The following is a 57671-nucleotide window of genomic DNA, read 5'->3' as shown; positions in this document are numbered from 1 at the left end:
AGTAGCTCCGATAAACCCAGATCGTCATCGATTAATAATATCCGACTCATACTGTTCCTTAATCTCTGTAATGTGGCCTGGGTGCCCGTTTACACAGGCACTTTTAGCGCTTTGGCTGAGTATACCTGTTTTGATGTCAATTGCTGTGTAGCAATGTAAGCCAAAGTAAAGAATAGAGAATCAGTCGTTTGCTGTTGCAACTTTACAGTGATTTACTCAGGCAACGTCCTCACTTACATATAGGGGTTTAGACTGGAAGGGTCGAAAGTGACTCGGCTTAAAAGGGTCGTCACTGTGTCTTATTACTTGCAATATTAAAGTTGAACCACTGAGGTTAACACTATGAAAACATTATCACCTTTGAAAGCGAGCCTGTTTGCAATTCTAGCGAGTTCTGCGGTTTTCGCGACGACAGTCAATGCTGAACCTATGGACGGTGGCTGTGATTTCTCCCGTTCTGAATTCCATAAAGGCGACCGCATGATGGGCGATCGTATGGAACATGGCGGCCGACATATGGATAAGCGTGGCTTGCATCGTATGTTTGAAGGGCTGGATTTAACCGATGCCCAAAAAGCTGATATCAAAAAGCTGTTTGCCGATCAGAAAGCCGCGCGTGCCGATAGCCGCCCAACGAAAGAGCAGCGTTTGGCCCATCGCACTGAAATGCAGGCCTTGATGACGGCCCCTAATTTTGATGAAGTGCAAGCCAAGGCACTGATGAGCGCGCAGCAAGAACAGCGTCAAGCTCAAGCCATTGAACGTATGAAGCTGCATAATCAAATCTACAATCTGTTGACACCAGAGCAGCAAGCTAAGTTTAAAGCGCGATTTGAAGCACAAGCTGGTAAAGAACCTCGCGGTTAAGCGTCTTAGCTGATATACAATAGGGTCATAGCTTCCCAAGATAGATCCCTTATGACTCAGACTTCCCAATACGATTTTTGGGTCAAACTGGCTAGCCGCGCTTCCGTGGCTACCGCTTTGATCCTTATTCTTATCAAGCTGTTCGCTTGGCTTTATTCCGGCTCTGCCAGTATGTTGGCATCTTTGACGGATTCCTTTGCCGACGCTCTCGCTTCTATTATCAATTTTATTGCCATTCGTTACGCGCTTGTGCCGCCGGATCATGACCACAGATATGGCCATGGTAAGGCTGAGCCGTTAGCGTCTCTAGCGCAATCCGCCTTTATTATGGGCTCAGCATTTTTATTACTTTTCTATGGTGGCGAGCGGTTATTAACACCTGTTCCGGTTGAAAATGCCACCATAGGTGTGGTGGTTTCTGTCATAGCGATTGTGATCACGTTAGCCTTGGTCATGTTGCAGAAACGCGCATTGGCGGCAACAAAAAGTACTGTGGTTGAAGCTGATTCGCTGCACTATAAATCAGATTTATTCCTTAATGGTGCAGTATTACTAGCACTCGTCCTATCCCAATATGGTTGGTGGTGGGCTGACGGATTGTTTGCAGTAATGATTGCATTCTATATTGGTCATCAAGCCTTTGGCTTAGGTTATCGCTCAATTCAAGCCTTGTTAGACCGAGAGTTAGACGAAGAAACTCGCCAGCAAATCACGCAAATCGCGATGGAAGATCTACGGGTGCAAGGGCTGCATGATTTACGCACTCGTCAGGCTGGCAAAACCGTTTTTATCCAATTTCATTTAGAGCTTGATGGCAATCTGAGTTTGAATGAAGCCCACAGTATTGCCGATACGACAGGGATAAAGGTCAAGGCCGCCTTTGAAGATGCCGAGGTGATTATTCACCAAGACCCAGTCAAACCTGAAGTCAACGAAACATAAAGTAAGGGCAAGCGATGGCATGGATGCAGAAGCAAGGTCACAGATTGGATCATTCCACTCGATTGATATGTCGCTATCAGAGACTATCGACTCGCTTTGAGTTGATAGTTGAATCTGATATTCGTGATGTGAACGTTCCTGCAGATGCGGAAATCACGGTCTCAACTCAAGCGCTGTCCTCGAGAGTAAATCAAGCAGATAGTACCGTCATTCCTGTGATAGCGGGGGCTGGAGTCAGTTAGTCCTGCGTAAACATCTTTATTACCTACCGCAGAAAATTGATTTTGAAATATCTAACCAAACTTATCGAGTCCATATCTGGCCATTATTCCTTTGGCGCACCCGTATTATTTGTCTAGCGACTGGCCGAGTTGTCGTATCCGAATGTTTAGATGTGAGAAGGCGTTGTTCCCTCATACGTTGGCTATATGCCAGTTTTATAGGATTGTTGCGGGTGCTAAGTTAACATCGTTAATTGTTTCAATTTAAAAAAATACTTACAGTAAGTATGGTTTTGCTACATAGCGAATAACTAAAACTTCCATTTTTCGACTCAAGCTGAATCAATGCTGTATGGTTTGTATTTTGGTAATTTAAACCATGACACTTCTTAATTGCTTATTGTAATATCCGCGCTGTCTAATACTTACGTTAAATCATTAGGGAAATATGATGAACAAGTTATCAATTGTTGCTATCTCTTTACTATCAGCATTCGCGGCTACTCAAGTATCTGCTGCAACCGACACGACAGGATTTTATGTGGGTGGCGCATTAAATAGAGTCACAGCAGATACTTTTGGTGGTTCAGAAACCGGTACTGGTGTAGGCGTATACGGTGGCTATAACTTCAATGAGTGGTTTGGTTTAGAAGCTAACCTGTTCGCCACTGGCGACTTAGGCGATAAGGATGTTGATGTTAGCGCTGGCGCATTAAGCTTCACACCTAAATTTACTGCACAAATCAATGATATTTTCTCTGCCTATGCCAAAGTGGGTATCGCTTCTATGGCTGTGAATGTTGATGGCTATGGTTACGATGAAGACTTTACTGGTTTTGGTTGGACTTACGGTGTAGGCGTTAATGCCGCCGTAACAGAACACTTAAATATCCGTGTAAGCTATGATGTCACTACGGGCGATTTAGATGCAGACCGTAGCTATTTAGGATTAAAAGATATAGACACCGATATTAAGCAATTCGCTGTTGGTGTGCATTATCAATTCTAATTTTTTGATTTGGCATATTTAATTAATGCCAATAAAAATGAAATGAATTTCAAATAAAAAGGGATATGAAAATATCCCTTTTACTTTTTTATGATTAATAAGCTTGTATCGCTATAGCGAATAATAACGTTATTTTATTTACTCAATCCATCGACAGCTCTTTGAGTTTTCGCGTTAAGGTATTTCGTCCCCAGCCTAAACGTTTCGCCGCTTCTTGTTTATGGCCTTGAGTATGGCGCAGCGCAGTTTCTAGCAGTATGCGTTCGAAAGCGGGTTGTACCTCAGTTAATAGATCGCTGTTTCCTTCCGAGAGTTTTTGATCTATCCACTCAGTCAGTGCCGATTGCCAATCTTGGCTGCCTTTCGCCGTGTGGGTGACACTCACAGGATCTTTCAGTAATTCTGGCGGTAAATCTTGGGGTAAAATTTCTTGCCCCGATGCCATAACGGTTAACCAGCGGCAGGTGTTTTCGAGTTGTCTGACATTACCGGGCCAAGGCAATTGGGAGAGTTTTACCGCGGTTTCCTTGGTCATTATTTTAGTTTCTACACCAATTTCCTTTGCTGCCGAGGCGAGGAAATGAGTGGCGAGTTGGGGAATGTCCTCCCGTCTTTGTGACAGTGGCGGCAAGTGCACGCGGATAACGTTGAGACGATGGAACAAGTCTTCCCTAAAGCCGCCTTTTTGCACTAATAATTCAAGATCTTGGTGGGTCGCCGCTATGATACGCACATCCACTTGCACCGCATTATGGCCACCGACGCGGTAGAACTGGCCATCGGCAAGTACTCTGAGTAACCGTGTTTGTACATCTAGCGGCATATCGCCGATTTCATCTAAAAAGAGCGTGCCGCCGTTCGCTTGTTCGAAGCGACCTTGGCGCACATTGGCTGCGCCAGTGAAGGCACCTTTTTCGTGGCCGAATAGCTCAGATTCGATCAAATCCTTAGGGATCGCAGCCATGTTCAGCGCGATAAACGGCTTATCTTTACGTGGGCTGTGTTTGTGTAACGCGCCAGCCACTAACTCTTTACCCGTTCCCGATTGACCATTAATCAGCACGCTGATCGACGAGCGTGAAAGCCTGCCTATGGCGCGAAACACTTCCTGCATCGCTGGCGCTTCACCTATGATTTCGGGTGTTTTGACTTGGGCTTCCTGCGCGGGTGCTGGGCTCTGTTCAGTGGCATGGGTGAGTGCGCGCTCGACCAGAGAGATCGCCTCATCGATGTCGAAGGGTTTAGGCAGATACTCAAATGCGCCCGCTTGATAGGCACTTACGGCACTGTCTAAGTCTGAGTGCGCCGTCATAATGATCACGGGAATATGGGGATAATGTACTTGCAATCGTTCGAGCAGGCTTAACCCGTCCGTGCCTGGCATACGGATGTCCGACACTATCACGTGCGGTTGCGATATTTCTAAGGCCTGCCACAGGGATTCGGCGGCGGCAAAGCTGGCGGTACTGAGCTTGGCACCTTGAAGTGCCTTTTCGAGTACCCAACGTATCGAGCTGTCATCGTCGAGGATCCACACTTGTTCACTAATTCGCATCTTGCTTCCTCATACGGTATGGGTAGGTACTTTCGAAATTATTTAGCGCCTAAAATCGGTAATGAAATGATGAATTCGGTGTGCCCAGCGCTGGAGAGGCAATCGATTCTTCCCGAGTGTAAACGGGCAATATTATGGGCAATTGAGAGGCCTAAACCTGAACCTTGCTCACGGCCTGTCACCATTGGATAAAATAATGTGTCCATCAGCTCAGGCGGTATGCCGGGGCCGTTGTCGATAATCGATAGGGTTAACACTAGCTTGTAGCGCTGTGAACCTATAGTGACTTGGTGTTGAGTGCGAGTGCGGAGCAAAATCTCGCCGCCCGTATGCTCAAGCGCCTGCACCGCATTTTGTAAAATATTGAGCACGGCTTGCTGCATTTGGTCTGGGTCCATCTCGATATCGGGAATGGATGGGTCGTAATCCCGTTTGAGCTGGATGTTAGCGGGCAGCGCCATTTCAACTAACTTATAGACCTTTTGCACCACTTGATGGATGTTGTGCAGACTGTGCTGTGTAGGCCTTTGGGGGCCGAGCAGGCGATCCACTAAATTACGCAGTCGATCGGCCTGCTCAATGATGAGGGTAGTGAATTCCTTCAGCGCCGGCTCATCCAGCTCCCGCGATAACAATTGCGCCGCACCGCGAAGACCGCCTAAAGGGTTTTTGATTTCATGGGCTAAGTTGCGCACCAAAAATTGCGCCGCTTGTTGCTGTGCATCTTGACTCAACTGCTGATGAATGCGTCTTTGTTGATCGACTTGGCGCAGTTCGAGCAGGCTGAGTTCAGCCTCGTCATCGAGGGGAATAAGTGTTAAATCAACGGTATGGTGCTGACCATCGAGCGTGACTAGGGCCGCCGTATTGACCGTTAAACCTTGGCCAGCCTTTACCGCATCCCTCAATAACTGGGCTTCGACACCGAGGATTTGATAATGCTCAGGCAAAGCTTGTTCTACGAGTCTATGGCTGCCAACACCTAATAATTGCTCTGCTGCTGCGTTGGCATAACAAGGCTTAAGATCCTTATCGATGACAAGTACAGCGGTAACTAAATGATTGAGCAGTGTCTCTTTATCCATCGACCGTTCCTAGAAATAGGGTTGCACCACTATGGTGCACCAATCTGGTGCAAGCTGCAACTTGTCTTCATCAAACGGTTTAGTCTGGGGCGGTTAATCTAACTCTATGTATTTAAAGTTCTTATACTAACTCTAACTATACAAATAGCGACATTAACGCTTAGCTGCTTGATGAAGAAATATCTTTCTTGGTGAACTTGATGCAAAGACTTTGCCGTTTTGAGTCAAAGCGTCAACGACTAAGGTATGTTCACCTCGGTCGATGTTTTTGAGTTTAAAGGTACCGCCAATTTGCGGTTGACCTATGGTGTTGCCATCGAGTTTGAGGGCCATTAAATACTGGCTTTTTAGCTCAGGGGTGATAGTCGCAACGACGTCGAAATCGCCATTATTATCTCTGACGGTTTCTTCTTCTGCTGGGGAAGTGATATTAACTTGATATTGAATGGATTCAATTGCTTGGTTTGCGTTATTTGACTCTGTTTTGGGCAGAGGAAGGGCAATTTGATTTAAGGTCTTCTCTTTGAGCTCAACGACTTGGGCATTGGGCTGCGGCTCATCGGAGTAATGGACTTTGCCATCTTTATCGACCCATTTATAAACCGTCGCTTGCGCTAACATGCTAAATAGCACTAAGCCGATGAGTGTGAGTGAACGCATGCTAAAGTCCCTGTAGCCTTGAGAGAGAGTTAATCAAGATTAGTCTCTTTTACATCAAAAATCATGGTGTTTGTTATGCGGCGTCGCTACATGGAAGGCGTAAAGCGAGACAGTAAAGGGGAGCTAGAAACTGGACTGAGTTGAACGAGCTGAAGTTCGGGCACACTCATGTACCCGAACTCGAGTTGTAAATTACACGCTTGCGTCGAGTTTTTTCTCGATCTCACTTGCTTTAACCCAAGCGGCATGTTGGGATAATTGAGTGGCATAGCGTTGAATGTGTTCGAATTTTTCGAGATCGCCACTGTTAGCCAGTAGCTCCACCACGAAGGACATCATGATATCCGCACCTGTGAGCTTGTCTGCAACCAGGTAGGTTTTACCGGCCAACATATCATTGAAATAGTGGCTTATCTTACTGACTTCTATCGCTGCATAACCTTCAAGGAAGTTGGTTTTACAGCCGTCCTTTTGCACGAACATACGGAGTAACAAAGGTAGCATGGCTGAGCTTTCGGCAAAGTGTAACCATTGCAGATAATCGACGTAGTCAGCGCTGTCTCTTGCTGGCGCTAAGGTGTCTGCCGCATATTTTTCAATCAGATACTCAGTGATCGCGCCTGACTCGGCAATCACTTGACCGTCCATTTCGATAACGGGTGATTTGCCTAACGGATGAATTTGCTTGAGTTCGGGTGGCGCGAGAAAAGTCTGGCTATCACGCTGATAACTCTTAATTTGATAAGGTTGACCGAGTTCTTCTAGCAACCAGATGATACGTTTAGAGCGTGATTTATTGAGATGGTGCAAGGTGATCATTGGCTTCCCTTTCGACTGTGAGAGTACATTTTTAGCTATCGCACCATTATGGTGCGATAGCTATTTCTACCGAATTTAGCACACTCGAGCTTGTCATTATTCACTTCAAGCTAAGTGTGTCGCGTCATTTATCGCTTAGCCTCTAGCCTCTAGCCTCTAGCCTCTAGCCTCTAGCCTCTAGCCTCTAGCCTCTAGCCTCTAGCCTCTAGCCTCTAGCCTCTAGCGTTCAGTTGCGCGACTATGGCCTGCGCAACGGCTTCGGATGATCCTGGGTTTTGACCTGTGATCAAATGGCCATCTGCGACAACAAAGCTTGTCCAATCATCACCTTTGACATAAGTGCCGCCGTTTTTCTGCAGCATGTCTTCGACTAAAAATGGCACGATATGAGTAAGTTGCACGGCTTCTTCTTCAGAATTACTGAAACCGGTAACGCGCTTGCCGCTGACCAATGGCTTACCATCACTGGCTTTAGGGTGCAGCAGTGCCGCAGGCGCATGACAGACGAGCCCTAGGGGTTTATTCGCTTGATAGAACTGTTCAATCAAGGCGATAGAATGTTTATCTTCAGCAAGGTCCCACAGTGGGCCGTGGCCGCCTGGATAGAAAACCGCATCATAATCCGCTGCGTTAATTTCACTTAAGCGAGTGGTATTTGCTAGCAGTGCTTGTGCCTCAGGATCTTTGCTAAAGCGCGCAGTGGCTTCGGTTTGAAAGTCTGGCTCATCACTTTTTGGATCGAGCGGTGGTTGACCGCCCAATGGCGAGGCTAAGGTAATGTCAAAACCTTTATCTTTAAACTCATAAAAAGGTGAGGCGAATTCTTCGAGCCAAAAGCCGGTTTTTAAACCTGTATCGCCAAGTTTATCGTGTGACGTAAGTACCATTAATATATTCATTTTCATACCTTTACCTAAGTTGCTCACATCAATACGTGTGAGCTTTGGGTTTAGTTCATTTGACGTTATAGGGCTAAGGTCAAAATGTCACGGCTGATTGCTGGGTTAATGTTGCCATGTTCGCCGAGTGCCACCATGCCGTGCAGTTCAAGCTGTTTTACTAGGGTATCAACGTGGCTGGCATCGAGATCATAGGCAGATAAATGTGTCGGTATGCCCATGGCTTCGAAGAAAGCCTTAGTTTTTGCAATAGCGGCATCGATGCGCTCGTCATCGGTACCTGTGTTGATGTGCCACACTCGGTCTGCGTACTGGAGTAACTTTTCGCGCTTAGCCTCTTTGGTACATTGCAGCAGAGCAGGCAATACGATTGCCAATGTACGCGCATGGTCGATGTCGTAAAGCGCAGTCAGTTCATGGCCTATCATGTGGGTTGCCCAATCGTGCGGAACGCCTACGCCAATCGTGCCGTTGAGGGCCATAGTGGCAACCCACATCAAGTTAGCGCGAATGTCGTAGTCTGCGGGTTGAACCAGTACCTGTGGACCAAGCTCAATCAAGGTTTGTAACAGACCTTCGGCAAATCTGTCCTGTACGGCGGCGTTAACGGGGTAAGTGAGGTATTGCTCTGTGATATGCACAAAAGCATCGACGACACCGTTGGCCACTTGGCGTTCTGGCAGGGTGAAGGTTTTCGTCGGATCGAGTATTGAGAATTGTGGATAAACCAAGTCATTACGGAATGGCAGCTTAGCTTGCAGTGATTTGCGGGTCACTACGCTGGCGTTGTTCATTTCTGAACCCGTCGCAGGCAAGGTTAATACTGAGCCAAAAGGCATAGCTTGAGTGACTTTTGCGCCCCAGCTAGTAAGAATATCCCAAGGTTCACCTTCGAATACTGCTGCAGCGGCAACAAATTTAGTGCCATCGATAACCGAACCACCACCCACTGCAAGCAGGAAGTCGATCTTCTGTTCGCGCACTTGGGCGACGGCTTTCATTAAGGTTTCATAGGTTGGGTTTGGCTCAATGCCATCGAACTCGACGATGAAACGATTGCCCAATGATTGTTTAACTTCATCTAGCGTGCCGGTTTTTCTGGCGCTGCTGCCGCCAAATAGGATCATGACTTTAGCATCGCTCGGTACTAAAGCATCAATTTCGGCGATAGTGTCTTTACCAAAACGGATACGGGTTGGGTTGTAATAGTTAAAATTTAGCATGGATGATTTATCCCTTATTACTTTAAGTGAGCTACTTTAAATTAGCAGTGTTAAATGCGCTGCGTTAATTAATCGCCCGTTAAATTAGTAGACCAGTCGTCTAATTTTGTGGCGTGAAAATGTATTCTTTAAAAATCTAGGCTGACTGATATCAGCAAATATTGGTTTTGAATTGGTATTAAGTTAAAGGGCCGTTTTAGGCGTTAAAATAGCTTTAGTCGTCACGAGTGCACGTTCGAGTGCCGCAGGGCTGTGGCCTAACTTGTTCATTAAGCTGGCACCTAACCACATGTGATACAACATTTCAGCGGTCGATTGCGGATCTTGCTCGGCGATAGAGCCGTCGTTTATGCCAACTTGAACACAAGTGGTTAACCTGTCTATGATGCCGGTGGAACCTTTAAGTAAGGCAACTCGCATGGCTTCGGATAAATCGGCCACTTCAGCACTGAGTTTCACGACGAGGCATTTTTGATCTACGCAGCCGTCAGCTTGTACGTGCAACCATTGTTGCCAGTACTGCATCAAGCGTTGATGGCCCGTCAGTGTTGAGTTATTGAATAATGCATCTAAATCTAACTGATATTTCTCAAAATAATCAGTTATGAGCGCTTCGCCAAATTGTTCTTTGGATTTGAAGTAATGATAAAACGAGCCTTTAGGCACTTCGGCGGCCTGCAGCAGTAGCGATAAGCCGACGCTGGAGAAGCCTTTTCGTACGATCAGCTTATAGCCGATGTCGAGAATGTGCTGGCGAGTGGATTGAGTTTCAATTTTCATGTGGTCTAGGATAAGTTAAAATAGACCGGTCGTCTAGTGTTGTTTTTATCGGCGATATCAACACGCCCGATTTAGTCTTCTTTAAGTCGCGAGGTTTAAGCTGTCCTGAGTCAGTTTAACAAAACGGCCAGATTGATAAAAAGCCAAACGGATAAAGCATGCAGAGGGTGAAATTGTGGCAAGGAGAAATGGTTCGGTAGGACAAAATACCCACAGTGCTGAGATAAACCGTCACTGTGAGCATTAGATTCATAATTGATATTGAAACTTTTACTCAATCAAGATGATTACAGGTAGCTGCAACAGTACTCTGCAATGGCTGTGTTACGAATTTTAAAGCTGACATTTGCAGCAAGCTCAAACTGAGTTCCTTCGCTAAATTCTTGCCAAGTGGTCGTTTCTGGTAGTAACACCTCAAAACGGCCGCTAATCACTTCCATGATTTCGCCTTGTGAAGTCGAGAACTCATACTCTCCAGGCTGCACTACGCCTAAGGTTTGCTTACTACCATCGGCAAAAAATACGCTACGACTGGCAACTTTACCATCGAAGTAAATATTGGCTTTTTTAGATACAGACACTTGCTCGAGTAAACTCATTATTAATCCTCTATAAATTGGCTTGGCATGAATTTATATGCATATTTAATAAATTTCAATGCATCATTTGTCGTGTGGATATGCGTGCTGAATATAAGGTGATGCTAACGTTCTGTTTATAAAGTGTTTTCCACTATATCATTTTGTTTTAAATGGTCGGTATGGCTTGACTGTCATTTAAAGTTATTAATCATTTTTCTATTTAAAAAGAATGAGCTGGCAGTATTTAGGTTAACTTTTGATGAAAATAGTCTGCGTCGCTTTGTTTAGCTGAGATTCTTCTCCTATAGTTTTAGGGCAGATTTAATTTTGCAAAAAGTGAATGAATGGAATTCGAAGCGCGACAAGGAGTCTCACCATGGGTTTTACTCGTAAAATTCAGCTGATCAGTTTATTGATTGTCCTATTACCCCTCATATTTGCTACCGCGATAGTGACTTACATTGCTCGGGATGAGTTATTTGCCGAGGCTCAGTCTCGTTTAGTGGCGGTTCGCGAGATCAAGCAGCGACAGATTGTCGGTATGTTTCAGGACTTTTCAGATAACCTGCAGGCCGTCAGTGCGGTGATCGCCAGCCAAAAAAGCCTCGATACTATCTCCGACCTTGATGAGACCTTAAAGTCGTTAAATAAGTCTTTAGGTTTCTATGATCTGTTCATCATTCGGGATGACGGCACTGTGTTTTACACCGCCGCGAAGGAGTCGGATTTCGGCACAAATCTTCGCACTGGGCCCTACCATGATTCGGGATTAGCGCAATTATTCAATAAGGCTTTGGGGTCTACTGGTACTGTATTACTGCAAGACTTCTCCGCATACGCTCCTTCAAATGGCCAACCGGCAGCATTTATTGGTCAGTCGATTCAATTCAATCAGCAAAGATTAGTGGTGGCGGCTCAAGTATCAATTGACCGTATCAACCGCGTTATGCAGATCCGCGAAGGTATGGGACAAAGTGGCGAGACCTATTTAATTGGTCCCAATAATCGCATGCGTTCCGATTCTTTTCTTGACCCGAACAATCGCACTGTGACCGCTTCCTTCGCTGGAACGGTTGCCCAGAATGGCGTCGACACACTTGCGGTGAAAGAGGCGTTGGCGGGTAAAACTGGTGTGATGCAAGTGAATGACTACAATCATAATCCGGTGTTATCTGCCTATTCTCCCGTTGTTGAACTTGGCTTACGTTGGGGCTTGATGGCTGAAATTGATGTGAGCGAAATCGCTGCGCCGGCCTATCGAATGCTATTTATCGGCTTATTTGTTTGCGTGGCGGCCTTAGTGCTGGCATTCGCTGCTGCTAAGTTAGTCACAGGATTTGTGTTGAAGCCACTCGGCGGTGAGCCTGAGGACATGTGCAATTTGACCAGCATGATCGCCTCTGGGGATCTCACCCATAATCTGCCCCATGTTCAAACGGATAATCATCTGATGAGCTGGTTGGCCCGGATGCAAACAAAGCTCAAAGAAATCATTAGTCAGCTGGTGGGCGTTGGACATGAACTCGAATCCGCCGCTGAACAAAATTCTGCCGCTATGACCCAAGCCGATTGCAGTATTCAGATGCAGGCGAAAGAAACCGATATGTTAGCAACCGCGGTCGAAGAAATGAGTTATGCCGCCGCGGAAATCAGCACTAATACGCTTAAATCCTCCGATGAAGTGTCAGCCTGTACCCATTCGAGTGAAATTCTTTCGCAAAATTTAGCCAGTACACGTAAAAGCTTGAAAGTGACCTTGAGCAGTTTTGCGACCATACATCAACAGGTGGGCAGCCTTGAGGCCGACAGTCAGAAAATCGGTTCGGTATTGGCTGTGATTAATGCGATTGCTGAACAAACGAATCTGCTGTCACTTAATGCGGCGATTGAAGCAGCGAGAGCTGGTGAACATGGTCGTGGCTTTGCCGTAGTTGCCGATGAGGTGCGCCAGTTAGCGGTTAAGGTTCAGTTGGCGACTCAGGATATTGGCCAAGTGTTAAAAGGCATTCAGCAGCAGTCTGGCGTGTTGGCGCTGCATAGTGTGACTTGTACTACTGAAGCCTCTAAAACAGCAGAAGATGCCGATGGCATGCAAGCCGCAGTGGATGACATCGCTTTACGTTTAGAAACCTTAAAGGCATTAATGATCCAAACCGCCACCGCCGCGGAGGAGCAAACAACGGTTTCGGCAACGATTGCACAGGGGATTGCGGGCTTGAGCGTGGCGGCGGAAGAAAATAGCGCGGCGATCAGCCAAGTGGCAGCGAGTACTCGCAGTTTGTTAGGGTTAGCGAATCAGCTTGGTTTAACAACGGCACAGTTTAAGGTGTAGGTATTTGCGCTGTATTTGCCGTGTTCAACTTTAGTTGATGCTGCAAAGATGACTGAGCTGGATGTTACACATCCGCCAGAAATGGATTTCTGGCGGATATTTTTATTGAGACTTCAGTTGTTTATTCCATGAGAGAGCATTAACGCTTACGCCAAATTGTCATTTCGGAGATGGAATGTTGGAATTTACGTTTTGTCTCGCGGATCACGAAGGGGATTTCCTTCACTGCGACCAGCTCAAATTGGCCGATCAAGGTTTCGGTCAAGCCATCTAAGGTGGTGAAGTTCTCTCCTTTGACTTTAGCACCACCGAGCCATTTATCCTTGGGCGTATAATCCTCCAGCCAAGTGTACGGCGAAGTAATAACAAGGTATCCACCTTGATTAATCCGCTGGGCAATACTGGTTAAAAAGTGCTTAGGATCGTTCAGTCTGTCAATAAGGTTCGAGGCATAAACCAAGTCATAACCTGTATACATTGGCTTTAAATTACAGGCATCACCTTGCATAAAGTTGACTTTTTTCGCCTCAAGGCCATAGCCAAGTTTAGCTAGGCTCGCGCTCTTAAATTCCTGTAAGTCGCCCTCGGTACGTATGGTGTAACGTTTTTCACCTTGTTCGGTCAGCGCATAGGCCTGTTGAATAAAGCGCGCCGAAAAGTCGATACCATCAACATGATCAAACACTTTTGCCAGTTCAAAACTCGCTCGGCCTACGGAGCAGCCGATGTCGAGGGCTTTAGCCGTATGGGTGAGTTGAATTTCACTTAGCGCTTGCTGTACGCCATTGACGCAGAAGTTAGCAACCCCGAAATATTCGGCGCCATAGTGGAATTCAAGGTATTGGGAAATTAGTTCATCAGTTTCGTACACATTGACCTCGGCCATTTGGGCGGGATTTTGCGTGGATTCCACATAGCGGAAGCCAGCGTGTTGATAAAAATGTCGACGAAACGCATAGCGTGACGAAGCAATGGCTTCATTACCCGTGGAGATCCACGAGCCACCTTTGATGAGATTATGTTTACCATCAAAGGTTGGAGTAGAAAAATCATCATAGAGTGGATGCACGGCAAAACCGTTAAAGCCGTCGATTGCGGTTTCTGTCCATTGCCAAACATTACCAACAATATCGAAAAAGCCATTATGTTCGAAGCGATTCACTGGGCAAGAAGAGGCGTAATAAGCCAAAGCAATATTGCCCGGCACTTCGTGCCAATCGGGCGCATCGGCGGGCACATTCTCGCGTAAGATGTACCATTCGGCTTCCGTCAGTAGGCGAATGTTGCTTTGCTTTTGCTCGGTTTTCCAATTGCAGAAGGCCTTAGCTTCGAGTTGATTCACTTCTACAGGCCAGTTTAATGGAAGCGGGATTTCTTCCGCTAAGTTACGTTGCCACCATTTATCTTGTTTTAAGCGCCAAAAACGCGGCATTTGAGCTTGGGTGTAAGCGAGCCAAGCTTGACCTTCTTCATTCCAAAATTGGGGTGAGCGATAGCCGCCAGCTTCGACGAATGCGAGGTACTCTTGATTCGAGACTAAAAATTTAGAGGCCTTAAAGTCGCCAACATTAAAGATTTTATGGCCGTATTCGTTGTCCCAGCCGTAGGTTTGATCTTGCTCAGTTTTACCTAAGGTCACTTTCTGCCCTTTTACAGCCAGTAAACTGTTGGCTTCGGCGGCGGTGAAGTCTTGGCACGCAGCCCAGAGGCTGTTGGGGGCGACATGTTCCAGTGGTAGTTGGCGGATGATCACCGATGAGGTTTCTAAGTGAATTCGCTCATGTTCAATGCCCATCAAAATGATCCAAGCTGGGCTGTCTTGAGTGATCGGCAGCTCCAGTGGCATTTCATCAATCACGCGATTGACGACAGCATTAACTTGTTGGCGATAGCTGCGCACTTCTGCCACGTTCGGCCATGGGTAATGTTGCTCGTTCAGATCGTCCCAAGACATCTCATCGACACCAATGGCAAACATGGATTCGAAGTTATCGTTTACCCGTTCGTCGAGAAATTTGCCGAGTTTGAGTTTGTTGATATAGAAAGTGGCCGTATGGCCAAAATAAAAGATCAACGGATGGCGCAGCGGCTCGGCTTTGAGGTAATAGGCACTATCTTCTTGGATCAAATCAAACAGTGACTCGTACAGAGCCCATGTCTGATTAAAGTACTGCTTAAGCTCTAGACGCTTTCCTGCCTCAGTTTCACCAATTAGCTTAAGGGTTTGAGGGGGTTGCGTTATGGGCTTATCCATAGGCAAGTAAACTCCGTATTTATCGGCCTGCGGTGCAAGCATGGGAACATGAATCTATCGTGTGTGACTCTATACGCGATTACTGGGCTCAGGATCACTTTGTCAGCTTAATGTGTCGATTTGAGGCAAAGTGTTTTACAAACTAACAGAAACACGAATTGAGTCCAACATCAGCCACTGGCACTAAAACATCTCAGACATGACCTTTGGAGTTAAGATTATCTTACAAAGGAAGTGAGCACTGCGTTTCGTGTGCCATCCTTTTTAGGATTAAAATTATTTTATCCCTGAAGAGTATTTTCTCTGTCGGGGTTAAGGCAGAATGATCCCGTCCGTAAAATTATTATGCAGGATATAACGGGATGACAATTAACGCATTATGGATACCCGCCTGGTACGAACTTGATCAATCGATCGTAGTAGGTGTGACTGAGGAGTTTGTCTTTCATAAGACTGTCGCAAACGAGGCGTTAACGTTTTACAGCGGTGCAAAGGGGAGCGATGCCGCTAAGGCAACGGGAACCATTTCGGCCATTAAACATAATGTCTTGGGGGACATTGAAAGTGTCGATGCACAGGGGCTCGATTATACGCTGGTATTGCAAGATGGACGGCGTTTGTTAGTCAATGCTGAGGAAAATCCAGGATTGATTTATGAGTGGGTTGATGACAGTTGGCAGCCGTCAGATATGGTTATCACAGATTGGACGTTGGCAGTACAATTTGCGTCTTTATCACCATTGACGCCAATAATGTAATTGAAGATTTATGGTTAAGTGACTAAATAGGTAAGTGCAGTTAGCGCTCGGGATCCGACGTTGACTGCACTTTTACTAGTTCTGCAAGTTGTTGGTATTCTTTTTTAATTTCTGCGACATACACATCGTGAAAATCCAGCTCATTAAACTCATCAAGGCAGAGCTGGTAACGGCGTAGCTGCTCAGCTTTTTCCTCGGCTGTATCCCATCTTTCCACTAGCATAGCGTTTGATTCCATTCATAAATTTAATTCCTTCTAAACTTCACATATTTTAACGACAGTTATTGCTATTTAACTGAGCAGGTTGGAAGTTTGTTGTATGCATTTATGCCGTTGGGCGTTATGAAATATAAAAATCTATTTAAAACAGTTGGTTGAAGTTTATTTACTGGTTTTACCGTATGGGGAAGTACTTTTTTCCTTATCTTATTCGGGACAAATGCTTACACAGGCGTCAGCCATAGCCTGATGGTGCTGCTATCTTGATGATTGGATTGTACCTGTGAGCATTTTGCTCTAGATTGATATTTCTTTGTTTTCATCTTCTGGCCTTGAGTCTTCTTTGCCCTTTGGAGCCGTGTAATGGCGAATATTCTGTTAGTTGCCAATCTCAACTGTGATCGGATTTTACTGCTTGATAAACCTTTAAAAACAGGTGGGCGTTTCCATTATCAAGATGGTGGACAAAGGCTCGGTGGCGGCGGGGCAAATACCGGATTAGGTTTAGTTTGGGCAGGGCATAGCGTCGCATTGGTGAGTCAAGTTGGCCGTGATGACATGGGAGATTGGCTCATTGCAGAAGCCAGCACTCAAGGACTCGATTGCCGCTTAGTGCAGCGCCGAGCCGGTAACACTTGCGAAATGTTACTCGTGATGACGCCAGACGGTGAACGGACGATTATTCGGCCACAAAGACCCATATTTGAGTTATCAGTGCCGCCGAAATGGCAGCCATGGGACGCGCTGTATTTCAATACTTCCGCTGAAGGTTCGGTCAGTTGGGCAAAGACAGCCTTGGAACATTGTCTTGTGGTCGCGCAATTAGCCAAAGATGACAGGCAGAGACCTTGTCATATTTTACTGGCATCTATGAGTGATATCCAAGGGCGTTGTGATGGCGCCTCTTGGGAATATGGCAAAAGCATTGGCGGTGAGGGTCTGCGTTACTTTATTGTCACCGATGGCATCAATGGGGCTAAGGTTTACACGCACGATCAAGTGCAGCATGTCGCTGCTATCCCTGCCACTGTTGTTGATACCACGGGCGCTGGTGATGCCTATGCGGCGGGACTTATCCATAGTCTATGCACTGGTCAGTCGATTACCGAGGCGATGGCTGAAGGCGCTGTTTGGGCGGCATTTGCGGTGGCAACCGATAGTTCTATTCCGGGTGAGGCACTGAAACAGTATTTAGAGGCGAAGCAAATTGCATGATAAATCTGCGGATGAGCAGTTTGAGTCATCTTTCTGTCATACGGCCTTGCTAGAGTATGTCTTGTGGCGCATAGCTCTTGTCCCTTAACGTTTTCTTGTGCTTTTCTCCCATTTATTGGTTAGTATGTTTTTTGCCTCGTTTCCCCAACGAGGCATTTTTTTGCTCAAAATAAAGTTATTCCATCGCAGAACATTCATAAAGCTGAAATGTTGTGCGGCCATGGCGCAATTGCGTTAACATTTATTCAACTAAAATAGTTATCGTGACATTAAAATAATAAGCCACTCAAGGTGTTCTGTAGTCTTTGGAGTTGAGAATGGGCAATAACGCTTGGAATGATAAGAATAAATTTATTTGGCTGCTCTCTGTTTTGCTTTTAGTCGCCTTCTTAGTGACCAGTGGTATCAGTTACAAGGTGGCCCATGACTCACTGAGTCAACAAATCGAGAGTAATACCCTCCCGCTCACAAGTGACAATATTTACTCAGAAATTCAACAGGATCTACTGCGACCTATTTTTATTTCATCCTTGATGGCCCAGGATACTTTTGTTCGCGATTGGACATTAAGCCACGAGCAAGAGCCAGAAAAACTGATCCGTTACCTTAAGGAAATCCAAGATAAATACGATACAGTCACCAGTTTTTTTGTGTCAGAGAAAAGTCGGCATTATTACCACTCCACGGGCATTTTAAAACAAATCCAAGATGTTGAGCCCGATGATGCTTGGTACTTTCGAGTGCGCTCTTTACCCGAATCTGAGCATTATGAGGTCAATATTGATGCTGATACGGCGGACCGCAGTAAAACAACCGTATTCGTAAACTATAAAGTTTTTGATTTTGAAGGCAAATTTATAGGCGTTACCGGTGTGGGTTTGGCGGTTGAAAAGGTTAAGTCCCTCATCGAGCTTTATCAAAAACGTTATAACCGTCGAGTGTTCTTTACCGATCGGCAGGGCAATGTCACTTTGCATGGCGATGAATATGATGGTGCGGATTCGCTGCAAACCAGTCCAGGGCTTGAAAATTTAGCGACGCGTATTTTAACCAGTCCAAGTGCGGCTTTTAGCTACCAGAGAAATGGTAAAACCGTTTATCTCAACAGCCGACTAGTCCCTGAGTTTAAGTGGTACTTGATTGTTGAGCAGGAAGATGCGCCTCAGGAGCGGGAGTTACTAAATACTTTTTGGGGCAACTTGGGCTTAAGCCTAATGGTGACCCTAGGGATTTTATTCATCTCCAACATGACCTTAGGTCGTTATCAGCGCAAATTAGAAGTAATGGCGTCTACCGATAAGCTTACTGGCGCCGCTAACCGTCAGGTATTTGATGAGTACTTTAGGCAGGCGTTAGATAAGGCTAAGTTGGCACAATCGCCGATTTCAATACTCTTGCTGGATATTGACCACTTTAAAAAAGTGAACGACAGCTATGGGCATGGGATTGGTGACTTAGTATTAAAAACCATGACGAATATGCTGCGTGGCGCGCTGCAGCAAGAGGATATCTTATGTCGTTGGGGCGGTGAGGAGTTCTTGATTTTACTTCCGGGGATGGATTTAACCCGAGCGGCAGAACTGGCTGAACAGATCCGTGAGCTTATTTTTCAGCGGGAAATTAAAGTGAATGGATTACATATTTCTATTACAGCCAGTATTGGCGTTGCCGAGCATCAGGCGCAAGAGCCTGCAGAAGATCTGATCAAGCGTGCCGATCTGGCCTTGTATCAGGCTAAGGAAGCCGGTCGAAATCAAGTAGTGTTAAATCATTCATAGATTCAGCCCCGTGCTTATTGGCGGCAAGATTGCGCCTACTTTTATGAGTTATTGAGCGAGTTGATTGTGTTACTGGTGTATCGCGGTTTACACTCTGGCGGTAATGCGAGATGGGTTATGGATTGGGGGTTACAGATGTCAAAGTTGTTGATCAATAAGTTATCTGGATTGTATTTAGGGATGCATCTGCAGGAAATGGCAGGTGTCGCCACAGGTATTGATGGCAAGCAAGCTGCTCAACAACTGCTAGTGCATGTCAGCCATGTTGAAGGGGATGCACAGGCCGATCCTAAACACCATGGCGGACTCGATCGCGTGTTACATCATTTTCCCCGCGAGCATTACGGCCAATATCGTCGTTGGGATTTAATCACTCAACTCGAAGATGCGCCCAGTATGGGGGAGAACATCAGTACCGTTGGGCTGAACGAAACCCAAGTTAATATTGGTGATATCTTACAAATTGGCGCCGTAACAGTGCAGGTCACTCAGCCGCGTTCACCTTGCTTTAAGTTGAATCTGCAATTTGGGCACAAAGAATTTGCCCTCGCCATGCAGCAGAGCCAGTTATGTGGTTGGTTTTATCGAGTATTAACGCCTGGGATTATTCAGTTAAACGATAAGATTGAACTGGTTGAGCGCCGCACGGACATCAGTGTCGCCGAGGCTATGGCACTCTATTTTTCGCCAACGTTTAATGCCAGCGGCTATGATCGTTTAGCTTGCTGCGAGGGATTAGCGCAGAGTTGGGTTAATAGCCTACAACGCCGCTTAGCATCACAAACGGTGGAAGATTGGCAAATGCGCTTATACCAATCGTATTAAATATCTGTTCATTCAGCGGGAGTTCAACGCGCTTTAGACAAGACGAAGGCTTGAAGGCATAGTGGTGCTCTGTCTAAAGCCTTGAACGCAGTATAAAGCGCATTGAAACCCGCCCTTCGGGAGCCTCACAGGTATCCCACTCCCGTGTTGCATTGCCTTAAAAGGGAATAACCATTTCTGCGTCAATGCGCCTTGGATTGAGATGCCTGTGAGGCTCTGAACTGATTAGATATTTAATGTGATTGGTATTATGTGGGCCTAGCGGTAAATAAGTATTTATATTCATAATGATAAAACAGGGATGACCTTATGATTGAACCCGTTACAAAAAGTGATAAAGATTTTGGCTTGTTGGTATACGCCTCAAGCTTTGTTGGATACCTAGTGCCGCTGGGCTCGATTCTTGGTCCTTTGATTATCTGGCTGATGAAGCGTGAAGAGTCCGCATTTGTCGATCAATGTGGCCGCAGTTGTTTGAACTTTAAATTGAGCCTGCTGATTTATGTAATCATCAGTGGCGTACTCGCTTTGGTCGGGATAGGTTTCATCTTTTTAGCCATACTCGGCATATTCGATTTGGTGTGCACTGTGCTGGCGATTATTAAGGCCAGTGAGGGTAAGGTATATAAATATCCATTAACGATTAAATTTATTGCTATGGATTAATCGCCTCTTTGAGTTAAAGAAAAACGCCTTAGATGTTTCCATCTAAGGCGTTTTTTTATGGTGTAAGTTTAAGGTTTTACACCTTAAACTTGGCCACTAAGGTATCTAAACGGTGTGACAGTTGATTCAAGGCTAAACTCGCCTGTGCTGCCGCTTGTGCAGTATTGGCTGTACGCTGAGTAATATCGTTGATTTCTGTGACGTTACGGTTGATGTCCTCCACAACTGTGGATTGTTCTTCCGTTGCCGCAGCAACTTGGATGTTCATGTCGCTGATAAGACCAATGCGATCGCTAATACCAATCAACGATTTGCTGGCTTCATCGACGGCCACAACACCTTCATGGGAGCGAGTACGACTCTGGGCCATCGCATTAACTGCGCGGCTGGCTTCCGATTGCAACTTGTCGATCATGCCTTGCACTTCATTGGTCGAAGCTGCGGTACGTGATGCTAAGTTACGTACTTCATCGGCGACGACAGCAAAACCGCGTCCAGCTTCACCGGCACGTGCCGCTTCAATTGCCGCGTTGAGGGCTAACAAGTTTGTCTGTTCAGAGATAGCGCGGATCACATCTAAAATCCCACCAATGGATTTAGTGTGGGTCGCGAGGGACTCAATCACTTCGCCCACTTGGCCAACGTCTTTTGACAATTGGTTAATGGTATCGCGGGCACGGGTTACCACAACTTGGCCGCTGCTGGCTTCAGTGTCAGCATCTCTTGCAGCAACCGCTGCTTGGGCAGCATTACTGGCAATTTCGTTAACCGTCGCGCCCATTTCATTAATGGCTGTTACCACCATCATAGTGCGATCTTTCTGCTCGTGGCTGTCTTCTAAGGTTTGCTGTGCCTGATTCGACACATCCTTAGCGGAGAAACCGAGCTGTTCGCTGGTTTGCGCCACTTCGATGACCGAATCTTGGATCTTGCTGATAAAGCTGTTAAATCCCTTAGCGAGTTGAGCAATCTCATCTTCACCATTGACGGGTAAGCGTTGGCGTAAGTCACCTTCACCTTCGCCTATGTCGCGGAACATAGCGGCAACTTGGGCAATGGGACGACTCACAGATCCTGCAACAACGATAGCGAGGACGATAAAGCCCGCTGCAATCAACAGTGTCCAGATTAAGATCTGATAAGCCGCTTCGGTTAATAGCGCAAACACTTCGGCTTCTGGCACTTGTGCCACTAAGTACCAATCCATTGATGCGATATAACTACTGGCAACCAGTATGTTTTCGCCATTGTTCTTGGTATTGATCAGATTGAAATCACCGCGGTTTAGTAAGGCGCTTGAGTTCGTATCTTTGTATAAGTTGCTTAGGTTGCTCTTACCAATTTGGCTCGTATCTGGGTGGAGTTTCACTTCTCCCTTGGCATCCACTAAGTAAACAAATCCTGTTTCTTCAATCTTAAATGAACTCAGTAAACGCACCATATCATCGAGTGATTTAGCTAGCCCGACTAAGCCGCGACCATTGGGTTGCTGGTAGTTGATGAAGAGTTTGACTTCGCCGTTGGCCTCAGTGAATACGTTCAACATACGTTCTTGACCGCTGTCGCGGTAACCAAAAAACCAGCCATCCTGCGCTGGCGTGAGCACGCGCAAAAATCCATCCTGAGTGTAATAGGCGGCAGTTTGTCTGTCGGCGTAGGAGGCTTGCGCTAGCTTATATTGACGCGTGATGTCTTTCAGTTGGGCAACCACTTGGGTTTCTTGGGCCTGTGGTCTGCCGTCTTCGAGCCATTGCAGTAACATGCGGCTGCTGGCCAATTGCTCTGCAGCATTCATTAAAGTGGAGATGTCGAGATCGATCTTATTGCGGATCTGCATCATCAAACTCGGCAGTTCCGAACCTAACATCCGTTGTTGTACGACATTTTTAGCGCTACGTTGGCTTAATACGCCGACGAGTATGGTCGACAGCAGTACTGCAAATGTCACTGTTAGCAGAATTTTCTGCTTAATGGTGAGGTTATTAAATATCATAAATATCAATATGCCTGTGTTGGACTGTTTTGCGTTATCGGTCAACGCACTCTTGTACGGTAAAAGATTATCGGACAGGAATGTGAAAAGTTAACCTTAGTCTAGGCCGAATGCCGAATAAAACAGCGTATAAAACATTTATTTGGCCTAACCCGTTGGTCTTGCAGTAGATCTAATTATGTAGAGTATAGATGGAAATGGGATGGTGATTGAAAACGAACTCTTTTATGTGTGGCAATTGTGGCCAATGTCGTAGCTAAGGGCAAGCAAAAAAAGTGAGATGTTTGTTTCAAAGGTGAAAAAAAGGCGCTCTATTGAGCGCCGTCATTAACATTTGTTGGCAACTAATTACATGTTGGGATAGTTAGGACCACCACCGCCTTCCGGCGTAACCCAAGTGATGTTTTGGCTAGGATCTTTAATATCGCAGGTTTTGCAGTGAATGCAGTTTTGCGCATTGATTACAAATTTAGGCTGACCCGCCTCTTCGACAATTTCATACACACCAGCTGGGCAGTAACGTTGTGCTGGCTCATTAAACTGAGTCAGGTTGATGCCCAGTGGAATGCTGCTGTCTTTAAGACGTAAATGGCAAGGCTGGTCTTCTTCATGATAAGTGCTCGACAGATACACTGAGGACAGTTTATCGAAGCTAAGCTTGCCATCGGGTTTTGGGTAATCAATCTTGCTGTAAGCGCTCACTGAGGCCATTTGTGCATAGTCTGGGTGTTCATCACGTAGCGTGATCGGGAACTTTCCACCAAACCAGTTTTGATCTATGTAATTGAATGCGCCGCCTAAATAGGTGCCAAATTTATGCATCGCTGGGCCAAAGTTGCGCGATTTATGCAGTTCTTCATGCAGCCAGCTTTCTTCGATATGAGTTTGGTAACAGTCGAGATCTTTACCGCCTTCAACACCCGCCATCATGGCTTTGCCTAAGGTTTCTGCTGCAACGATACCGCTCTTCATCGCAGTGTGAGTGCCTTTGATTTTCGCGAAATTCAAAGTCCCAGCGTTACAGCCGATGATCAGGCCGCCGGGGAAGCTCATCTTAGGAAGCGAGTTCAAGCCGCCTTTAGTAATCGCACGGGCGCCGTAACTGAGGCGTTCGCCGCCGGTTAAATACTTAGCAATCACAGGGTGGGTTTTATAGCGCTGGAATTCGTCAAATGGACTCAGATGCGGATTTTTGTAGTTCAAATCGATAATGAGGCCGACCGCAATCTGGTTGTCTTCCATGTGATAAAGGAAGCCGCCACCCGATGCGCCCTCGGTTAGTGGCCAGCCACCTGTGTGCACCACTTTGCCTTGCTCGTGTTGCTCGGCGGGGACTTTCCAAATTTCTTTGAAACCTAAGCCGTAATGCTGGGGTGTTTTACCATTATCTAAATGGTATTTTTCGATCAGTTGCTTGCCTAAGTGGCCGCGGCAACCCTCTGAGAAAACAGTATATTTAGCGTGCAGCTCCATGCCGGGCATAAAGCTGTCTTTAGGCTCACCATCGGCGCCCACGCCCATATCGCCAATCAAAATACCTTTAACGCTGTTATCGGCATTAAATAGCAACTCACTGGCGGCAAAGCCGGGAAATATTTCGACCCCGAGTTCTTCGGCGCGATTAGCAAGCCAGCGGGATAGATTACCGACACTGATAATAAAATTGCCGTCGTTGTGCATGGTTTTTGGCACAAAGGCATTAGGCATCACTCGACCGTCGGTGGCGGAGCTGAGCAGGTAGATTTCGTCGTGGGTGACAGCGGTTTTCACTGGGGTGTCTTTTTCACGCCAGTCGCTGAACAGTTCGTCTAGCACTTTTGGCTCGAACACTGCGCCTGACAGAATATGCGCGCCCACTTCTGAGCCTTTTTCGACCACACAGACGGTAATTTCTTTACCTGAATCCTGTGATATTTGCATTAATCGACACGCGGTGGCCAAGCCTGCTGGACCTGCGCCGACGATAACAACATCGAATTCCATTGATTCGCGTTCCATCAGTTCACCTCTTCCTTCACGTTTCCCCGATTTTTATCGAGTGTTGTAGTTTGTAAACGGGCGTTTTATTGCTTGTACCACCTTACCTGAAAATAAGATAAGGTCACAGTGGATTAAGCGGCTGTTTAGTCTAATTCAGTACAAATCTTTAGGTGAGGACTGTCACAGATTATTCACGCTAGCGTGATCTAGGTTAATAAATACCTGTTTAGGGGTATAGCTAGTGAGTACTTTCGGCCTATAATCACCGGTGACGGTTCTCCGAGCTTACCTACCTAAGTCGAAAGATATGGAGGTGTAGCCGTGGTAATAATGCCACCGGGGTGGGATAAGAAATGCTCTCACCTCCCACACTTGGAAAGGTGATCATGTCTCAATTACAAGACAGCTTTGGTCGAAAATTTCACTATTTGCGGATGTCAGTCACTGACGTTTGTAACTTCAAATGCAGTTATTGCCTCCCCGACGGTTATCATCCTGACGGCAAGCCAAAATTTTTATCTCTCAATGAGATAGAAAACTTAGTCTCTGCATTTAGCCAGGTCGGCACCCAAAAAATCCGCATAACAGGCGGCGAACCCACCCTGCGTAAAGACTTTACCGACATCATCCGTGTCGTCGCCGATAACCCGCGCATTCACACCATAGCGACAACCACTAATGGCTATAGACTCGAAAAGCATGCCAAAGAATGGTTCGATGCGGGATTGCGCCGTATCAATGTTTCTGTGGATAGCTTAGATCCTAAAATGTTTTACCAAATCACTGGCGAGAATAAATTCGACGAAGTGATGCGGGGGATTGACGCCGCCTTGTCGGCGGGTTTTGAGCGCGTAAAAATCAATGCCGTCCTGCTTAAAGGCCTAAACGATAAAGATTTACCACGCTTTTTGCATTGGATTAAAAACACGCCAATCGATTTACGTTTCATCGAGTTAATGGAAACTGGCCTAGGCCGTGAGTATTTTGAAGCACATCATTTAGCGGGCGCTGACATTAAAGCGCAGTTACTGGCGGATGGTTGGCAATTAGATACGCCGAGCGCCGATGATGGTCCAGCGCAAAACTTTAGCCGCAGTGATTATCAAGGCCGTATTGGTTTGATCATGCCCTATGCGACTAACTTCTGTGCCAGCTGTAATCGCCTGCGCGTATCGGCGAAGGGCAAGTTGCACTTATGCCTCTTCACCGAATCCGGTGTCGATTTACGTGATCTGCTACAGCATTCTAGCCAACAAGCGGAATTAATTGAGCGTTTGCACGGTCAACTAGCCCAGAAGAAAGCCACCCATTACTTGCATCAAGGAATTACAGGTGTCACTCAGCATCTCGCTTCTATTGGTGGCTAGCCCGTATTTAGGTTCTTCGTCAGCGCCGATTTAGCGCGAGTATAAGCCCAATTTCCCTTGCACTTTGTTTTGTCCTCAAACGAAAGGATCGCTCCAATGAGCAATGTATTTACCCATATTAATGCCGATGGCAACGCCCATATGGTCGATGTCACCGAAAAAGCCGTCACCGAGCGTGAAGCCCGTGCCGAAGCGTTTATCGAGATGGCGAGCACGACACTCGAGATGATCATGAGTGGCAGCCATCATAAGGGTGATGTGTTTGCCACTGCTCGTATTGCGGGTATTCAAGCCGCGAAAAAAACCTCAGATCTTATCCCTTTATGCCATCCACTGATGTTGACTAAGGTTGAAGTCGATTTAGAAGCGCAGCCTGAACATAACCGCGTGCGTATCACCAGTCAGTGTAAATTATCCGGCAAAACAGGCGTAGAGATGGAAGCCTTAACTGCGGCCTCAGTGGCAGCATTGACTATCTACGATATGTGCAAAGCCGTGCAAAAAGATATGGTGATCTCCCAAGTTCGTTTGCTAGAAAAGCGTGGCGGCAAATCGGGACATTTTAAGGTTTAGCCTGACAGAATAGGCTTTAGCCACTCGGCAGATTAGCAAGTGAGCGAAGCTGTCCAAGCTTAAGTCTGACGCGCTATTGGTGAGTCAGTTAAGCGGATCAAAAACGAGAGAAGATTATGATTAACGTGTTGTTTTTTGCTCAAGTTCGAGAATTATTGGGCACAGCTAAATTAAGCCTAGAGGCGAGCGAGCAGACACAAACCGCCGAAGCGTTACGTGCGACGCTTGCGGCTACCGACGATAAATGGGCTAAAGTATTAACCTCAGAAAAATTGCTGGTGGCAGTAAATCAGACCATCAGTCAATGGGATACGCCTGTAAACGATGGTGATGAAGTCGCCTTTTTCCCACCCGTTACCGGAGGTTAATATGCGCTTATTACCCGCAGTTCGAGTGCAAGAAGTCGATTTTAGTGTGACCGACGAATATCGGCAGTTAGCTCAAGATGATAGCGATGGTGCCGTAGTCACTTTTGTCGGTAAAGTACGTGATTTTAATGATGGCGCCGCCGTGACTGACTTAACCTTAGAGCACTATCCTGGCATGACCGAAGCCGTGCTAGAGCAAATCGTTGTCGAGGCGCGCAGTCGCTGGCCACTGAACAAGGTCACTGTGATTCACCGCGTGGGCACTATGGCCTTAGGTGAGCAAATTGTATTTATCGGCGTAACCAGCGCTCATCGCAAAGCCGCCTTTGCGGCCTGTGAATTCTTAATCGACTTCCTAAAAACCAAAGCGCCATTCTGGAAATTAGAAGCGGGTGAGCAAGGTAAAAGTTGGGTTGAAGCGAAAGATGCCGATGAACAAGCTGCCAATCTGTGGCAACACAGAGACTAGTTGCAGCAAAAATACGCGCAGTGGCAAGGCAGCTTGCTAGCTCTACATGAACGCGAACACGGCACTGAGGTGACCCAATGCAGAGTTTGACCCGTTTCTTCCACTCCCTAGGTTTTGCATTACTGTTTTGCTTAGCCGTCGTACCATCGACCAGTCGCGCAGCGGATAATGCGCCGATTCCTGCCATCGCCGCGGCGGCTAATATCAAGTTTGCCTTGGATGACATTGTTAAAAACTTCACCGCAGAAACGGGTCTCAAAGTACGGGTTTCCTATGGTTCATCGGGAAATTTTGTCGCGCAAATTCAACACGGTGCGCCGTTCGAAATGCTGCTGAGCGCCGATGAGCGTTATATTGCCGAGCTAAACAAAGTCGGTTTTACCCAAGGTGAGGGCGTGCAGTATGCCATTGGCCGTTTAGCCTTAGTCGCCCATAAAAATTCACCGCTCGCACTAGATATCGAACTCAATGGCCTAAAAGCATTACTGGCAGCGGGTCAGCTAGAGCGTTTTGCGATCGCTAATCCTGACCATGCTCCCTATGGCGAACGCGCCCGTGAGTTATTGAAAAAACTCGGGTTATGGGATGAGTTACAAACAAAACTGATCTTAGGCGAAAATGCCTCCCAAGCGGCGCAGTTTGCGATCAGCGGCTCGACTCAAGGCGGAATTATTCCTTTATCACTGGCGATTGCGCCGCAGTTTCAAGCCCTCGGTCATTATTTAGCTTTACCCACAGATCTCCACGGTCCGCTGAATCAACGTATGGCGTTAATGCCTAATGCGAGCTCAACCGCCGAGCGTTTCTACCAATATCTACAGTCAGACGCCGCCCGCGCCGTATTCACTCAATACGGTTTTGGTTTGCCAGTAAGTTAAGGATTTCAATGGATTGGCAGGCGCTGTGGTTATCGGTCAAACTCAGCAGCATCACAGTATTGGTGCTGATCCCCCTTGCGATACTCGCGGGGCGAGCTTTGGCCTACCGTCAATTTGTCGGCAAATCTTGGGTCGAGGCATTGATAATGGTGCCCTTAGTGCTACCGCCGACTGTGATTGGCTATTACTTGCTGGTGGGGCTCGGTAGTCAGAGTTGGCTCGGACAATGGATAGAGCAACTAACTGGCCAGCAGCTCGTGTTTCATTTTTCAGGTCTGGTTATCGCTTCCGTGTTCGTCAATATCCCCTTCGCGGTGCAGCCGATCCAGCGGGCCTTTGAAGCTGTGCCGAATGATGTCCGCGATGCCGCAGCTTGTTGTGGTATGAGCCGACTTAAAATATTACTTAAAATTGAATTGCCTATGGTGTGGCCGGGTGTGCTAACCGCGCTGGTGTTATGTTTCTCCCATGTGCTCGGCGAGTTTGGCGTAGTGCTGATGATGGGCGGCAATATCGCTGGCGAGACTAAGACGATTTCGATTTCTATCTACGACAGCGTGCAAGCCTTCGATTTTAATGCCGCAGGCACTATGTCATTAGTGTTATTGCTATTTGCGGTAACGGCTTTGGCGCTGACTACCAGTTTGTCACGGCGTTTAGGAGGTCAGCGTGGCGCAAATTATCGCTGATCTGCAGTGTCAGATCCAAAACCATAAACACATTAAACTCAACGCTGATTTTCGCTGCAAGGCTGGCGAAGTGCTCGCTGTGGTGGGGCCGTCTGGCGGTGGCAAAACGACCTTGCTACGCATGATCGCTGGATTAAATCATCCCGATACGGGCCAAATCCATTTTGGCGAACGGCCTTGGTTTGATGATAAAGCGCGCATCGCCTTAAGCCCGCAGCAACGCCATATCGGTTATATGCCGCAGCATTTTGGCTTATTTCCGAATCTCACTGCCTTAGAAAACGTAGTCGCTGGACTTGACCATATCCCTAAATCGGAGCGCATTGTACGCGCGAAAGATTGGCTTGAGCGAGTCAACCTACAAGGCCTACCCGATAGATTGCCAGCGCATTTATCTGGCGGTCAGCGCCAGCGGGTTGCGCTTGCCCGTGCACTTGCCCGCGAACCTTCAGTGTTATTACTCGATGAGCCTTTTTCGGCAGTTGATCGGGAAACCCGCGAGCGTTTATATCTCGAACTGGCGCGCCTCAAAGAGCAGTTACTCTGCCCAGTGATCATGGTCACCCATGACTTAAATGAAGCTTTGTTGCTGGCTGATTCGATGATTTTGATCAGCCAAGGGAAGATGCTACAGCAGGGCGCACCTTTCGAAGTGTTGTCGCGGCCACGCAATGAAGCTGTAGCGCGGCAGATGGGGCTAAGGAATATTTTCGACGGTGAAGTGGTGTTTCAAGACAGCACAAAAGACCTCACTTGGCTTAAGTTTGGCGAACAGTTAATTGCCTGCGACTATGGCAAAGACCGCACCGTTGGCAGCAAAGTGCGTTGGGTGATCCCCAACCAAGGCATTCGCTTTAACTCGATATCTAACGGACGTTTATGCCGCAGTTTTAATAAGTTAGATATCACTATCGACGCTATGTTGGTGATGGGGGAATCGGTCCGGCTTATTTGCTATGTCACAGGTACTCAGTTACAACTTAACACCGAAGTCTCGCTGCATTTTGCCCAAAAGCTTGCACTCACGAAAGGAATGCAAACCACAGTGGCACTCAAATCCGAACAAATTCATATTTTGGAATCCCCCAGATGATCAAAGCTTAATCTTGTTTCCATCGGTGTTTCAGCTGGTATTAGGTAGACTTAACACATTAGCCACAAAATGATTGAGTGTTTGGCTTAAAAGCTAATAACTTAGGTGATGTTGAAAGGGAATTTTCGTTCCATTTATGACCAAACCTGAGTTAAGGCTAACGCAGTGTGATGCTATATCCAGTGGTAGATTATGGGAGATTGGCTTGGAATCGCGCACAGGGACAATAGGTCCCATCGACTTCTAACTGATTGTCTCATAAGATACAAACTTAGCTGATTTATATGGAGGAGCCATGAGACTATGGTTGCTAGGATTCATGTTGGTATCTGGCGTCGCAACTGCGGCTCAGAGCATGTATTCGATGTTTGCGGGCGGAGACTATGTACCGCCGCTGAGCGTTATGCAGCAGATCGAAAAAGGGTTCTCCGGCGTGATTGCCGAATTTAATATGGAAGAGCAAGAGGGTGAATTAGTCTACCAATTTGAGTTGATTAATCCCTTGGCCAATTCCATAACGCGGTTTGAATATCGTGCCCGCGATGGTAAGTTGCTGAAACAAAAGGCGAGTAAAGTGAGCGCGGATGATCTCGGTGAGGTTGAGGCGACACGTTTGATCGCGGCAAAAGATCAAACCTTTTCAGGCTTAATCGCTAAGGCCACTAAAGATCATAAAGCCTTCTTAACCGAGGCAAAGTTAGATCACGACTTAGGTATCAGTTATTTAGAGCTTAAGCTGCTAGACGATACGGGTAAGTTTAAATTGGCTTTTGATGTCGAAAATTTACGCCCGTTACCTTTACTCAAGTGGGATTGAAACATCTAAGTCAATCGAGTGCTCAAACGAGTATTTAGGATTGAGGAGCGCAACATACAGATGAAAATACTTTTAGTTGAAGATGATGCGACGACGATTGATTACATCGTCAAAGGATTTCTTGAGCAGGGCCACAATATCGAAACGGCGAGCGATGGCCACCAAGGACTGTCACTCGCCACAAGTAGTCAGTACGATCTCGTGATCCTCGACCGCATGTTACCCCAGCTCGATGGCTTAAAATTATTGGCCGCCTTAAGGGCAACGGGCAATCAAACCCCAGTGCTGATTTTATCTGCCTTAGCGCACGTTGATGAGCGAGTGAAAGGCCTTCGCGCGGGCGGCGACGACTATATGACTAAGCCGTTTGCCTTCTCTGAGTTATTAGTGCGCGCCGAAAAACTTATGCACCGTGGTCAATCTGTGCCGGTCACCACAGATCTCGTTGTCGGTGGCTTGAAGATGGAGTTACTGACCCGTAATGTGACCTTAGACGGGCAAGAGTTGATGCTGCAGCCGAAAGAGTTCCAGTTACTTAAGTATCTGATGGAACATGCGAATCAAGTGATTAGCCGCACCTTATTGTTCGAAGCAGTGTGGGATTATCACTTCGACCCGCGCACGAACGTTATCGATGTGCATATCGCAAAATTACGCCGTAAATTTGAAGAGTTAGGCCATGGCGAGCTTATCGAAACCGTGAGGGGAGCGGGTTATCGCTTACGACAAAGGCATTAAGCCTTACCAAAGCAGCGCCTGGCGCATCACAATCGTCTTTTCGACCTTAGTGACGGTGATCATTGGGGCGCTGCTATTTGCCCTCTATCGACAGTTGATCATCGAGCAACAGTATCAAGTGACTCAATATTTAGAGTCAGAGACCCAACGTTATCAGCAACTTGCCCTAACAGTTGACCGCCGTAGTTTTGCCGCTCAAATCCGCGCCGCCGATCCACAGACCGCTCTGATCGCTTGGCGTAATAGCTACGATATGGTCGGTGCCTTGAGCTTTATGCCCGAAGGCATGCCCATGCTGCCGCAAACGCGAGATTTCCCCATCTTAACCGGTGGCCCAGATAAGCTGCATATTCTTACCGGCGGGCTAGTGATGACCCGCTACGGCCCAGTGTTGATTGCGACCCGTACCGATAACTTAGCGACGTTAATCGATAAGTTTATCAGCGCTGCGGCGACAGCCGTGATGCTCACCATAGTGTTGACCTTAGCGCTCGGCTATCTGTTTTCTAAGGCGATTTTACGTCGATTAGTGCAATACAACCGCTTGAGTGAACAGATTGAACGCGGCCACTATGACACCCGCTTGCCCTTGAGTTGGCGTCAGGATGAGTTCGATATGTTGGCGCTACAGTTTAATAATGTGCTGGATATCCTCGAAAATAACCTGATGGCAGTGCGCGGCGCGACCGATAATATCGCCCATGATTTACGTACTCCACTGTCGCATATCCGCATCGGTCTCGAAGAGTTGGCGAGTAAACCCAGCGATGAGATTAGCGAGGGTTGCGCCATTTTGACCGAGGAGCTCGACCATTGTTTAGCGACATTTGATGCCATGTTGTCACTCACGCGTATCGAAGAAGGTCAGCAGACGCTCGATTTGCAGGAGTTAAGCCTAGCGCAACTGTGTACCGATTTGTTGGACATGGCCGATGCCGTGGCAGAATCCAATGAGCAAACCTTGAGTTTGTCGCTGTTGGCTGACCATAAGGTATTTGGTGATAAATACTTATTATTCCAAGCTTTATATAATCTCGTCGATAACGCGATGAAGTATTCTGGCCAAGGTGCGCGGATTGAAATTATCCAATCAGGCCCGCAAATTCAGATCCGCGATAATGGCCCCGGTATTCCCGACGACAGTAAAGAAAGAGTGTTCGAACGCTTAGTGCGCCTCGACCCCAGCCGGCATTTACAGGGTACAGGTTTAGGATTATCTATGGTCAAAGCGATTCTCTCACGGCACAATGCCAAAATTAATCTCACGGATAATCATCCCGGCTTAGTGGTCACTATTAAGTTTTAAGTCGATGATCCGCATTACAGCGTCGAGAACTCCATGTATCGAATCATAGCCGATGAGGCTGACTTCCTTGTTATCTCCAAATCAGCCAAAGTGCATTTCCACAGTCAGGACGGAACAGCGGGCGTGGTGGCTCAGGCTGAGCAAGATTTAGGGATTAAGCTTTTTGCCGTGCATAGATTAGACACACCCACGTCTGGTCTGTTGATTTTGGCCAAAAGCGCCGTCGCCGCTAAGCAATTTACTGAGCTATTTACCGCCCATAAAGTGCAGAAATATTACCTCGCCCTCGCGAAAGGTAAGCCGAAGAAGAAGCAAGGCTGGGTGATTGGTGATATGGCAAAGTCGCGTCGTAGCATGTTTAAACTGCTGCGCACTAAAGAGAATCCGGCGATTACGCAGTTTTTTTCATTAAGTGTCAGTGAGGGATTGCGTTTATATTTACTGAAACCCCATTCGGGTAAAACCCATCAATTAAGAGTCGCCTTGGCAAGCTTAGGTGTGCCGATTTTAGGCGATGATTTATACGGTGGCATGGCTGCGGATCGTTGCTATCTGCATGCCTACTGTCTGCATTTTCGCTATGGCGATGAAGCGACTGGCTGGCGTGATTACGCGTATAGGGATGTGCCGACTCAGGGTGAACATTTTGCCGCTGCAGGTGTGATTGAGGCGCTAGTTTCATGGCGTGAACCCGATACTTTGGCTTGGCCAGCGAAAGGGGATTAATACTAGTCGCGTTATTTTTGCGTAAGCCTAGCAAGCTTGGCAAATACGATCTCGGCCTTCAGATTTGGCGCGGTACATGGCTTGGTCTGCTTGAATGAGTAGCTTGTCGGGCTGGCATCCTTGATAGATAGTGGCGTAACCTAAACTGGCATGGATTTTTATCGTAACACCTTGCCAGACAAATGAATTGTCCTTAAGTACTTGATGCAATTTCTCGGCAACGGCTCTGGCGGCGGGTGCATCGGTCGCAGGCAAAATTACCAGAAACTCCTCACCACCGTGACGACATAGGGCATCATTTTCTCGTAATACCGATCCAAACAGTCTCGCCGCCGTCAGCAGGGCGAGATCACCCGCATCGTGACCGTATTGATCGTTAATCTCTTTAAAATGGTCAAGATCCAATAAAATCATACTGTAAGGCACACTATCCCTTAGCCAGCGTTGATGGATATTGTTGAGAAACTTATGCATAGCCCGCCGATTCCACAGGCCTGTGAGTTGATCCCGCTCCGCTAACATACGAATTTTGCTGACGAGTCGCGTCATGGCATTACCTATCATCACAATATTGATCAATAGGGTTAGAAATACATAAAACCACAGCACAGGTATGGCTTCGTGCGTGTGCATGGCGATAAACATCGGACTTTCTTCTGGGGAAAGCAGGGCGATAAAGATGCGAATGATAAAAATACCCACCATAGCGACTAAAGGCATGACCATAGCGATGGCGACTCGATTCCCCGTATCGCGTTTGATGGCCTGATAGTTATCCCGCGTCAGCATGGTAAAAATCAGTGCGGCGCAGGCGGAGAAAGCAACGGCTAAGGTGCGTTCGGAGCTGAAGTTGGGGGGAACCGAGAGCATCACACCGGCTGTGATTGCTAAGAGAATAAGGTCAGATTTAACGCTGGGACTCAGTCTGAAGAGTGCCTTAGTGCCCCAGCGTAATAGGATGAATCCAAACAAAATCGCCATATCGGAGCAGAACCAAAAAAGGTAACTAGAGGCTTCGGAGCGTTGGCTGTTGAGTATGATACCAAGGAGGACGAACAAGTTCGCCAGAGAAAAACGCATACTGGCTTGAGTCGCAATCGCTAAAGGTTTGGCAATGAGTCCCCATGCCACGGCTGCGGTGCTGGCCAGTAGACAAATAAATTTGATGAGTAATAGGGCTTGGGGATCAAATATCATTCTTTTAGTTCATATTTTTCTTTAACTATAGATGCTTTTAGGCATTTTCGGTTGAAGTTTATAGGATATCTTAACCTGTATTTAGCGGCATGAGGCGGGCTACATCTTCCTTTGAATTTATAGCGATATTAAGTGCTTTGGTTTAGAGAATCACTTGGGGTATTTATCATTTTGTAAGCTAAAAAGTTTGCAAATTCTGAGTCTTCCTGCGAAGTTAGACCTTGTTGATTTGCCTACCATCTCCGTTTTAAGGATGCCCTGTTATGGATACAAATAAATTACTCTTAGTCATTATTGCGATTCTGTTGCCTCCTGTTGCCGTATTTTTGAAGGCAGGAGCGGGTAAAGATCTGCTGATAAACATAGTCTTGTGTTTACTGTTCTGGTTCCCTGGTTTATTACATGCACTCTGGGTCGTGACCAAGGCATAAATTGCTTTCTTCCACACAATAAAAAAGCGCAATTTAATTGCGCTTTTTTATGCTTCAAAATGAGCCTTTCACTTAGAAAGGCAAGGTGTAGCCTATTGTCGCAGTACGTCCCATGCCTTTGAAATAACGATCATTTGTACCCATAGTTTGTGAGTAATAATTGAAATAATCCTTATTAAACAGGTTTTGCAGACCTAAGCTCAGGGTGCCAGTGTAAAGCGGCATAGAGAAGGAAGCATCGACTGTGGTATAGCCATCAAACTCAGCGTACTTGTTGCCCGCGGCATTTTTAAAGTCGCGGTCCATGTAGTAGTTGGCTTGAACGCGGGTCGACATGTCATTATCGAAGTTATGGGTCCAGAACAGGTTGATACGGTTGGGCGAAATATTTGCGCCATCGAGATCGGTATCGACTTTGTTATCACCATTTGAATCGTATTCGCCCTGTTGAATGGCGATGTTCATGCCAAGATCATCATTGCTGGTGAGGTAGGCGGTAACATTGGCTTCGATACCCTCGATGACACTTTTTTCCCGCTTCACGTCGTAGAAACCATCGCCATTTAAGGCTAAACGTGAGCCAAAATCAGTGGCCGAACGATAATATGCAAACTTAGCGCTTAAGTATTTACCTTGATAATCGGCACCAACTTCGACGTTATCTGTGACGATCGGCGTGAGTGCCAATGAGTCATCTATGCTGGGATTGTCGCCTGGGAAGCTTTTACCATCACGCAGAATACGGCCGATATCCGGCATACCAAAACCTTGGTTATAGCTGGTATAAACGCGAATGTCTGGGGTGATTTTGTAGGAGATACCGACGTTGAATAAGGTTTCATCGAAGGTGGCCGAACCGCCTGCAATTTGCTTGTTGCCCGCACCCCATAGGGTTTTGTAGTCATCGACACTCAACTCGGCATGTTCGTAACGAACACCAGTCGATAGAGTTAGATTTTCAATTAAATCATAATCTAACTGCAAGTATGGCGCGACGTTGTCATAGGTGCTTTCCGGTACCCACGAAAAACCCGTTTTCACTAAATCTTGCTCTGTGGTATCGCGGAAAAGGTCGACACCGTAGGCCGCATCAATCCCTGAACCCGCAATATCTTTAGCAATCAATGAGCTTTTTAAACCCCATTTAACTGAAGCATTACGCGATTGCTCGTAGTATAAGCTTTCGCCTTTACTGCCGACACCGCACTGGATCACTTGGTCGCTACCTTCGAAGGATGGATCGTAGAAACTGTCGAAACAGCCGCCACCATAAACCGCTTTAAAATCTTGATTAAAGAGTTGTAGGTTAAGTTGTTGGCCACCAATGTTGGCGTGGGTGTAAGTCAAACTGGTGGTGGTCACTTGATTGTTAGCCGCTTCCCATGGCTGAGTTTCTTTAACTGCGCCCGTGGGCACGCCATTAGGCTTGTCGCCTGCAACTGGCATCCAATCGCCATTGTTGTCTGCGGTGTAATGGTTAACCATTAACTCAAGGCGCGACTCGTCGAAGTCATGGCCAAGCTTAATGAAGAAGTCGGTGCTTTGGCTGTCCATCGACTCGCCTTGAGTCGTATCCACACCTACGACGTTATGGTTGGCATCATAATAGACGCCATTATTGCGGTAGCTAACCGAACCTATCATGTCGATAAATTCTGACTCGCCAGAAAACGCATAGCTGGCACCAAAGCTTAAACCGTTAGATTTCATCGAATCAGGAACTGTCACATCGAAACTGGCAACCTGTTCGCTGTCGCCCGTCGGTTTTTTAGTGATGTAATTGATGATGCCGCCTTGGGCACCAAGACCGTGCATTGCATTGGCACCGTGAATGATTTCGATACGCTCAATCATGGCTGGATCTATGGTTTGACCCGAGCGACCCCCACTGCGAAGTGGGTTTGATTGCGGTACGCCGTCGATCATGATCAGCGGCGGGCGACCACGCAGGGTTTCGCCTGTGTTACTCATCTTCTGGCGGCTTGGCGAAAAGCTCGGAGCCAAGTTACCGATAATGGTTGATAAATCTTTAGTGGTGCGGAACTGTTCTTCTAACTGGGCGCGGTCAATGATAGTGACGGTATTGGGAATTGAGCTGGGGGATTTATCCATCCGACTCGCGGTGACAGTGATTTTTTCTATGTCTTTATTTTTGTTATTTGAACTGCTGTCGGGGGCATCTTGAGCCGCTGCGGATTGGCTTAGCGCTGCAAATACGGCTAAAGCAACAAACGAGGTTTTGAATGTCATATAACTTCCTGCTAAGGGCGAATGAGTTTGCTACACCGGCTCCTTTGGCATAAGTCCATATTCCATTAAACGGCATTACAAATGATAACGATTTTTATTCTGTCGCGATTTTAGGGGAGGAATAACGGCTTGTCTAGTCGTGTCATACAGGAAATTGCACGATTTGGCGGCAGTATTGATAAATTGCGACACAGCACTCGGTATCGAGATTAAACCCCAAGGGTTACCTAGTGCGAGTTCATGTCGGTAAGGCAGTGCCTTATTTAGCGTTTGGCATGGCTTGCGCGATCTGATGGTTTGGTCGCAGGCTTGATGACTTGGCTTGATGACTTGGGGATTACTAACTGAGCTAACATGAGTCGCGGGTTGGGCGATCTGACTTGTGCTTTCGATTGTCTGGCGTGCAGGTGGAAGGCTATAATCGCGCACCTTTATTCCGTATCCGCGTTGGTGCCTTGATGAACCGCAAAAAGAAGATAAACCAAACCTTGAAGAGCAAGGCGAAAAAGGCCAATGCCAAACTGCAATCGAGCAATAAACCTAAATACATTGCGAAGGCGGATAGGGAATCATTAGCTGCAGAGGCCGATAGCGAGTCGCATGCTGTGGATACTGCGGCAGTTAATTCTGTGACTCTTGATCGCGAGTCTGCAGAATCATAAGTCTCCGTTCATTTCTTCGTATAATGTGACGGCCATGCTGGCATTCATTGAGTCTGCCGACATGGCGAGTTGCTGAACCCTCATTTGTAGTTGATATTGTCGCGAAGCCGCTATGTTACTCATCACCTAAGTCTTAGTGTGTTTCTAAGTAGCTGATGGGATTTTGATAAAAGGCCTTTTTATATCCTTGGGTTGAAGTATCTATCAGCCAAGGTTTAGGCAATAAGCTCAAAATGGAATAATGCAAATGTGGCGGTTTACCTTGAGCATTACCCGTATCGCCGACAGTACCCAGCGTTTCACCTTGGTAGGCAATTAATCCCATGGCTGATTCAATTTGTGCTAAGTGGGCAAAATAATGAATTTGCCATTTAGGACCTAGACCAACGACCACATTACCTCCTTTAAAGAAGTCGCCTCGATAGAAGATCAGCATAGGCGTTGGCGCAATCACGGCGGTGTTTTTGGCGGCGAAAATATCTATCCCCTTATGTACGCCCGATGGGCCCCAAGGTTCATACCAAAAGGTTTGGCTGTTCCAATCTTTACTGCTGGCGCCTTTGACTGGGATCACCGGTGACTCAGGGATCAGATAGCCGCCAAGTAGCAGTAACGATAGTGCTAATCCAACATATGTTAACTTCATTTTTTATCCTGCATTAAGCCTTAGTGTTTCTCTCAAGCTCTAATGAAAATCACTGAATTCCTGCCAATTTACGGGGTACTGCAAGCGCTCAGCTGCTGAAAGTGACAGCCAATAGGGGCGCCAAAAATAGTTACACCAAAAATCGATATTCCCTTGAAGACTGCCGAGTGTATCGGGATCGACGTCGGGAAAGCTTTCCCAAGGGTGAGGTAAAGTCGATTTGAACGCAATCAGTTGCTCTAATAGCGCTTTGTCGTTACTGATCAAGCTGACGCAGATCCCTGCAAAATCGGCATATTGGTTGAGCTGCAAGCTGGTTGCTCGGCTCCGATGGGTTAGCAGGCCATTAAAGCTGGCGGCATGTTCGGGCAATACTGCAAAACCTGCATTGCCAATCAAGGTATCTAAGGTTTGCTTGCCTTCTAAGGTCAGTAAGCCGTGAACTTGATAGGCATAAATATCGGCCTGCACTATTGATGTTACTTGCGGATAGGCTTGGTTTGTCGGCAAGTCGATGTCGGGCATTTGCGCTGGATGAAAAATGGCGGCTAAGTCAGCTTGCCGCCCTAGTGGGCTGTTGCCATGAAAGGCGCGATGAAGGTGTTTCTTAAGCCAAGTGAGCACAAACATGAATGCGACCATATAAGGTGAATGTTAATTGATCATGGCGTTTCTAAAGATTCAAATCACCAATCTACTTCTTGTTCCCGCGATTTTATTCATCCGCATATGGCCAGTCTGAAGCATTAATACCGTTAATTCAGTTGGATATTAAAAATGACAGCAAGCGATTTTATGCCTGTAACTAAGCTGTCGTCTAGGGTTTAGCGTTAGCAGGAAGAAGCTTAATACTTAAGTTGTGAGCTTTTGAGCGCCGACGAGTGGGAATAAATCGAATGGAAAAGAGCAGTGACTCAGCAGCCTGAGTTTCTCGATGTGGCACGTTTGCATTCTGGCCTAAGCTGTTCCATATGAAAAATAATGATGAGCACCAGCAAGCGATTATCGACGCCAATATCAAGATGTTTTTGGCCATGTATCGCGCTTAAACTTAGCGTTCCATGCTATTCAACATAAAGGCCGCATCTGCGGCCTTTATTATTTATGTAATACAGACTAGAGCAAGGCTGTTGCCAGTAGATAACCGACGGTCGATGCGGTACCCACGCCGATAAAACCTGGAATAATAAAGCTGTGGTTAATAATGAACTTACCTATTTTAGTTGTACCTGAACGGTCAAAGCCGATACAGGCCAGATCGCTTGGATAGGTAGGTAGTACAAAATACCCGTAGCTTGCAGGGAGGAAAGCGATCAAGAGTTTTGGATCGACTCCTAATGCGAGACCCATAGGCGCAATGGCAGTCAGCGCCGCTGCTTGGCTATTAACAAGCTTAGAGATGAGGAACAGCACTAAGGCATAGGTCCAAGGCTGGCTTTGCACCACGTGGGACAGGTTTTCTTTAAGCACATCCATATGGCTGATGAAGAAAGTATCACTCATCCACGCCACACCAAATACTGAGAAAATCGCCACCATGCCCGCTTTAAAGACGGGGCCATTAGAGATGTTTGTCGGTTTGACTTTACAGGTCATTAGGATAAATGCCCCCGCAATTAACATCATCATCTGGATGACTAAGTTCATCGATAATAAGGTTGTTTTCCCTTTAACTTCAAAGGCAGGGCGCAGTTCACTAAAGGAACCTAGTAGTACCACAGCTGCGATAGCCGCAAAGAAAATTCCCGTTGCCCAGTAAGCTTCCTTAGGAAAACGTTGATTTAGCAGGGTTTCGCTCTTGTCATAGATAAAAGCTCTTTGGACAGGATCTTGAATCCGTTCTTGGAACTCTTCGTCTTTATCTAAATCTTTACCGCGACGTAGGCTCCAAAGTGCGGCGGCCATCACACCGCAAAGCGATGCCGGTACTGATACCATTAAAATTTCGAGCAGATTGTAGGCGCGGCCCACACCTTGCTGCGATGCGAGAATCGACACCATAGACACAACCGCTACCGACACGGGCGAAGCACAAATTGCCATTTGCGAGGCGACGGATGCCACCGCCATTGGGCGTTCTGGGCGAATATTTTTCTTCAGCGCGATATCGGAAATAATCGGAAACATGGTGTAAACCACATGGCCTGTACCGCAAAGAAAGGTCAGCGTCCAAGTGGTCAGCGGCGCCAGAATGGTGATGTATTGTGGATGGCGGCGCAGTAGGCGCTCGGCAAACTGCATCATCACATCCAAACCGCCTGCGGTTTGTAATACGGCCGCACAGCCGATCACCGCAAGAATCGTTAGCATAACTTGTACTGGCGGTTGTCCCGGCGCTAAACCAAAGACAAATATCAGTAAAAACAAACCTATGCCGCTGATGAGGCCGAGTCCCATACCGCCGTAGCGGGTACCGAGTAGTAGGCAACTAAGCACTACTATAAATTCCATTAAAATCATCCGATTTACCTCTGCGGAATCTACCGCTTAGCGATTTGTTGAGTGATGAGTGTTTTCAGGGACATTTTGCGGAGGAAAAGCGTTTGAAAAATTGCGCTGGCGCATGGTGTAAATAAAAAATGGCATGAGATTTTTCGGAAATTTGACCTAGCGCTAGAAACACGTGGCGATAAGTTGCATTCTGGTTAACGAGTTTTATGGATTGAGCTAAGACTTTGAGCTCGCTCCGTTTACAAGAACGATAACAATACTCAAGGATAAGCCCGTGAAACCAGCCACCTTTAACACCGAAGCCTTCGATGATTGGATCCGCAGTCGCTTTGTCGAACTCAACTCAGAGCTAGAACAGCTTTACTACCAACAAACGGATCGGGCCAATGTGCTTGATATCGGCGCAGAAGCTAAGTTGGCGCTGGAGAGCGAAGGGCGAGAGTTGATTAAGGCCTTGCTCGATGAGGGCAATACCGACGAAGGGTTCGACAGTGCTTTTGATTTACTCGGCAACGTGGGCCTGTATATGGCGGCTTGTCGACGCCATGAGATTACCGAGCCTTCGCGGGAAACCACATCGCCATTAGCCGAAGCCTCTGCGCTTGCCATGCACATCGGCGCTTCAATAGGCGTCACGCCGCGCTTTGCTACCGCACATTTAACTACGCACAATCGTGCCCACAATGGCATTTATAAGCGCTTTACCGATCTTCCTGCTGAAAAGCTGTTTGTGGATTACAACACTAAAGGCATTTTGGCCTATAAACGCGCCGCCGATGCGTTATTGAAGATCCAGCCTTTGGGTATTTCTCATCCCATCAGTCACGATTTACTGCGAGTCGCTAAACAGGCACTGCAGGATGTGATTGAGTCGAATACTCAATTATTCAATCGATTAGATACGGATCGTTTCTTTTACTGTGTTCGCCCTTACTACAAACCGTATCGGGTGGGCTCGGTCATTTATCGCGGCGCTAACGCTGGGGATTTTGCGGGGATTAATGTAATCGATTTAACGCTAGGTCTTTGTTTCGCCAATGAAGCTTCATATTCGCAAATGCTGGTGGACAAATTTTTATACATGATGCCAGAGGATCAGCAAATATTGCGTGAGTGCATGCGTCGACCGAATTTGATGGATGATTTCCTGCAGGCAAAAGACAGTGCGAACCAAACTTGGTATCAAGAAAATTTGCGACTCTTTATCGAAGTCTGCGAATTACATGGCGAGACTGCGATTCAGCACCATAATGAGTTAGTGACTAAATATATTGCCGAGCCTTCGACAAGTATGGAGCAGCAGCATTTAGCTAAGGTTACCGCCAGTGGTCCGCCACTACATGTGCTACTCGGTTCATTGGAGCGACTCAGAGATAGGCGCGCCGCCGCTCAGCGCAGCGACATTCGGACGCGTTATTATGAGATTAAAAAATTAAAAGAGAGTTTGAGATAACACTATGTTTGAAGACTTTAAAAAGGACTTTTACCTCGCGGGTCCAGGATATCTATTGAACCATTCCGTCGGTCGACCGTTAAAATCGACCGAACAGGTCTTCAAAGAAGCCTTTTTTGCGCCTTGGCAGGAATCGGGGCGTGAGCCTTGGGGTCAGTGGCTGAGTGTGATTGATGATTTTACCTTTGCTTTATCCAAACTGTTTAACGGCCACCAAAAGGACTTTTGCCCTCAGGTAAATCTTTCCAGTGCACTGACTAAAATCGTTATGTCACTCGACCGATTAAATCGTGAACACGCCGTTGTGTTAATGAGTGAGATTGATTTCCCCAGCATGGGTTTCGCCCTTAAAAAAGCGCTGCCAGCTAGCTGCGAAGTGCGTTTTATTCCTAAGGGACTCGATGTCACTGACCCTAATGTGTGGGACGCGCATATCAGCCGCGATGTGGATCTGGTGTTTGTCAGCCATGCTTACTCGAATACGGGGCAGCAGGCGCCATTAGCCAATATTTTCACCATAGCCCGTGAGCGAGGCTGTTTGAGCTTAGTGGATGTGGCACAATCGGCAGGGATTATTCCGCTAGATCTCGCGCGCCTACAACCCGATTTTTTAATCGGGTCGAGTGTTAAATGGCTCTGCGGCGGCCCTGGTGCCGCCTATCTTTGGGTTAATCCCGCTATATTGGAGAGTTGTCAGCCAAAGGATGTGGGGTGGTTTAGCCACGAGAATCCGTTCGAGTTCGATATCCATGATTTTCGTTACCAGCATTCCGCAATGCGCTTCTGGGGTGGAACGCCTTCAATCGCCCCCTATGCCATTGCCGCCCACAGCATTCATTACCTTGCTGGTCTAGGCATCCCCTTGCTGCGTAAATGCAATCAGCAGTTAATCGATGCCGTGGCGCAAGAGCTCGAACATGAGTTTGTATCGCCACGGGATGTTGAAAAACGCAGCGGTACGCTGATTTTGCAGTTTGGTGAGCAACAACATCAAATCATGACGGCATTCGCGAACGCGAACATCAGCGTCGATGCTCGCAGCATGGGGATCCGTATTTCGCCGCATATCTATAACAATATGGCCGATATCAAGCTGTTACTGGACGTGATAAAAGCAAATCGCTAACTTAAATGATTTAAAATGGCTTACTAGGCTAGGTTGTACTACGTAATTACAACTAACAAGGCACAACACTCTGGGAGGTAAACCGCGACATGGTCGTTCCCGTATGTCGGCGCTAATTCACCGCCACACAGGCAACTTGAGGTTATTTATTGGGTGCGATTATGCTTAAATCTTGTAGTCATAGCGGCAGACCATAGGTCGCGGGGTGTGGAGCTTGGGATCGCTGGGCGTGATCGCTAAATCTGCAGGTAGCATAACAGTATCGATGATCAACGCACTGCTCATATCAACAAGTGTCAGCGGGATGGTAAAGAGCAGCAAGGGCGGGGCCGCCAACGCGGAGATAATCATACACTCCTCGCCATTATCAACAGCCGTTTGCACACTTGAGAAAGAATGACCCCAAGTTGAATCTTCTCCCATCCTCGACGTTATCGTTGCACATCCCGTGAGAGAACAGCACACGACCAACCAAGTCAACCAACGCATAATCACTCCATTGTTTATATGTGAAAAACTGCATTGCTTCGGTATGATCTACTCACTTGATCAACTGAGAGCGTTAGTGATGTGGAACCAGATCAGGTTTCATTTGATGCCAACCTGTTCTGTTTCAACAGCTTGGCATTCTAACTATATGATTATATCTGTCAATTATTCATCAACAGAAACGAGATACAACCAAGCTCAATAACCTAGTTGTTAACGGCGACTCTTGTTTTGGATAAGTATTAATCATGGAGGTTTGTATGCCGTGCCTTCGCAGAACTCTGATGAGTTTTGAACATACTCTTTAAAATCAGTCTCCACTTCCCTCACTGGCCATCTAGCTACTTTTATTACTTTCCTTAAAACTGTTTCAGTAAATATTCGCTTGAGGGTAGGCCGAGAGCATATTATGTTGCTGATTTAAAATGGATGACTGGATTTACGCTTGGCGATGCCCACGCTACAAGTAGAGTCTACCGAGAGGTAACAGGATGAACAATAAAGCAGCGCCGCAGCAGTTGGCGTCGACAGAGCAAGACACACAACCGTTGAACGACAGCCGGTATGAAGATTTGCCACACAGTGAGTTCCTGCAATTACCCCAAGAGGATCAAGACCGGCTCAATAAGCTACGTCAGCAGCGCGTGCGTGAGGCGCCGACCCTATATGAGTGGGATATTAAGGTAGCGACTGTGTATGGCATTGGGTGGGTCATGGTCCTTATTCCGTGCGGGATTACGGCTCTAGTTGGGTTGGTGACATACTGGTATGGATTTGAGCAATGGTATTATTTTCTCATCATAGTGATGATTTTTGGGCCATTTATGCGCTACCTCTGGTTGGCCGACAAACTGTACCATTATCGGCTCACCACCGAGGGTTTAGTTACTACCTATCATGACGCGATTCCGGATGCAGCCTACGCGGTAGTGCGGGGGCTGGCTTGGTTTGGGGTGGTGGTTTGTATTGTCGGGGTGGCTTTTTTAGGCCCAGCAGCGCTGATTGGTGCAGGCGGAATGGCTCTAGGGGCATTTTTCTTTACTGGTTTTAAAAATGTAGAAACCACCTCAATAAGTGCTATCAAGCGTGGACATCCCCACATGATAAAAGTGACCCACAAGAGGCCATATATATCCTGTGATACAGACAGGTTTTATTTCGGATATTATTCAAATCTCGACTGTTATTGTCATCCCGAAGATATGCATAAAGTGTTGTCGCTACTGATGAAGCAATTACCGGGGGCGGAACTCTTTTTATTGAAAAATGAACGAATAGTTGGCCTCTCTAAAGTTGGCACCCGTGATGGCGAACCAGTCCAATTGTCAGATTTTGCCCCTGAGAATCCCCTGCCCAGTTAACGTTTTTCCTCGCGCCTATTATTGGCGCGAGATTCGGTGTCATCAGTGGCAGCTTTTCCACCAAGATGCTAACAGGCCTTATAGCGGCAAGATCGTCAAGGGCGAGAAGACATTAAGTACGAGCTGTGTGGGTAGGTTAACGATGACCGTGCAGTCCGTAGGCACAGCAAAGGAATAGCTATATGAATAAGAGAGCAGCGCCGCAGCAGCAGTTGGCGTCGACAGAGCAAGAGACAAAACTGTTGGACGACAGTCGGTATGAAGACCTGCCGCGCAGTGAGTTCCTGCAATTACCCCAAGAGGAGCAAAGCCGGCTCAATAAGCTACGTCAGCAGCGGGTGCGTGAGGCGCCCACGCTTTATGAGTGGGATATTCGGGTGGCGACTGTCTATGGTCTATTTTGGTTAACCTTCCTGATCCCGTGTGGTTTCTTAGCACTTATAGGGTGCTATTTGCTATCTGGCGATACTAGCTTGGGTATCGGGTTAATCATCATGGCTTTAATTATGTGCTTATCTGCTCGTTACCTCTGGTTTGCAGACAAGCTGTACCACTATCGGCTCACCACCGAGGGGCTAGTTACTACCTATCATGACGCTATTCCGGATGTCGCCTACGCGGTAGTGCGGGGGCTGGCTTGGTTTGGGGTGGTGGTTTGTATTGTCGGAGTGGCTTTTTTAGGCCCAGCAGCGCTGATTGGTGCAGGCGGAATGGCTCTGGGGGCATTTTTCTTCACCGGTTTTAAAAATGTAGAGACAACTTATGAGAGCCCTATAAAAAATGGGCATCGCCATTTGATTAAGGTAACGCGGAATCGTCCATTTATTGCCTGCCAATCGGATGTACGAACAATGGGCTTACGCGCAAGTATTCGTCTTCATTGCCCATTGGATAAGATGCACACTATCTTGTCATTGCTGATGACGCAGTTACCTGATTCTGAAATCCGTGTATTTAAAAATGAGCGCGTGTTAGATGGCGTACCATTTGCGTCATTTGAGTCAGGCGAACCTGCCCAACTGGCAGATTTTGCCCCTGACAATAACCTGCCTAGTTGAATAAAGCGTGGACACTTAACAATAATGGCGCGGTAGTTAACTTCCGACTATATAGGTGGTTTTTCTGCTGCATCCTCGTTTAGTTTAGGTCGGTTTTTAACCATCTATCTCTATTGTTGCTGTTGCCGCGGTGTCTGGCGTGCCTTCTCTGAATGATAAAAGAGTGGTTGGCGATGATGCCTATTTAGAGAGCAACGCGATGATTGAATCAGAATAAAAGTTGTATATACCTTCAAAATACAAAAAGCCCCGATAGCGTTGCTATCGAGGCTTTTATATTTCTGTATCAATTACATAAAGCGAGCCGGTTGTATAGCGCTAGCCATCACAGGCTGTAGTACATTTCAAACTCAAGTGGGTGAGTTGTACGTGCTACGCGCTCAGCTTCTGCTGTTTTCAGTACGATATAAGATTGGATGAAATCTTCACTGAACACGCCGCCTTTTGTCAGGAACTCATGGTCAGCTTGCAGATTTTCAAGGGCGTTTTCTAATGACGTTGCCACTTGTGGGATTTCAGCCGCTTCTTCTGGAGGCAGATCGTACAGATCTTTGTCCATCGCTTCACCTGGGTGGATCTTGTTTTGGATACCGTCAAGACCGGCCATCAGCAGCGCTGCGAAACCTAAGTATGGGTTGGCATGTGGATCTGGGAAACGCGCTTCGATACGACGGCCTTTAGGGCTTGGTACCACTGGAATACGGATTGATGCAGAGCGGTTACGGGCAGAGTAGGCCAACATAACAGGTGCTTCAAAGTGTGGCACTAAACGCTTGTAAGAGTTAGTGCTTGGGTTAGTGAAAGCGTTCAGCGCGCGAGCGTGCTTAATGATACCACCTATGTAGTACAGCGCCGTTTCACTTAAACCTGCGTATTTGTCGCCAGCGAACAAGTTAACACCGTCTTTCGCCAGAGATTGATGAACGTGCATGCCGCTACCATTGTCACCAACGATAGGTTTAGGCATGAAAGTCGCCGTCTTGCCGTAAGCGTGTGCCATGTTGTGCACTACGTACTTCAGAATTTGGATTTCATCCGCTTTCTTAGTCAAAGTATTGAAGCGAGTAGCGATTTCGTTTTGACCCGCAGTCGCCACTTCGTGGTGATGCGCTTCAACCACTTGACCCATTTCTTCAAGCACTAAACACATAGCGCTACGTAGGTCTTGTGATGAGTCAACCGGTGCAACTGGGAAGTAACCGCCTTTAGTGAATGGACGGTGACCTGTGTTGCCGCCTTCGTAGCTAGTGCCTGAGTTCCAAGCCGCTTCTTTAGCGTCGATCTTAACGAAACAACCAGACATGTCAGTACCGAAACGGACATCATCAAATAGGAAGAATTCTGGTTCTGGGCCAATCAACACAGTATCAGCGATACCTGTAGAGATTAGGTAAGCTTCTGCTTTTTTAGCAATTGAACGTGGGTCACGGTCATAACCCGTCATAGTACCTGGTTCAAGAATGTCACAACGGATCAGCGCTGTGGTTTCTTCGGTGAAAGGATCCAGTACGAATGTCGTTGGATCTGGCATCAGTACCATGTCTGATTCGTTAATGCCCTTCCAACCTGCGATAGAAGAACCGTCAAACATTTTGCCGTCTTCGAAGAAATCAGCATCTACCTGATGAGAAGGAATAGATACGTGCTGCTCTTTACCTTTAGTGTCGGTAAAACGTAAATCAACGAACTTAACTTCTAATTCTTCAAGTTGCTTTAAAACTGATTCAACTGACATTCTCAAGCCTCCGGTAGGGTAAAGGGATGCCCCTTCTATAATCTTTTAACTCAAGTTATTTATCTTGAGCCAAACTTACGAGCGATAAAGCGATATCCATGCCAATAATTTAACTAGCTGATTAACATGGTTTAAAATCTTTTCTGCACTTAATTGGATTCGTGTTTGCACCACTATGGTGCTTTTAGCTGTGGCATTTTGGTGCATCAATCCATTTTGGTGCGCACTGAATTGATTCATGCAAACCTAGGCTTGGATCCAAAGTAATAACATGCACTGCTTATGTGGCAGTGAGATGGCAGTGACGCCTTGGCTCACATTAGTCGCATAAGGACAGCAGCACTGAATCTCGCACATCTTTTCAGCACAGAACTGGACTATTTCTCTGGGCTGTTTCGCCGCCGCAAAATTGTCATAAAACCACGCTAGTCTGTCCAACTATGCCACGCATTCTCAATCCAATAGTGGTTTATTATCATATTATTAGGAAAGAGTTCGTTCTCATGTGCGAAATGTCTTTGCCGTTCACAGACCAAGTGAATAAGTAATGCGTAATAAAGGTATAGCGTGACAATGAAGTGAGTCTTAAAGACATTCAGTTTTCGCGGTCATAAACGCCAATATGAATGCCCAGTTAAATGTACGCTAGAATTTATTGCTGTTTCTCGGTGAGATGATTTCATCGCTGTGATATCAATTTTAATTGATGTTTAAATCAGCAGAAATGGTTTGCGTCTAGAGTATGAAAAATAGCAAATTCAGCTGCTTAACTCGGATTTTCCCTACTAATATGGCAATTGAACAGTGCTTTAACTGTGGTGGTAGAGGATTTCACTCAATGGAATATTGGCAGGAATTACCCAAGGATCGGCGGATTGTTTTATAAGTGTTCAAAAATAATCCTGTGCGCCAAGGCCGCTCTGGAGTAGAATGGCACGCTTTTTATTGTGGCGGATCGAGCTAGATCGCCATAACGAATTACTGAAATATCCCTATTTTTGTTTGATGGTAAGAGGTTTATCCGTGCTAGAGAATTTACGTAACATCGCCATTATTGCACACGTTGACCATGGCAAAACGACCCTGGTAGACAAGTTGCTGTCACAGTCAGGCACCCTTGCAACCCGAGGAGAAGCCACTGAGCGGGTGATGGACTCCAACGATCTTGAAAAGGAACGTGGGATCACGATTCTGGCAAAGAATACTGCCATCAAGTGGAACGACTACCGTATTAACATCGTTGATACCCCAGGCCACGCCGATTTCGGTGGTGAGGTTGAGCGTGTTCTGTCTATGGTTGACTCAGTATTATTGCTGGTTGATGCCGTTGACGGTCCAATGCCACAAACTCGCTTCGTAACGAAGAAAGCGTTTGCTCAAGGCTTAAAGCCAATCGTTGTTATCAACAAGATTGACCGTCCAGGTGCACGCCCAGATTGGGTTATCGACCAAGTATTCGACCTGTTCGACAACTTAGGCGCAACCGACGAGCAGTTAGATTTCCCAATCGTTTACGCTTCTGCGTTAAACGGTTTTGCAACTTTAGATCCGGATGTAGCGAGCGATGATATGACGCCGCTGTTCCAAACTATCGTTGAAAAAGTATCTTTCCCAGATGCTGACGCCGAAGGTTCGTTCCAGATGCAAATTTCGCAAATCGACTACAACTCATACGTGGGTGTTATCGGTATCGGCCGCATCAAGCGTGGTAGCGTTAAAACTAACCAACAAGTGACCATTATTGGCGCTGATGGCAAAACTCGTAACGGTAAAATGGGCCAAGTATTAGGTTACATGGGTCTAGACCGTACTGAAGTTGAAATTGCTAACGCGGGCGACATCGTTGCTATCACAGGTTTAGGCGAGCTGAAAATTTCTGACACTATCTGTGCCGTTGGCGCAGTAGAAGCAATGCCAGCTTTGACTGTTGATGAACCAACTCTGACTATGACTTTCCAAGTTAACACTTCACCTTTTGCTGGTAAAGAAGGTAAGTATGTGACTTCACGTAACATTCTGGAACGTCTGCAAACAGAATTAGTCCACAACGTGGCACTGCGTGTTGAAGAAACAGAAAGTCCAGATCGCTTCCGCGTATCTGGTCGTGGTGAATTGCATTTATCAATCCTGATTGAAAACATGCGTCGTGAAGGTTACGAGTTAGCCGTATCACGTCCAGAAGTAATTCTGAAAACCATCGACGGTGAACTGTGTGAACCATACGAGACGTTGACTGTTGACGTTGAAGAAGAAGATCAAGGCACAGTGATCGAGAAGTTAGGTACCCGTAAAGCTGAAATGAAAGACATGCAACTTGATGGTAAAGGTCGTGTACGTATCGACTTCATCATCCCAAGCCGTGGTTTAATCGGTTTCCAAACTGAATTCTTAACTGCGACTTCTGGTACTGGTCTAATCTACCACTCGTTCGACCATTACGGTCCACACAAAGGTGGCGATATCGGTCAACGCGCTAACGGCGTATTGATCTCTAACGCTACTGGTAAGGCTCTGACCTTCGCACTGTTTGGTCTACAGGATCGCGGTCGTCTCTTTATCGGCCATGCCGCTGAAGTATACGAAGGCCAAGTAGTTGGTATCCACGCTCGCTCAAACGATCTGACAGTTAACTGTCTGAAAGGTAAGCAGCTGACCAACATGCGTGCTTCTGGTACTGACGAAGCTCAAGTACTGACTACGCCAATCACCATGACACTTGAGCAAGCGCTTGAGTTCATCGATGATGACGAATTAGTTGAAGTAACGCCTAAGAACATTCGTGTTCGTAAGAGACACTTGACTGAAAACGATCGTAAGCGCTTTAACCGCGCTTAATGAGCGTCTGACTCGCCATTAAGGTGAGTCAATCGGTTTAAAAAGCCCTGCATAGGAAACTATGTGGGGCTTTTTGTTGGAACTTATTTGGTCATGGGCATATCGATACTTTGCGCTATGGAGCTGATGTGAAGTTTTATTCGTTACATCGCTAAAAGCTTAGTGCTTGCAGCATATATTCTCTGTGGCGCGTTGGGCTCAGCTCAACGTTGTAACTCTGTTGTTCTGCAATGAGAAAATAGGGTATGCCGGCGATTAGTTAAAAATGCTGAATCTTAAGATCTTGTATTACTTCTCATTCATCACCCGTATGCAATTGCGGCCTGCTGATTTTGCGCGGTAGAGGGCGGCATCGGCTTGGCGAACGAGTTCTAAAGCATTTTGTTGGTTAGAGGGCTGCAGATAAGCGACTCCTGCGCTGACGGTCACAATACCAAGGTCGGTATTCGCATGTGGAATGGCAATGGTTTGGATCAGTTGATGAATATGCTGCGCTGTGTCGAGCACCGTTTGTTTGTCGATATTGGGTAACAGAATGACAAATTCTTCACCACCGTAGCGAGCCACGAGTTCGCCCGCTCTGCGGCCGGATTGGGACAAAGTACTGGCCAGTTGTTTAAGGCAATCATCGCCGGCGAGGTGGCCATAGTGATCGTTAAATTGTTTGAAGTGGTCAATATCGAGCATGATGAGTGCCAGTGAGGAATTGCTCCTTTGTCCTCGGCTCCACTCCGTTTGTAACATCATGTCAAATAGGCGGCGGTTGCCGATATTGGTTAAACCATCGGTATTGCTGAGTATTTCGAGTTGCCTATTGGCTTCTGCCAGCTCACAGGTTCGCGCCTTGATCATGGATTCAAGTTCGACATTACGCTCTTCTAATCGGGCTATAGGGTAAATCTCCCCTTTGTGGGCTAAGCCGTAGGGGATGGATATGCCACTGTGGGCAATCATCCAGTCTTTGTGTTCTAAACGAAATATCAATACTAGCCGTGCCGTTTCGCGGGAAAACATAGGATTAGGGATGGGTAAGTGGATATGGAAAAAGGCAGTCACAACCACGAGGTTATCGGCAAGATCTTGTAAGGAGAGATCTAACATTTCGATATGGATCCGCTCAGGCACTTGTGCAAAGTCCTGCCGAGTGATCCGCACCCATTCTTCCCTGTCGGTCACAAGCTGGTCACTACTGCCAGCATAGCCGCTAAAGTTCTCACTAAAGCGGTGGGTTAGCCTGTCATCACGGGAGGAATACATCTCAATGTATTCGTCAAATAACGAACGGATCAGTTGCTGTCGGTTGGGTCGCATAGGCTAGCTCCGTGATGGAACATAAAACCACTTATCTGGTACTCGCATAGGAATAGTATCAGCGATAAAATCGAGTGGTTGCCTGATTGTAGTCAATGTTATGACTTATATATTAAAAATACTGCAGATAGTGATGTAAGCTATTATCTGCAGTGTACTTCGTCAGATTAGCGGTGTTTTGAATGCACTACTTAACCCAAGTATTGTTCAAAACTGCTTGTTGCGAGAGTTGAAATTCAAGTTTTAGCTGTTCTGCATACTGAGGAGCTTGATTCTCAATAAAATCTGCATTATCGCTCTCTGATATGATTTTATCTCCAGCAATTAAAAAATTACCCGAGTTGGTAAATGCACCAAGTAAGTCACCTTTTACAACAATGCTATAGGGTTTTCGTTCCCTATAAAGAGAGCGACCAACTGATGCGAACTCGTCATTAAAGCCGAGTAAATCAAAAGCTGTAGGTAAAATATCTAGTTGGCTTGCAAGTATTTTATGCCGTTTAGGAGTTATGTTTTGTCCAGGACGGTAAATCCATAACGGAATATGGAACGCACTTTCTAAGCCCGGATTTTTCGTGTTGAACAAAGTATGATCTGCCAAAATCATAAAGGTCGTATTTTCGTACCAGTCCTGTTTTGATGCTTCTGCAAAAAATGCTTTAAGAGCTTCATCTGTATATCTAACAGTGTTCAAAAAATCTGTAAATGTATCTTGCCCATATGGATAAACCTGTAAGTGCTTCGGTGTTTCGACATAGGGCATATGGGTGGTGCCTGTAAACGAAAAGCTAATAAATGGCTGCGTTTTTTTGTTTGCTAATTCGAGTGTTTTCATCAACATCTCATAATCCCAACCAAATTGTGCGCCATCAGGATCGGGATAATCTGTTCGTGTTATCGGGATATCACTGCGTCCAAGATATTGCTGAAAACCGGCATAGTTGGCTATTGAATCTAAACGAATCGAGTCACGTTTTGAGCTTTGCAGCATTTGGGTTTGATAGCCATGGGCTTGAGCAATATTACCAATTTTTGTTAGTCGTGATAATTCCAGGCCACCTCCGATATAACCAACACTCTCAAGGGGCGGCAAGCCAAATAAGCTCGCTTGAACGCCTAAGTTACTACGCTGAGCAGCGGCATAGAAATTATCATAAACCTCAGCTTTTTTTGACAACTCATCTAAGAATGGGGTTACTTTATAGTCTGAACCCGATAATCCATCAATATAAGCATAACTTAATGCTTCAACCAAAATGATAACTAAGTTACGACCATTAGGTGTATTCTCTGGGAATTGACTTAAGAATGGGTATTTATATGCTTCATCTTCTGTTTTATTGAGATGTTGTTTAATTTCTTCTGAACTAAAGAAATTATAATCGGTACGCTTAAAAATTTGAGTGGTACCTTTACCGCCAGTGTAAATACCATTTAAGATTAAATTTGCTTGTTGTTCACTTTGGTTTTTATAAGCATCGATAATACCAAGTGGCTTACCCTGTAAATTTAATCCCCGTAGGAATAATATCAAAACTGGGATAGCGATAATAAATACGCTGATTTGTGATGCAAGAGTTCTATGCTTTTGATTGTTGTGGAAAAACAATTGATATTTCTTTATTAGAAAAATAATTGCTAGAATAATGATAGCAAAGCTTAATATCGTTAATGCTAAATGATCTTTCACCAAAAATGGTAATACGAAAGATGTTTCAGTCATTAATAATGGTAGATCGCTAAATGTGTGTCTATTTACTACACCAAAATAAATGAAGTCTCCTATAAGTGCTAGCGTAGACAGCAATAGCATAATTAAACCAAGCTTTAAGCCCATTCCTTTGATGAACGTTGCAATACGACCACTTCCTGGTACTAATATTAGCAATGTAGGTATGAGCATGACGTAGCCTGTTGTCATGATATCAAAGCGAAATGATGTAAATATCACCGTGAGTAAATCGAGAGTTTCCTTATAATAATCGCGATATACAATGTAATTCGCTATGCGAGAACAATTTAAAATGAATAGCATGGAAATATATAGAAACAACACGCTGCGAAATTTACTCTGTTTCATACGATAAAATTTTCAATGACAGTTTAAGGAGGCGCATAATAACACACCACCTTAGACTAGTTCAAAAGCAAACCTATACCCAGCTAATGCCCCACTCTATCTATCACTTGGATCAGTTCCATGCGGATATTGTCGGGTGTTTGGCTATGCCAGAAACCCGCTAAGTACGCGCCCAACGGCAGAATAAATAATGCGATTAGCACTAATGCAAGCAATCCCTTGTGGCCGAGTCTGTGGCCGGATTTAAGTCCTAGGCCAAGGGCGGCTGATTTTGGACAAGCGGCGACGCAGCGCATACAGGCTTGGCACTCGTCACTGCGAACCGTGGTTTTGGTGTGTACTATGATGTTTGCTGGGCAGGCGCGGCTGCACTTGTCGCATTTCATTCCTTTTGCTTCGATAAGACAGTGCTGGCTATCGCGGCGGATTTTTAAGGGGCTCGCAAAACTTAAGATCCCGAGTATGGCACCATAAGGGCACAAGTAACGGCAGAATCCCTGACGGCGCCATGCGGCTAAGGCAAGGATCAACGCAAACACTAATAAGGTAATTAGGCTCGGTGTTAGAAAGAACAGTGCCATCTTCAAGTCGGCAATCTTATGGTAATTACCTTCGAGATAATTAGGAATCGATTGCGCTGGCATACCAATCACTATGTAACAGAGGCCAAGCAACAATAGATACTTGAGCATACGCAGTGGCCAATCGAGCCAAGCGGGTGGTGTTAGTTCTGATTTAATAAAGCGTTTTCTAAAGGCATACAGATATTCTCCTGCCAAACCTAATGGGCAAGCCCAGCCACAAAATGCTCGCTTGCAGAGTAATCCTGTGAGTAATACCGCAGCTAACATCACCGCCGCCGCAGGATGGGTTTGATCCCATAAATTCAGACTGACAATGGCCTTAAGCTCAATGCCGCCAGCAATCGGCAGGAAAGCATCGACCACATCGGGGCGCATGAGCCAAGGTGTGATCCCTTGCTTAAGCAGTATGGTGTTGATTGTGTATTGCACGGCAACCAGCAAAAGCGATAGCGCTAAGACATGCTGAGTGCCTTCCCGCAGGGTGTTGATTTTAATCTCACCCTTGAAAGAATCTGGCGCAAATTTATGCCCCAATAATGCCAACGGCAGCGCAATAATCAGTCCGAGTGCCAATGGCCAGTAAAGGCTAATCGCGACGGCGCTGACGCTGAGTAACTGTGTGGCGGCAGCGCCCCATTTCTGGCCGCTCCAATAGCTGAGCGAGGCGAGATACATGAGTGCCAACATCAGGGTGAGTGATTCGATAAAAGTCATAGTGATGAATACAGCGAATGAGTAACGAGTACAGTGTCTGAGTGATGAACTGATGATAAGTTTTTGAGTATTAAGTGAAATTGTGCGACAGGTCTAAGATTGGCGCTATCAATCCACTAAAGCGCGCCATAGCTCACAAAGCCAAGTGTTTTGGGCTTGCACAAAAAAAGAAGGGGTTGCAGGGAGGCGAGATGAGTAACGTTACGACTCATCGACAAGTGAAAGGGAAGCCTAGATGTCTATATATCCAAATGATCTAATATTCTTTCTTGATATATCAAATGGTTATTAATTCGTTATCCATTACCTTATAAAGGCATAGAATCCGACTCAAATCATGCGTTGAATTGGAGTCATTGATGGAACAATTACCGATATTGAATTTAAGCGATTGGCATGCGGGTGGGCAAAGTCGTCATGCCTTTATTACTAAACTTGCCGATGCAGCTAGAAGGATAGGTTTTTTCTATTTAACTGGCCATGGCATTGAGCTCGCGAGACAGCAGCAAGTACTTCAGTTAGCTAGGGATTTCTTTGCGCTCCCTCTCGCCGATAAGCTCGCGGTGAAAATGACGAACACGCCTCATTTTCGTGGTTATACCCGTTTACAAGGTGAATTGACCTTAGGGAAGCCTGATTTGCGTGAGCAATTTGACATAATGCAAGAGGAAACCGCTAATCCTCCGCGTTCGGATGTGCCAAAATGGTCGCAATTACAAGGACCTAATCAATGGCCGTCCCAATTACCGCAGATGAAAACGATTTTATTGGAATGGCAACAGGACTTAGCCGATACCAGTGTTACGCTATTGAAGGCGCTCGCTGTCGCATTAGAGCAATCAGAGACCGCATTCGATGCAACGATTGATGCTGGCCCATATCAACACATGAAGCTTATCCGCTATCCAAGTGCGAATGGAGAGACTTCTGGTCAAGGGGTGGGAGCGCACAAAGATCCTGGCTACCTCACCTTAGTGCTACAAGATAAGCAATCGGGTTTAGAAGTCCAGACTGACGATGGCTGGTTAAGCATACCGCCCTTGGAGGGCGCCTTTGTTGTTAATATAGGTGAGTTACTTGAGTTAGCCTCTAACGGGTATTTAAAAGCCACTTATCACAGGGCCACTAGCCCGCCTGCTGGAGTTGAGCGCTACTCTTGCGCCTTTTTTATGGCGGCACAGTTGAACGCTACGGTTCCCTTGTTACCCTTGCCTGAATATTTGGCACGCCAAGCCCAAGGGCCTGCAAGCGATCCATTAAATCCTCTCTTTCACCAAGTTGGCCAAAACGTATTAAAAGGGCGTTTACGCTCACATCCTGATGTTGCGAAAGCGCATTACGCCTCATTTGCCAATGCTATTTAATTGTTATTAGGATCTATTATGCAGTTTAAAACCAAATTACTTCACACCCATCATACCGCTGAAAACTCAACGGGTGCGCTCACGACACCTATCTATCAAAGTAGCACTTTTGCCTATGGCAGTGCCGAAGATGGTCGAGCGCGTTTTGCCGGTGAACAGCCTGGGTTTATCTACAGTCGTATGGCGAATCCCACAGTACAGGCTCTTGAACACCAATTGTCCCAGCTAGAGGGGGCTG

The 57671-nt window shown here is 46.4% G+C and carries 52 protein-coding genes, 2 pseudogenes and 1 riboswitch (2 of these 55 cut by a window edge); of the genes and pseudogenes, 31 read left to right on the top strand and 23 right to left on the bottom strand.

Annotated elements, in window-relative coordinates; translation table 11 throughout:
• A protein-coding gene (locus FW758_RS06460; protein ID WP_006079731.1) for a response regulator crosses the window boundary here: on the bottom strand, nucleotides 1–50 show its 5' end (the start). Its footprint begins 637 nt before the window's first position; only the first 50 of its 687 coding nucleotides appear in the window; the start codon lies at nucleotides 48–50; its stop codon lies beyond the left edge, outside the window.
• A 292-nt stretch (nucleotides 51–342) separates the two neighbouring features.
• On the opposite strand from FW758_RS06460, the gene FW758_RS06455 reads away from it, so the two are divergent.
• The 4 genes and pseudogenes from FW758_RS06455 (at nucleotide 343) to FW758_RS06440 (ending at nucleotide 3039) form a co-directional block, all read left to right on the top strand.
• On the top strand, nucleotides 343–867 hold the full coding sequence (locus FW758_RS06455; RefSeq protein ID WP_446444949.1) for a Spy/CpxP family protein refolding chaperone: 525 nt from the start codon (nucleotides 343–345) through the stop codon (nucleotides 865–867).
• A gap of 51 nt (nucleotides 868–918) precedes the next feature.
• Nucleotides 919–1809: a cation efflux pump FieF gene (fieF, locus tag FW758_RS06450; RefSeq protein WP_446444948.1), complete on the top strand. Its 891-nt coding sequence runs from the start codon at nucleotides 919–921 to the stop codon at nucleotides 1807–1809.
• Between the two features lie 14 nt (nucleotides 1810–1823).
• Nucleotides 1824–2275 (top strand): annotated as a pseudogene (locus FW758_RS06445) (hypothetical protein).
• Nucleotides 2276–2481: 206 nt separating this feature from the next.
• Entirely contained in the window at nucleotides 2482–3039 is a 558-nt protein-coding gene (locus tag FW758_RS06440; protein WP_259529740.1) for a porin family protein, read from the top strand.
• A gap of 142 nt (nucleotides 3040–3181) precedes the next feature.
• On the opposite strand, the gene glnG is transcribed toward FW758_RS06440, so the two are convergent.
• From glnG to ppnP, 8 genes are all read right to left on the bottom strand, one after another.
• Nucleotides 3182–4594, bottom strand: a complete 1413-nt coding sequence (gene glnG, locus FW758_RS06435) for a nitrogen regulation protein NR(I) (RefSeq protein WP_006079736.1) — start codon at nucleotides 4592–4594, stop codon at nucleotides 3182–3184.
• A 38-nt stretch (nucleotides 4595–4632) separates the two neighbouring features.
• Complete coding sequence (glnL, locus tag FW758_RS06430; protein WP_446444947.1) at nucleotides 4633–5679, bottom strand: nitrogen regulation protein NR(II); 1047 nt, start codon at nucleotides 5677–5679, stop codon at nucleotides 4633–4635.
• A gap of 153 nt (nucleotides 5680–5832) precedes the next feature.
• Nucleotides 5833–6339, bottom strand: coding sequence for a DUF4124 domain-containing protein (locus FW758_RS06425; RefSeq protein WP_446444946.1), 507 nt, complete (start codon nucleotides 6337–6339; stop codon nucleotides 5833–5835).
• Between the two features lie 192 nt (nucleotides 6340–6531).
• Nucleotides 6532–7158, bottom strand: a complete 627-nt coding sequence (locus FW758_RS06420) for a glutathione S-transferase family protein (protein ID WP_226059431.1) — start codon at nucleotides 7156–7158, stop codon at nucleotides 6532–6534.
• 212 nt (nucleotides 7159–7370) lie between these two features.
• On the bottom strand, nucleotides 7371–8063 hold the full coding sequence (locus tag FW758_RS06415; RefSeq protein ID WP_011982143.1) for a type 1 glutamine amidotransferase domain-containing protein: 693 nt from the start codon (nucleotides 8061–8063) through the stop codon (nucleotides 7371–7373).
• Nucleotides 8064–8122: 59 nt separating this feature from the next.
• Nucleotides 8123–9280 (bottom strand): iron-containing alcohol dehydrogenase, encoded by a 1158-nt coding sequence (locus FW758_RS06410; protein WP_446444945.1) that lies wholly within the window; start codon nucleotides 9278–9280, stop codon nucleotides 8123–8125.
• A 183-nt stretch (nucleotides 9281–9463) separates the two neighbouring features.
• Nucleotides 9464–10060: a TetR/AcrR family transcriptional regulator gene (locus FW758_RS06405; protein ID WP_446444944.1), complete on the bottom strand. Its 597-nt coding sequence runs from the start codon at nucleotides 10058–10060 to the stop codon at nucleotides 9464–9466.
• A 287-nt stretch (nucleotides 10061–10347) separates the two neighbouring features.
• Nucleotides 10348–10659: a pyrimidine/purine nucleoside phosphorylase gene (ppnP, locus tag FW758_RS06400; protein WP_006086532.1), complete on the bottom strand. Its 312-nt coding sequence runs from the start codon at nucleotides 10657–10659 to the stop codon at nucleotides 10348–10350.
• 358 nt (nucleotides 10660–11017) lie between these two features.
• Here ppnP and FW758_RS06395 point away from each other — a divergent pair, with 358 nt between their 5' ends.
• Complete coding sequence (locus tag FW758_RS06395) at nucleotides 11018–12973, top strand: methyl-accepting chemotaxis protein (protein WP_006086534.1); 1956 nt, start codon at nucleotides 11018–11020, stop codon at nucleotides 12971–12973.
• 139 nt (nucleotides 12974–13112) lie between these two features.
• Here FW758_RS06395 and ovoA read toward each other — a convergent pair whose 3' ends face one another.
• A complete protein-coding gene (gene ovoA, locus FW758_RS06390) occupies nucleotides 13113–15227 on the bottom strand; it encodes a 5-histidylcysteine sulfoxide synthase (protein WP_446444943.1) in 2115 nt (704 codons plus the stop codon).
• Nucleotides 15228–15589: 362 nt separating this feature from the next.
• Here ovoA and FW758_RS06385 point away from each other — a divergent pair, with 362 nt between their 5' ends.
• Nucleotides 15590–15985, top strand: coding sequence for a hypothetical protein (locus FW758_RS06385; RefSeq protein WP_259512678.1), 396 nt, complete (start codon nucleotides 15590–15592; stop codon nucleotides 15983–15985).
• Between the two features lie 40 nt (nucleotides 15986–16025).
• Here the strand turns inward: FW758_RS06385 and FW758_RS06380 are convergent, their stop codons facing one another.
• Nucleotides 16026–16208 (bottom strand): hypothetical protein, encoded by a 183-nt coding sequence (locus FW758_RS06380; protein ID WP_446444942.1) that lies wholly within the window; start codon nucleotides 16206–16208, stop codon nucleotides 16026–16028.
• Nucleotides 16209–16568: 360 nt separating this feature from the next.
• On the opposite strand from FW758_RS06380, the gene FW758_RS06375 reads away from it, so the two are divergent.
• The 4 genes from FW758_RS06375 (at nucleotide 16569) to FW758_RS06360 (ending at nucleotide 20689) form a co-directional block, all read left to right on the top strand.
• Nucleotides 16569–17420 carry a PfkB family carbohydrate kinase gene (locus tag FW758_RS06375; RefSeq protein WP_006079748.1) on the top strand — a complete coding sequence of 284 codons (852 nt, stop codon included), beginning with the start codon at nucleotides 16569–16571 and terminating at the stop codon, nucleotides 17418–17420.
• 317 nt (nucleotides 17421–17737) lie between these two features.
• Complete coding sequence (locus FW758_RS06370) at nucleotides 17738–19198, top strand: sensor domain-containing diguanylate cyclase (RefSeq protein WP_432397289.1); 1461 nt, start codon at nucleotides 17738–17740, stop codon at nucleotides 19196–19198.
• A gap of 135 nt (nucleotides 19199–19333) precedes the next feature.
• Nucleotides 19334–20023, top strand: coding sequence for an MOSC domain-containing protein (locus FW758_RS06365; protein ID WP_446444941.1), 690 nt, complete (start codon nucleotides 19334–19336; stop codon nucleotides 20021–20023).
• Between the two features lie 309 nt (nucleotides 20024–20332).
• Nucleotides 20333–20689, top strand: coding sequence for a DUF4870 domain-containing protein (locus tag FW758_RS06360; RefSeq protein WP_006079751.1), 357 nt, complete (start codon nucleotides 20333–20335; stop codon nucleotides 20687–20689).
• A 76-nt stretch (nucleotides 20690–20765) separates the two neighbouring features.
• Here the strand turns inward: FW758_RS06360 and FW758_RS06355 are convergent, their stop codons facing one another.
• Nucleotides 20766–22682 (bottom strand): methyl-accepting chemotaxis protein, encoded by a 1917-nt coding sequence (locus FW758_RS06355; RefSeq protein WP_446444940.1) that lies wholly within the window; start codon nucleotides 22680–22682, stop codon nucleotides 20766–20768.
• Between the two features lie 348 nt (nucleotides 22683–23030).
• A complete protein-coding gene (locus FW758_RS06350; RefSeq protein ID WP_446444939.1) occupies nucleotides 23031–24680 on the bottom strand; it encodes an electron transfer flavoprotein-ubiquinone oxidoreductase in 1650 nt (549 codons plus the stop codon).
• Nucleotides 24681–24927: 247 nt separating this feature from the next.
• Nucleotides 24928–25061, top strand: a riboswitch (molybdenum cofactor riboswitch).
• Between FW758_RS06350 and moaA the strand changes: the two genes are divergently transcribed.
• The 11 genes from moaA (at nucleotide 25049) to FW758_RS06295 (ending at nucleotide 33686) form a co-directional block, all read left to right on the top strand.
• Nucleotides 25049–26029 carry a GTP 3',8-cyclase MoaA gene (gene moaA, locus FW758_RS06345; RefSeq protein WP_037392248.1) on the top strand — a complete coding sequence of 327 codons (981 nt, stop codon included), beginning with the start codon at nucleotides 25049–25051 and terminating at the stop codon, nucleotides 26027–26029. Its footprint overlaps the riboswitch before it by 13 nt.
• A 96-nt stretch (nucleotides 26030–26125) precedes the next feature.
• Entirely contained in the window at nucleotides 26126–26602 is a 477-nt protein-coding gene (gene moaC, locus FW758_RS06340; protein ID WP_226059424.1) for a cyclic pyranopterin monophosphate synthase MoaC, read from the top strand.
• A gap of 116 nt (nucleotides 26603–26718) precedes the next feature.
• Nucleotides 26719–26970: a molybdopterin synthase sulfur carrier subunit gene (gene moaD / locus FW758_RS06335; protein WP_115335729.1), complete on the top strand. Its 252-nt coding sequence runs from the start codon at nucleotides 26719–26721 to the stop codon at nucleotides 26968–26970.
• Nucleotide 26971: 1 nt separating this feature from the next.
• A complete protein-coding gene (gene moaE / locus FW758_RS06330) occupies nucleotides 26972–27439 on the top strand; it encodes a molybdopterin synthase catalytic subunit MoaE (RefSeq protein ID WP_310803095.1) in 468 nt (155 codons plus the stop codon).
• Between the two features lie 77 nt (nucleotides 27440–27516).
• Entirely contained in the window at nucleotides 27517–28317 is an 801-nt protein-coding gene (modA, locus tag FW758_RS06325; protein ID WP_446444938.1) for a molybdate ABC transporter substrate-binding protein, read from the top strand.
• Nucleotides 28318–28325: 8 nt separating this feature from the next.
• A complete protein-coding gene (modB, locus tag FW758_RS06320; protein ID WP_006086553.1) occupies nucleotides 28326–29006 on the top strand; it encodes a molybdate ABC transporter permease subunit in 681 nt (226 codons plus the stop codon).
• A complete protein-coding gene (locus FW758_RS06315; protein ID WP_446444937.1) occupies nucleotides 28987–30099 on the top strand; it encodes an ABC transporter ATP-binding protein in 1113 nt (370 codons plus the stop codon). Before modB ends, FW758_RS06315 begins: the two co-directional genes overlap by 20 nt.
• Before the next feature lie 295 nt (nucleotides 30100–30394).
• Entirely contained in the window at nucleotides 30395–30916 is a 522-nt protein-coding gene (locus FW758_RS06310) for a hypothetical protein (RefSeq protein WP_006079762.1), read from the top strand.
• A 60-nt stretch (nucleotides 30917–30976) separates the two neighbouring features.
• Complete coding sequence (locus FW758_RS06305; RefSeq protein ID WP_006079763.1) at nucleotides 30977–31654, top strand: response regulator transcription factor; 678 nt, start codon at nucleotides 30977–30979, stop codon at nucleotides 31652–31654.
• A gap of 49 nt (nucleotides 31655–31703) precedes the next feature.
• Nucleotides 31704–32960, top strand: a complete 1257-nt coding sequence (locus FW758_RS06300) for a sensor histidine kinase (protein ID WP_006079764.1) — start codon at nucleotides 31704–31706, stop codon at nucleotides 32958–32960.
• 33 nt (nucleotides 32961–32993) lie between these two features.
• Nucleotides 32994–33686, top strand: coding sequence for a TIGR01621 family pseudouridine synthase (locus tag FW758_RS06295; RefSeq protein ID WP_446444936.1), 693 nt, complete (start codon nucleotides 32994–32996; stop codon nucleotides 33684–33686).
• A 27-nt stretch (nucleotides 33687–33713) separates the two neighbouring features.
• Here FW758_RS06295 and FW758_RS06290 read toward each other — a convergent pair whose 3' ends face one another.
• Nucleotides 33714–34883, bottom strand: a complete 1170-nt coding sequence (locus FW758_RS06290) for a GGDEF domain-containing protein (RefSeq protein WP_446444935.1) — start codon at nucleotides 34881–34883, stop codon at nucleotides 33714–33716.
• Nucleotides 34884–35146: 263 nt separating this feature from the next.
• On the opposite strand from FW758_RS06290, the gene FW758_RS06285 reads away from it, so the two are divergent.
• Nucleotides 35147–35314 carry a YqaE/Pmp3 family membrane protein gene (locus FW758_RS06285; RefSeq protein ID WP_006079767.1) on the top strand — a complete coding sequence of 56 codons (168 nt, stop codon included), beginning with the start codon at nucleotides 35147–35149 and terminating at the stop codon, nucleotides 35312–35314.
• Nucleotides 35315–35386: 72 nt separating this feature from the next.
• Here the strand turns inward: FW758_RS06285 and FW758_RS06280 are convergent, their stop codons facing one another.
• Nucleotides 35387–37564, bottom strand: a complete 2178-nt coding sequence (locus tag FW758_RS06280; RefSeq protein ID WP_446444934.1) for a TonB-dependent receptor — start codon at nucleotides 37562–37564, stop codon at nucleotides 35387–35389.
• Nucleotides 37565–37956: 392 nt separating this feature from the next.
• Here FW758_RS06280 and FW758_RS06275 point away from each other — a divergent pair, with 392 nt between their 5' ends.
• On the top strand, nucleotides 37957–38226 hold the full coding sequence (locus FW758_RS06275) for a DUF2986 domain-containing protein (RefSeq protein ID WP_446444964.1): 270 nt from the start codon (nucleotides 37957–37959) through the stop codon (nucleotides 38224–38226).
• Between the two features lie 133 nt (nucleotides 38227–38359).
• On the opposite strand, the gene FW758_RS06270 is transcribed toward FW758_RS06275, so the two are convergent.
• The gene (locus FW758_RS06270; protein WP_432330683.1) at nucleotides 38360–38872 is read right to left on the bottom strand and encodes a M23 family metallopeptidase; all 513 of its coding nucleotides are present in this window, start codon (nucleotides 38870–38872) and stop codon (nucleotides 38360–38362) included.
• A 39-nt stretch (nucleotides 38873–38911) separates the two neighbouring features.
• Entirely contained in the window at nucleotides 38912–39514 is a 603-nt protein-coding gene (locus FW758_RS06265; RefSeq protein ID WP_432330682.1) for a hypothetical protein, read from the bottom strand.
• A 305-nt stretch (nucleotides 39515–39819) separates the two neighbouring features.
• On the opposite strand from FW758_RS06265, the pseudogene FW758_RS06260 reads away from it, so the two are divergent.
• Nucleotides 39820–39921, top strand: a pseudogene (locus FW758_RS06260) (TetR/AcrR family transcriptional regulator); the annotation flags it as partial.
• 67 nt (nucleotides 39922–39988) lie between these two features.
• On the opposite strand, the gene FW758_RS06255 reads toward FW758_RS06260, so the two are convergent.
• Nucleotides 39989–41332 (bottom strand): anaerobic C4-dicarboxylate transporter, encoded by a 1344-nt coding sequence (locus tag FW758_RS06255; RefSeq protein ID WP_006086569.1) that lies wholly within the window; start codon nucleotides 41330–41332, stop codon nucleotides 39989–39991.
• Nucleotides 41333–41597: 265 nt separating this feature from the next.
• Between FW758_RS06255 and FW758_RS06250 the strand changes: the two genes are divergently transcribed.
• Both FW758_RS06250 and FW758_RS06245 read left to right on the top strand, forming a co-directional pair.
• Complete coding sequence (locus FW758_RS06250; protein WP_259544427.1) at nucleotides 41598–42776, top strand: PrnB family protein; 1179 nt, start codon at nucleotides 41598–41600, stop codon at nucleotides 42774–42776.
• A 4-nt stretch (nucleotides 42777–42780) separates the two neighbouring features.
• Nucleotides 42781–43902, top strand: a complete 1122-nt coding sequence (locus FW758_RS06245; protein ID WP_011845550.1) for an aminotransferase class V-fold PLP-dependent enzyme — start codon at nucleotides 42781–42783, stop codon at nucleotides 43900–43902.
• A gap of 165 nt (nucleotides 43903–44067) precedes the next feature.
• On the opposite strand, the gene FW758_RS06240 is transcribed toward FW758_RS06245, so the two are convergent.
• Nucleotides 44068–44325 (bottom strand): YceK/YidQ family lipoprotein, encoded by a 258-nt coding sequence (locus FW758_RS06240; RefSeq protein ID WP_251068942.1) that lies wholly within the window; start codon nucleotides 44323–44325, stop codon nucleotides 44068–44070.
• A gap of 557 nt (nucleotides 44326–44882) precedes the next feature.
• Between FW758_RS06240 and FW758_RS06235 the strand changes: the two genes are divergently transcribed.
• Both FW758_RS06235 and FW758_RS06230 read left to right on the top strand, forming a co-directional pair.
• Nucleotides 44883–45752 carry a hypothetical protein gene (locus FW758_RS06235; protein WP_446444933.1) on the top strand — a complete coding sequence of 290 codons (870 nt, stop codon included), beginning with the start codon at nucleotides 44883–44885 and terminating at the stop codon, nucleotides 45750–45752.
• A 182-nt stretch (nucleotides 45753–45934) separates the two neighbouring features.
• Nucleotides 45935–46810: a hypothetical protein gene (locus FW758_RS06230; protein ID WP_446444932.1), complete on the top strand. Its 876-nt coding sequence runs from the start codon at nucleotides 45935–45937 to the stop codon at nucleotides 46808–46810.
• A 325-nt stretch (nucleotides 46811–47135) separates the two neighbouring features.
• On the opposite strand, the gene glnA is transcribed toward FW758_RS06230, so the two are convergent.
• The gene (glnA, locus tag FW758_RS06225; RefSeq protein ID WP_006079778.1) at nucleotides 47136–48545 is read right to left on the bottom strand and encodes a glutamate--ammonia ligase; all 1410 of its coding nucleotides are present in this window, start codon (nucleotides 48543–48545) and stop codon (nucleotides 47136–47138) included.
• A 1023-nt stretch (nucleotides 48546–49568) separates the two neighbouring features.
• On the opposite strand from glnA, the gene typA reads away from it, so the two are divergent.
• The gene (gene typA, locus FW758_RS06220; protein WP_012196535.1) at nucleotides 49569–51380 is read left to right on the top strand and encodes a translational GTPase TypA; all 1812 of its coding nucleotides are present in this window, start codon (nucleotides 49569–49571) and stop codon (nucleotides 51378–51380) included.
• Between the two features lie 288 nt (nucleotides 51381–51668).
• On the opposite strand, the gene FW758_RS06215 is transcribed toward typA, so the two are convergent.
• The 3 genes from FW758_RS06215 to FW758_RS06205 all read right to left on the bottom strand — a co-directional run bounded on the left by FW758_RS06215 (nucleotide 51669) and on the right by FW758_RS06205 (nucleotide 56069).
• Nucleotides 51669–52691 (bottom strand): GGDEF domain-containing protein, encoded by a 1023-nt coding sequence (locus FW758_RS06215; protein WP_011982169.1) that lies wholly within the window; start codon nucleotides 52689–52691, stop codon nucleotides 51669–51671.
• A 187-nt stretch (nucleotides 52692–52878) separates the two neighbouring features.
• Nucleotides 52879–54594, bottom strand: a complete 1716-nt coding sequence (locus FW758_RS06210; protein ID WP_237709421.1) for an LTA synthase family protein — start codon at nucleotides 54592–54594, stop codon at nucleotides 52879–52881.
• Between the two features lie 260 nt (nucleotides 54595–54854).
• Nucleotides 54855–56069: a 4Fe-4S binding protein gene (locus FW758_RS06205; protein WP_446444931.1), complete on the bottom strand. Its 1215-nt coding sequence runs from the start codon at nucleotides 56067–56069 to the stop codon at nucleotides 54855–54857.
• Nucleotides 56070–56428: 359 nt separating this feature from the next.
• On the opposite strand from FW758_RS06205, the gene FW758_RS06200 reads away from it, so the two are divergent.
• Together FW758_RS06200 and FW758_RS06195 are read left to right on the top strand one after the other, a co-directional pair.
• Nucleotides 56429–57433, top strand: coding sequence for an isopenicillin N synthase family dioxygenase (locus FW758_RS06200; RefSeq protein ID WP_446444930.1), 1005 nt, complete (start codon nucleotides 56429–56431; stop codon nucleotides 57431–57433).
• 18 nt (nucleotides 57434–57451) lie between these two features.
• Nucleotides 57452–57671: the beginning of a trans-sulfuration enzyme family protein gene (locus FW758_RS06195; RefSeq protein ID WP_446444929.1), read on the top strand. Its footprint extends 941 nt past the window's final position; only the first 220 of its 1161 coding nucleotides appear in the window; its start codon is at nucleotides 57452–57454; its stop codon lies off the right edge, out of view.

The organism is Shewanella sp. 1180_01, from assembly GCF_052850535.1.
The sequence above is the reverse complement of the archived record's forward strand: the minus strand, read 5'-3'. Positions and strand labels throughout refer to the sequence as shown.

Bases quoted from the DNA above. Each gene is read 5' to 3' on its own strand.
- FW758_RS06455 (WP_446444949.1), top strand. From the start codon at position 343: ATGAAAACATTATCACCTTTGAAAGCGAGCCTGTTTGCAATTCTAGCG.
- fieF (WP_446444948.1), top strand. From the start codon at position 919: ATGACTCAGACTTCCCAATACGATTTTTGGGTCAAACTGGCTAGCCGC.
- FW758_RS06440 (WP_259529740.1), top strand. From the start codon at position 2,482: ATGAACAAGTTATCAATTGTTGCTATCTCTTTACTATCAGCATTCGCG.
- glnG (WP_006079736.1), bottom strand. From the start codon at position 4,594: ATGCGAATTAGTGAACAAGTGTGGATCCTCGACGATGACAGCTCGATA.
- glnL (WP_446444947.1), bottom strand. From the start codon at position 5,679: ATGGATAAAGAGACACTGCTCAATCATTTAGTTACCGCTGTACTTGTC.
- FW758_RS06425 (WP_446444946.1), bottom strand. From the start codon at position 6,339: ATGCGTTCACTCACACTCATCGGCTTAGTGCTATTTAGCATGTTAGCG.
- FW758_RS06420 (WP_226059431.1), bottom strand. From the start codon at position 7,158: ATGATCACCTTGCACCATCTCAATAAATCACGCTCTAAACGTATCATC.
- FW758_RS06415 (WP_011982143.1), bottom strand. From the start codon at position 8,063: ATGAAAATGAATATATTAATGGTACTTACGTCACACGATAAACTTGGC.
- FW758_RS06410 (WP_446444945.1), bottom strand. From the start codon at position 9,280: ATGCTAAATTTTAACTATTACAACCCAACCCGTATCCGTTTTGGTAAA.
- FW758_RS06405 (WP_446444944.1), bottom strand. From the start codon at position 10,060: ATGAAAATTGAAACTCAATCCACTCGCCAGCACATTCTCGACATCGGC.
- ppnP (WP_006086532.1), bottom strand. From the start codon at position 10,659: ATGAGTTTACTCGAGCAAGTGTCTGTATCTAAAAAAGCCAATATTTAC.
- FW758_RS06395 (WP_006086534.1), top strand. From the start codon at position 11,018: ATGGGTTTTACTCGTAAAATTCAGCTGATCAGTTTATTGATTGTCCTA.
- ovoA (WP_446444943.1), bottom strand. From the start codon at position 15,227: ATGGATAAGCCCATAACGCAACCCCCTCAAACCCTTAAGCTAATTGGT.
- FW758_RS06385 (WP_259512678.1), top strand. From the start codon at position 15,590: ATGACAATTAACGCATTATGGATACCCGCCTGGTACGAACTTGATCAA.
- FW758_RS06380 (WP_446444942.1), bottom strand. From the start codon at position 16,208: ATGCTAGTGGAAAGATGGGATACAGCCGAGGAAAAAGCTGAGCAGCTA.
- FW758_RS06375 (WP_006079748.1), top strand. From the start codon at position 16,569: ATGGCGAATATTCTGTTAGTTGCCAATCTCAACTGTGATCGGATTTTA.
- FW758_RS06370 (WP_432397289.1), top strand. From the start codon at position 17,738: ATGGGCAATAACGCTTGGAATGATAAGAATAAATTTATTTGGCTGCTC.
- FW758_RS06365 (WP_446444941.1), top strand. From the start codon at position 19,334: ATGTCAAAGTTGTTGATCAATAAGTTATCTGGATTGTATTTAGGGATG.
- FW758_RS06360 (WP_006079751.1), top strand. From the start codon at position 20,333: ATGATTGAACCCGTTACAAAAAGTGATAAAGATTTTGGCTTGTTGGTA.
- FW758_RS06355 (WP_446444940.1), bottom strand. From the start codon at position 22,682: ATGATATTTAATAACCTCACCATTAAGCAGAAAATTCTGCTAACAGTG.
- FW758_RS06350 (WP_446444939.1), bottom strand. From the start codon at position 24,680: ATGGAACGCGAATCAATGGAATTCGATGTTGTTATCGTCGGCGCAGGT.
- moaA (WP_037392248.1), top strand. From the start codon at position 25,049: ATGTCTCAATTACAAGACAGCTTTGGTCGAAAATTTCACTATTTGCGG.
- moaC (WP_226059424.1), top strand. From the start codon at position 26,126: ATGAGCAATGTATTTACCCATATTAATGCCGATGGCAACGCCCATATG.
- moaD (WP_115335729.1), top strand. From the start codon at position 26,719: ATGATTAACGTGTTGTTTTTTGCTCAAGTTCGAGAATTATTGGGCACA.
- moaE (WP_310803095.1), top strand. From the start codon at position 26,972: ATGCGCTTATTACCCGCAGTTCGAGTGCAAGAAGTCGATTTTAGTGTG.
- modA (WP_446444938.1), top strand. From the start codon at position 27,517: ATGCAGAGTTTGACCCGTTTCTTCCACTCCCTAGGTTTTGCATTACTG.
- modB (WP_006086553.1), top strand. From the start codon at position 28,326: ATGGATTGGCAGGCGCTGTGGTTATCGGTCAAACTCAGCAGCATCACA.
- FW758_RS06310 (WP_006079762.1), top strand. From the start codon at position 30,395: ATGAGACTATGGTTGCTAGGATTCATGTTGGTATCTGGCGTCGCAACT.
- FW758_RS06305 (WP_006079763.1), top strand. From the start codon at position 30,977: ATGAAAATACTTTTAGTTGAAGATGATGCGACGACGATTGATTACATC.
- FW758_RS06295 (WP_446444936.1), top strand. From the start codon at position 32,994: ATGTATCGAATCATAGCCGATGAGGCTGACTTCCTTGTTATCTCCAAA.
- FW758_RS06290 (WP_446444935.1), bottom strand. From the start codon at position 34,883: ATGATATTTGATCCCCAAGCCCTATTACTCATCAAATTTATTTGTCTA.
- FW758_RS06285 (WP_006079767.1), top strand. From the start codon at position 35,147: ATGGATACAAATAAATTACTCTTAGTCATTATTGCGATTCTGTTGCCT.
- FW758_RS06280 (WP_446444934.1), bottom strand. From the start codon at position 37,564: ATGACATTCAAAACCTCGTTTGTTGCTTTAGCCGTATTTGCAGCGCTA.
- FW758_RS06270 (WP_432330683.1), bottom strand. From the start codon at position 38,872: ATGAAGTTAACATATGTTGGATTAGCACTATCGTTACTGCTACTTGGC.
- FW758_RS06265 (WP_432330682.1), bottom strand. From the start codon at position 39,514: ATGGTCGCATTCATGTTTGTGCTCACTTGGCTTAAGAAACACCTTCAT.
- FW758_RS06255 (WP_006086569.1), bottom strand. From the start codon at position 41,332: ATGATTTTAATGGAATTTATAGTAGTGCTTAGTTGCCTACTACTCGGT.
- FW758_RS06245 (WP_011845550.1), top strand. From the start codon at position 42,781: ATGTTTGAAGACTTTAAAAAGGACTTTTACCTCGCGGGTCCAGGATAT.
- FW758_RS06240 (WP_251068942.1), bottom strand. From the start codon at position 44,325: ATGGGAGAAGATTCAACTTGGGGTCATTCTTTCTCAAGTGTGCAAACG.
- FW758_RS06235 (WP_446444933.1), top strand. From the start codon at position 44,883: ATGAACAATAAAGCAGCGCCGCAGCAGTTGGCGTCGACAGAGCAAGAC.
- FW758_RS06230 (WP_446444932.1), top strand. From the start codon at position 45,935: ATGAATAAGAGAGCAGCGCCGCAGCAGCAGTTGGCGTCGACAGAGCAA.
- glnA (WP_006079778.1), bottom strand. From the start codon at position 48,545: ATGTCAGTTGAATCAGTTTTAAAGCAACTTGAAGAATTAGAAGTTAAG.
- FW758_RS06215 (WP_011982169.1), bottom strand. From the start codon at position 52,691: ATGCGACCCAACCGACAGCAACTGATCCGTTCGTTATTTGACGAATAC.
- FW758_RS06210 (WP_237709421.1), bottom strand. From the start codon at position 54,594: ATGCTCATACCTACATTGCTAATATTAGTACCAGGAAGTGGTCGTATT.
- FW758_RS06205 (WP_446444931.1), bottom strand. From the start codon at position 56,069: ATGACTTTTATCGAATCACTCACCCTGATGTTGGCACTCATGTATCTC.
- FW758_RS06200 (WP_446444930.1), top strand. From the start codon at position 56,429: ATGGAACAATTACCGATATTGAATTTAAGCGATTGGCATGCGGGTGGG.